We start from the raw sequence: 56,034 nt of genomic DNA, 5'->3' as shown, positions 1-56,034 counted from the left end.
CAACATGATCTCGCTGTTGGCTCGTAGTGCCGTCAGTGGCGTACGGAGTTCATGCGATGCATCAGCCACGAATCGGCGCTGGGCGTTGAACGTCTCTTCCAGACGCGCCAGCATGTCATTGAACGTCTCGGCCAGCAATTGCAGCTCGTCGTGCGTCTTCGGTGGATCGATCCGTTGCGACAGGTCACGCGTGTTGCCGATCGCGCGAGCTGTGTGGCTCATGCGCGAGAGCGGACTGAGCGCACCTTCGCTGATGACCCAGGCACCGGCAGCGAGCAGCAGGATTGCCAGTGCGGAGCCGATCAGCAGCGTTTGTTGCAGTGCGCCGAGCGTGCGCTCGACCGGCGCGAGCGGCTCAGCAATCTGGATGACTGACGTCTCGTTGCGGGATGGGTTGTACAGCGGGCCGGACAGAACTCGCAAGCGCCCGCTGTCGGTCGAGAGTGTGTAGCGGACGGTTTCTCCGCGGACATTGCGCTGGAACGCATCGCCCTGAATCTGGATCACATTCGTTCCGAGGTTGGTGGAGCGGTCTTGGACGATGCCGTTGACATCAAGGATCTGAATATACAGACCGGATGATGCAAATGTATTTGGGTCGAGATCCGGGGGGATGACAATGTAGGGGGTACCTGGAAGGTACCACGCGTCCGGCTGCTCTTGAAGATTACTCTGATAGCTCCGATAGACGGACTTCAGCCGATCGTCGAGGCTGCTGTGCAGATGGCGGGACATCGTGACATAGACGCCGCCGCCGAGGATGAGCAGCGAAACGGCGATGAGCATTGCGGTTGCAAGAACGATGCGGAGGCGAATGGGCATGATGCTCGTTCCGTAGGCTAGTCTCGTCGCAGGACGTACCCCGCCCCGCGAACAGTTTGCAGCAGGCGACTCTCGCCGTCCGCCTCAAGCAGGCGTCGCAGATTCTTCACATAGACTTCCAGCACGTTCGACTCGCCGGGGAAGTCGTAGCCCCACACGCGCTCCATGATCACATCGCGCGGCAGAACCTGATTCGGGTGGCGCAGGAAGAGCATCAGCAGATCAAATTCGCGCGTCGTCAGATCGATCCGGCGCTGGCCGCGGTGGGCAAAGCGGGTCGTCGTGTCGAGCGAGAGATCGCCGTAGCGCAGGATCTCGCCACCCAGACTGAGCGATTCCTCCTCGCGTCGGTCGCGCCTGCGCAGCAGTGCCCGGATGCGCGCGACCAACTCCTCGAAGGCGAACGGCTTGACGAGGTAGTCATCGGCACCAGCGTCGAGTCCGGCGACCCGGTCGGCGACTTCATCGCGCGCGGTCAGCATCAGGATGGGGACTTCTTCGCCAGCGGCTCGTAGGCGACGACAGACTTCGAGCCCGTCGATTCCGGGGATCATGATGTCGAGCACGACCAGGTCAGGCATGTTGTCTCGTGCCAGATTCAGCGCCTGACCGCCGGACTCTGCGACCGTCACCTTGTAGCCCTCGAATGCGAGCCCACGACGAACCGCCGAGGCGATGGCCCGGTCATCTTCGACGATGAGAATGTCGGCCTGCTCAGTCGCGTTCATCTACCCGCCAGTCACCGATCAGAACTTGAGTCGGTCGCGGAAATGTTGCTCATCATCGTACGGCCCGACAATCGCCAGCGACAGCGCCTCTCCGCGAATCAGGTCGCGGGCGAGCTCCAGCATCGATTCGGCATCCACCGCCTCGATGCGCTCCATGACTTCCTCCGGTGTCAGGATCTCGCCGAAGGTCAGCTCCTGCGAGCCGATCCAGCCTGCCACTGAGCGTGAGTCTTCGAGGCCCATGAGCAAGCGACCTTTACGCAGATCCTTCGTTCGGCGCAGCTCTTCTTCCGAAACCGCGGTCGTTCGGATCTTGTTCAGCTCAACGAGAATCGCGTCGATCGTCTCGTCGATACGCTGCAGATCGGTGCCGGCGTAGACGACGCCCTGGCCGACGTCAGCGTATTGGCGGAAGTAACCGAAGACGGAATAGACCAGCCCGCGCCGCTCACGGATCTCCTGGAACAGCCGCGAGCTCATGCCGCTGGAGAGGATTGCGTCGATCATGCCCTGCGAGTAGCGCCGCTCGTCGGTGTAGGGCAGGGCCGGGTGGCCGATGCAGAGATGCGCTTGCTCGGTCGGGCGATTCACGACGCGAATGGCTGGCGCGGTGTGTTGAAAGACGGACGGCAGGAGCTCAATCGGTGCCGAGGCCGACATATCGCCAAAGCAACGGTCGGCGAGCTCAACGACATGATCGTGGTCCACCTTACCGGCAACAGCGATAACGAGGCGCTCCGGGCGATAGAACGTGTCGAGGTAGGCGCGCAGGTCATCGGAGCGGACCGATCCAACAGTCTCTTCAGTGCCGATGATCGAGCGGCCAACCGGCTGGTTGTCCCAGATCACCTCGTCGATCACGTCGTGGACAAGATCGTCCGGCGTGTCGACGATCCCACGGATCTCCTCGAAGATGACGAGGCGCTCCTTTTCGAGCTCATCGTCGGGAAACGTTGAGTTTCGAAGGATGTCGGCGAGAACATCAAACGCCAGATCAAGGCGACCGGCGGGCACCTTCGCCCAATAGTTCGTGCTTTCGCGCCCAGTCGCTGCGTTGAGGATGCCGCCGACCCCTTCGATCTCTTCCGAGATCGTGGCCGGGTCTGGCCGTCGCTCGGTGCCCTTGAACAGCATGTGCTCCAGGACGTGTGAGATACCGGCCTGTGACTCTGCCTCCCAGCGCGAGCCGACGTTGTAGTTGAAGACGATCGTGGCCGAGTGGACATGGTCCATCGGGCTGGTCACGATCCGGACGCCATTCGGTAGCGTCGTCTTGCGGTAGAAATCTGTGGTCTCGTTGCGTGGGCTGGTGGTCGCTACGGTCACTCCGGTTCCTGTTCCCTCTAGCTGGGTGATGTATTCCCCAATATGCGCGACGCCAGCGCCAGCGCCTCATGTATCGACAATTGCATAATCTCTGCCCGGGTTCCTGACAGGTTCAGCTCGCGTACCTCAACGCCATCAGGCCAGCTCACGGCGATGTAGACGAGGCCAACAGGTTTGCGGGCGGTTGCGCCGCCCGGCCCGGCTATGCCTGTGCTGGCGATACCCAGATCGACGCCGACTGCGCCACGGACGCCGGTTGCCATTTCGGCAGCACATTCGGCGCTGACCGCTCCGACCTGCTCCAAGGTCTGCTGCCGCACTCCCAGCAGTTGCGCCTTGGCAGCGTTGGAGTACGAAATGATCCCGCCCATGAAGTAGTCCGACGAACCGGCGATCGATGTGATGGCGTACCCGATGCCGCCGCCGGTACACGATTCGGCGGTCGCACACGTCCAGCCGCGTTGCCGGAGGTGTGCTCCGAGCAGTTCGGCCAGTTCAAGGACTGGTTGCGGAAATGGTGCCATATTCGTTTCCACGATCATCAATTGCGGAGTATGGTTCAGGAACGGTCGATCTTGCAACGTCCAGCAACCCTGAAGAGCGTACTTGTTGGCTCCGGATCGTCCATCCTGCAGATTCGTCAGCTTGTGAAGAGGGGTGGATCGCGCAATGACATACCAGGCCACACGCGACGTAGTTCGGCGGGTCATGCCGCTGCTGGACAAGCTGGCGACGGAGACGATCGACAAAGCCCGACTACTGCAATACCTCTCGGCGTCGGCAGCAGTGGACTGGAAGCTGCTCGACATCGTGGCTGACCGCGTCAATGGCGGCGAGCGTTCGATCACCTATCGCGATCGGAAAAGTGGAGAAGCGCATACGCTCGTCTACCCTGCAGTGCTGTCAGAGTCGATGCGCGATCTGGTGTTGGCGGAATACAAGCGGCTGGCGGTGAGCAAGCCGCTGACCTCAATGGATGTGCAGTTGTTCGATCAGTTGTTTGGACGCAGCCACTGCGACCTGTGCGCCTATCGCGGCGAACAATTCGATCAGTTTCATCGCGAATGCCACTTCGCCGGGCATCCTGTGAACTTCACACCTGAGCCATGAAAAAGCGGGGCACAGAAATAGCGCCCCGCTTCGTAGTCAGTGATGATCTGTCGGGCTATTGCAGCGACTGAATGTAGGCGATGATGTCGGCGACCTTCTGGTCGTCGAGCTGCGCTGAGAAGTCCGGCATGATCGGCGAGTAACCGTCCACGACCTGCTTGTTCGGGCTCATGATGGCATCGTGCAGGTAGGTAACGTCGGCGGTCACTGTCGAGCCGTCGTCCAGCGTGACCTCGTGGCCATACAGACCTTGCCAGGTCGGACCGGTCATCTTGGAGCCATCCACTGAGTGGCAGGCAACGCACCCCATGCTTGTGGCGAGGGCCTTGCCATTGTCAGCGTTGCCGTCAGGAAGTACGACCGGGCTGCTCTCCTCAGGAGGTGCCTCCGGTGAGCCATCCGACGGGGCCGTGGTCGGGCCGGCACTGTTGCGTGCCTCCATCGTCGCCAGCGTCTCCATCGACGTGCCACTATCGTCGCCACCTGCGCATGCTGCGGTGATTGCAGCAACTGCAAGCAACGCTACGACCGCTAGGACCAGTGTCCGCCATCGACCGCCCCTGGAACGGGACGTCGTATCGACCATCTCCCGGATCTCGGACATGCTTTTCATACCTCGGATTCGTCCACCCACCCGCGCGCCCACGCACCGGCGCGCTGCTGTGTAACGTATCACAACCTTGACCGCTTTGCAGCGGGTCGCTTCACTCCGTCTGTATGGAACAATCGCGCATGAGCGGTCAGGTCACGCCGGTGGCAATTGCCCTCTTGTTTGACAGCGTTGATGGGGAGTTCGTCCGTGAGAAGAATGCTATTGCTCGTCGTCCTTGTCGCGATTGTCCTGTCGGGCTGTGGCGGAGGCGACGATGGCGCTGGCGATGCGGTCAAGGACATCGTGACCTCGTTGTCCATCAGCGATTACGCCGGTGCCTGGGGCTCGCTGCACCCCGCCCAGCAGCGCGTGGTCCCCAAGGATCTCTTCATCCGCTGCGGTGTTGATGGCGAAGCGAAGAACGATCCATCGATTGAGAACCTCAAGATCCTCAAGTCCAGTGAGGTCAGTAAGGACATTCCGTGGCTCGGTGAGGTCGAAGCACGCGAAGTCAAGGTCCGCTTCACTCAGGGCGAGAACGACCGAGAGGCGTTCTACGACGTGGTCAAGCTGGACGGCACCTGGCGCTGGACACTCACCGAGCGCTCGCTCAATGCCTTCGAGGCCGGGAACTGCCCGTCATGATCCGGACGCGTCGCCAGCCGGCCACGTGCCACACGCGTTCATCGCCGCGCGGCTGAGCTCGCCGATCGCGAACTCGCCATCATGCTGGTCCGGGAAGTCCTCGCAGAACGCGGCGACGATCGTCCGACCGGCCGGTGTCTCGACAAAACCGACGTCGTTGGTGACGCCCTTAATGCTGCCGGTCTTCGTGCCCCAGCGTATGTCGTCGCTCTCTGGCAGGTAGCGCGGGATACGGCGCGGGTTCTGCTGGCGCGTCAACATTTCGATCATCGCATCGCAACTGGTCGGCGATGCTGCGGTGCCATCGAACAATGACGCAACAACGTTCGCGTAATCGTCGGGTGTGGCGAAGTTCTCCTGCTCACCGGCGACGGCGGGGCGGCCCTTCATCTTGCGCCCGAGTGTTGAGTTCGGCATCTCAAGCTCACGCATGAGAGCATTGACCTCGTCCATCCCGGCCATATCAATCAGGATGTTGGTCGCAGTGTTGTCGCTGATCGAGATCATCAGGTAGATGATGTCGTTGAGCGTGATTCCGATGCCGTCATGCAAGTGCAGCAGCACACCACTGCCAATCGCTTTGTCGTCAGCCGTGAGCGTGTACGGATCGTTGAGCGTGCGTTCGCCGCGATCGATCTGGCGGAAAATCTCGATCATCAGCGGGATCTTCATCGTGCTGGCGGCGCGGAACTGCCGGTCGCCGTTGTGGCTCCAACGCTCGCCATTCGGCCCGATGACGGCGATGCCGACCGTCCCCCCGGACGCAGATTCGATAGTCCCAACCAGCTCGTCGACCGCGCTCCAGTCAGTTGCCACTGGCGCTCCCTCGTATCTCAATTCCATCGACTGTCCTGTGCTCAGGCGCGCTGCCCAAGCCAGACTTCATGTTGGTGCTCAATACCCGCCACGTGCTGGGCTGTCAACTCCAGCGGGTGATCAGCGCAGGTTGTCTTGATCGCACACGCGCGAATTCTTTCCGGCATTGGACTGAGGCGGGCGGGTGGAGATCTTCGGTTGCGACCAAGATGACAGGACAAGGAGGTGGCTATCGGATCCGACTACTCGCCATTGCTGGCACCGACGAACTGCTGGCTTGGAAGCAAACCCTTCGTCCTGTCATCTTGAGGTCGCAACCGAAAGATCTCCCACCCGCCCGACACGGACGACTGTCACCACGCTCCAGCCCAATCCTCTGTGATCCTGAACGAAGTGACGGGCCCGTCCCTCGTGCTGTCGCAACGGACTATTATGTATTCGCAGTCGACATAAGCGTTGCGACGACTGGTATCATTTCCAGAATGAAGAGCATCGAACAGACCACCCCGGAACCACAGTTAGTGATGCGGCCAGTCGCCCGAAATGGGCGGTTCGTGCCGTCGAATGTCTACGAGTTTCAGCTTGATGAACTGGAGGCGTGGTTCACCGAACGGGGTGCGCCGGCATACCGTGCCCGGCAACTGTTCTCGTGGGTATACCGGCAGCATGTCACGAGCTACGACGCAGTCACGGTTCTGCCGAAAGCACTACGTGAGCGGCTGAACGAGGATCTGCCGTTTGCGGCGCTGACTCCCCTGCAGGAGTGGTGGACTGACGACGGCGAAACGCTCAAGGTGCTTTATCAGACCGCCGATGGGCAGACGCTCGAAACGGTGCTGATGTTCTATCCCGATCGCGCGACGGTGTGCGTCTCGTGTCAGGTTGGATGCGCGGTTGGTTGCTCATTCTGCGCGACCGGACTGATGGGCTTGCAGCGCAACCTCAGCGCTGGCGAGATGGTCGCGCAGGTCGTCGATATGGCTCGCCGCGCTGCCGAGAAGGGGCGACCACTGACCAACCTCGTGATGATGGGCATGGGCGAGCCGTTCCACAACTACGACAACGTCATGAAGATGATCGCCATCATCCACGATCCGGTCGGGCTGGGCTTCGGCGCACGCCGGATCACGATCTCGACCTCTGGTGTTGTCCCATTTATCGAGAAGCTGGCTGACGAGCCATACCAGGTTAATCTGGCGATCTCGATCCACGCCGGCAATGACGAGTTGCGTTCGGAGCTGGTGCCGCTCAATCGCCGCTGGCCGTTGGCCGATCTCATCGGAGCGGTGCGACGCTACATCGGCACAACTGGACGCCGAGTGTCGTTCGAGTACGCGATGCTGAACGGGGTCAACACCCGCGACGAGGACGCGCGGCAGCTTGCGCGCCAACTGCGGAATCTGCGTTGCCACGTCAACCTGATCCCGTACAACCCGACGCCCGCGTATCCCTACGAGCGCCCCGCCGAAGACGTGATCAACCACTTCGCAGGCATCCTCAGCCAGGCCGGCATTCCGGCGACTGTTCGCTATTCGCGCGGCGTCGAGATTGCAGCGGCGTGCGGACAGCTCCACGTTGAGCATGCCGCGCGTCGCCGGGCAGCCGCCGGAACGGACATCCCACAGACATAGTTTCACCTGACCTGTTGACGAGTATCCTCTAACCTGACCGGGTATGGCCTGATCGGGGAGGGGAGATCACGTGCGCATCGTCTGGTTCGATCCATATTCAGGTGCCAGCGGCGATATGGTGCTCGGCGCGTTTCTCGACGCCGGGCTGTCAATCGGCGACCTAAATGAAGTGCTGCGTGGCCTCCGGCTGCCTGGTTGGGAGCTGCGATCCGAAGGCGCATCACAGCATGGCATTCACGGTACCCGCGTGCGGGTGATCGTGGAAGGCGACCCCGAGCCGCGTGACTGGAGTGCCATTCGCGATCTGTTAGTGCGGGCTGACTTGCCGGATCCGGTGCGTGCTGCCGCGCTCGCCATGTTCCGCTCGCTAGCCGAAGTCGAAGCGCAGATTCACGGCACGTCCGTTGACCGCGTCCACTTCCACGAGGTTGGCGGTGTCGACGCGATCGTTGACATCGTCGGTACTGCCGCTGCGTTGCACCTGATGGGTATCGAGCGCGTGTACTCCGGGCCACCGGCATTGGGTCGCGGCTTCGCGCAATCTCAGCACGGGACGATCCCCATTCCCGCACCGGCCACGGCAGCGTTGCTGGCTCGGTCAGGCGCGCCGTCGATTGATGCCGACGTGCAGGCCGAGCTGCTAACGCCGACCGGCGCGACAATTCTGACCACGTTGGCTGAGTTTGAGCGCCCCGCCTTCCGATCGACCGCAGTTGGTTACGGATTCGGCCAACGCGAGTTGCCGTGGCCCAATGCGCTGCGGATCTGGCTCGGCGAGATGGTTACGGACGAGACCGGAGATGCTGCGCCGGGGCTGGACACTGAGCTGCTGATCGAAGCCAATATCGACGACATGAACCCGGAGTTCTACGAGCTGCTCCTGGAGCGGTTGTTTGCCGCTGGAGCGCTCGATGCCTATCTGACGCCGATTGTGATGAAGCGAGGACGACCGGCAGTGATCGTCAGCGCGATTATCGCCAGCGAGCGACGCGGGGCGATTGAGGATGTGCTGTTCGACAACAGCAGCACCTTCGGCGTTCGCGCCACGGCGATCGATCGCACGCGCGCCGGTCGGGCCTGGGTGAGTGTCGCGACGCGTTGGGGCGACGTACGGCTGAAGCTGAAGTTCTGGCACGAGCGGGTGGTCGAAGCTACCCCGGAATACGCCGACTGCCTGGAGATCGCCCGCAGTGCCGATGCACCGCTGCGCCTCGTCTATGGCGAGGCGCAGCGAATGGGCGATGCGTTTGTGGGCCGCAAGTCTGCGGATTTCGCCGACGGCGACGCGCTAGCGCAGCAGTGATCCGTTCAGGAATGCGACGATCAGGCGACCCAGCGCGTCCGGCCTGTCTACCGGGAGGAAGTGGTTGGCGTGCTCAAAGATGTCCGTGCGGCTGTCGTGCAGGAGCTTGCCGATCTCCGCGCCGCGATTCGGCGGGAACGTTGGGTCGTTCGCTCCCCACGCCACCAGCCCCGGCCCCTGGAAGTTGTAGAGCGCCTCACGCCAGCGATGGAACTCACCCGACGTCATACCGTCAATCTCATTGAGGCGGCGCAGCACATTCCAGAATCCGTCGGTGAACGGGTGCCAGTAGACCGCCATCACCTCGTCAGTAAGACGGTCCACCTCGTCGACATAGAAGCGGAATGCCTGCTTCAGCATGAACGGGCGTGCAGCGAAAGTGGCGATCTTGCCGACAACCGGCGCGTTGATCATCCGGAGCGGCGAGAGTGATGAGGACTTCCAGTCGTCGAGCCAGACGCTGGTGTTGGTCACGACCATTGCGCTGACACGCTCCGGACTGCGCGCCAGAAATTCGCAGGCGACGAGTGCGCCGTAATCGTGTCCAACGAGCGCCACACGCTCTGCGCCCAATGCATCCAGCACACCGGTAAGGAATGCCGCCTGTCCATCTGGGGAGAGGTCGGCTGTGTCTGGTCGATCCGCCAGTCCGAATCCCAGTAGGTCCGGCACGATGCAGCGACGCTCCAGTGCCACGACCGGCACTACATCTCGCCAGAGAAAGCTGGATGTGGGGATGCCGTGCAGGAAGACCACGGGATCGCCGACACCCTCATCGAGGACGAACGTGCGCAGGCCATTGACCGTGATCGGCGTCAGTCGTTCCTTCCACCGCGACACGGCCAGATCTGATCGGCTCAAGACGCAGTCTCCTCAGGAGTCGTTGACACCGCCGGTTGTGGTGTCTTGGGGCGATCGTCGTCGCCGCCGCTCTGCGCCAGGCCCATAAACGCGCTGATGAGATCGATCGGCACCGGGAACAGGATGGTCGAGTTCTTCTCCGAGGCAACCTCGGTGAGCGTCTGCAGATAGCGTAGTTGGAGTGCAGTCGGCTCGGTGGCGATGATCGACGCAGCGTTGTGGAGCTGCTGGGCCGCCAGCGCTTCACCTTCGGCGTGGATGATCTTGGCGCGCTTCTCGCGCTCTGCCTCTGCCTGGCGGGCCATCGCGCGCTGCATCGACTCGGGCAGTTCGACATCCTTAATCTCGACGACACTGACCTTGACGCCCCATGGCTCGGTCTGCTCGTCGATGATGGCCTGCAATTTCTGGTTGATGATTTCGCGTTCTGCCAGCAGCTCATCCAGCTCAACCTGCCCGAGGATCGACCGTAGCGTCGTCTGGGCGATCTGCGATGTCGCGCGGACGTAGTCGGCAATATTGACCATCGCCATGCCCGCATCGACGACGCGGAAGTAGGCGACAGCATTCACGTTGACCGTCACGTTGTCGCGCGTGATGACCTCCTGACGTGGAATGTCCATCGTCAACGTCCGGAGATCGACGCGGATCATGCGCTCGACGAACGGCACCAGCAGGATCAGGCCGGGGCCGCGCGCACCGGCGAGGCGTCCGAGCCGGAAGACGACACCGCGCTCGTACTCCTGCACGACCTTGATCGTGGCCGATACAAGGATGATCAGAAAGAGGATGATCGCGCCAACGGCGACCAGAATGCCAGTATCCATTGTTGACCTGCTCCTAACATAACTCGAATTCACGCAATTGTCGGGCCGGTTTCCTCGCAGCGCAGTGCGTTAGCTGCTCGGGTTCAGGCTTGGTGCAACGGGCGGTGTGCTGCCGGATTCTGATTCAACCGGTGCGACGAGAAGCTCCAATCCTTCAATGGCGACCACGCACACAGATTCGCCTTTTTCGACAGGGGACTCCGAACGTGCCTGCCACAGCTCGCCGAAGATGAACACCATGCCCGTCGGGCGCAGGTTGGTGCGCGCAACTCCGACTGTGCCAACCATTGCCGGCGTTCCGGTCACCGCTGGCTTCTTTCTGATTCGGACGACCGCCGTCACGATGAAGGCGAAGAAGAGCGTAACCATTGCCGTCATCGCGAAGATCACGTTGCGCGACACGTTCAGCACGTCGGGGTTGCGCGTGTTGGAGAGCAGCAACGAGCCGAACAGGAACGCAGCAACACCGCTTATCGTCAGCACGCCGTGCGTCGTCAGGAAGACGTCAAGTGCAAACAACACGAAGGCGAGGACCATCAAGGCCAGTCCGGCCCAGTTCGAGTTGATCGTGCCGAGGCCGTAGAAGCCGCCCAGCAGCAGGATGACGCCGATTGCTCCCGGACCAATGCCACCCGGATTGGCGATCTCGAAGATGATCGCCAGTGATCCGAGGCTCAGCAGGATGTAGGCGATATTCGGATCGGTCAGTACCTGGAGCAGCCGCTCGAAGAACGACATGTCGATCGTCGCGACCTGTGCATCGGCGGTCGTGAGTGTGACCTGCTGTCCGGCGACGGCGACCGTCATGCCGTCAGCCTGTTGAAGGAGCTCGTCCTGCGTCGCAGCAATGAAATCGACGACGCCGAGCTCGACTGCCTCACTGGCGCGGACGTTCGCCGCCTCGCGGACGGAGTCTTCCGCCCAGTCACCGTTACGTCCGCGAAGCTCGGCGAGCGAACGGATCTTGGCGACTGCGTCGTTGACGATCTTGCGCTCCATTGCCGTCGGCGTGTCGCTGACCTGACCGTCGTCGCCGATCTGCACCGGCGTCGCCGAACCGATGTTGGTCGCCGGCGCCATCGCGGCGACGTGCGCGGCATAGGTGATGTAGACACCAGCTGACGCCGCTCGCGCTCCGTCCGGCGCGACCCAGACGATCACGGGAATAGGTGCGTTCAGAATGTCGCTGACAATATCGTCCATGGCTGACGAGAGCCCGCCTGGCGTGTTCATCTCGATGATGATCGCGTGATCGCCGCGCTCGGCGGCACGATCGATGCCACGTCCGACGTAGGTCGCCATGACCGGCGTGATTGTTCCGTCGATGCGCAACTTTCCGACGCGCGTCTGCGAGTCAGCAGCGGCAGGAGAGGCCAGAAGAATGAGGAGCCCGAGCATGGCAGCGACTGCCCCGATCATACTGCGGGCAACGTTGCGTCGATGCTGGCTTGTAGCTTGACGTCGTGGTGTAGAAGACATCGCGAGCTCCTTTGCTCGTGTGCAGAGTAAGTATACGGTCTGGACCGTCTGAATGGCTGGAACGCCAGTACAATCAGCAAAGAGGCCGGCAGAATGAGTGAGATGGTGGAGTGGGCGTGAACGACGATTCTCGGGACGTATCGCAGGCGGTTGCGGCGGTGGATGACGCTGCTGCGGCATATGCGCGTGCCGAACAGTACGTCAACGGTTTGATCTTCGGTCCGCCATCGCCACCGCCCGGCACGCCACCTGCCGAGATCCGGGCGCGAGCTGTTGCGCGGCTGGCGCGACTGCGCGCGTTTCTGGAGTACCTCGGGAATCCGCAGCGTACCTACCGAACGATCCACATCACCGGGACATCCGGCAAAGGTTCGACGACGACGCTGACATCATCAATCCTGTCCGCCGCTGGGTATCGCGTCGGGACGCACGTCTCGCCCTATTTGCAGGTTGCGACCGAGAAGCTGCAGATCAACGGGCAACTCATTGCGCCGCATCGTTACGAACGCCTTGTCGATGACATGCGTCAGAGCATCGAGGCATGGGTTGCTGACGGGCACGAGCGACCGAACTACGGTGAATTCTGGGTCGCGATGGTGCTGCGCTACTTCGCTGAAGAGCACGTGGATGTCGGTGTCATCGAAGTTGGCGCGGGCGGCAGATTCGACGTGACGAACGTGATTGAGCCGGATGTCGCCGCGATCACCAGCGTCGGGCTGGACCACACAGTGACGCTCGGATCGACACTGCCGGAGATCGCCTGGCACAAGGCCGGCATCATCAAGCCCGGTTCAACTGCCGTCACCGGCGTCACCGATCCTGAATCGCTGGCTGTGATCGAAGAAGAGGCGCGCGTCGTCGGCGTTGAGCTTGTTCATATTCGCAACGGCGAGCGTTACAGCGACGTGCGCACTGAATCAACCGGCACGTCCTTCGTTGACGCTGCGAGTGGTGAGCGGCTGCGAGTGGAGCTGCCGGGCGAGTTTCAGGCGAGCAACGGAGCGATGGCTGTCGAGATCGCTCGCAAATTTGCGGGTGACCGGCTCACAATGGACGCAATCCGGAGTGGACTTGCCGATGCGCGCTTCCCGGGTCGCATGGAGGTTGTGCAGCAGAATCCGCTCGTATTGCTGGATGGCGCGCACAACCCGGACAAGGTGGCGTCACTCGTCCACAACCTGCAGTTGATCTACCCGGGGCGGCGCAAGATCGTCGTGTTCGGCGCGCTGGAGTCAAAGTCGCACCGCGAGATGATCGGCGCGCTCGCGCCTCTGGCCGATCTCGTTATCGCATCTATGCCGCAGGTGCTGGCCAAGCCGGCGATGGACGCCGACGAGATCGCCGCCGAAGCGCCCGGTGATGTCGAAACGCTCGTCATCCCCGATCCGCAGGCTGCCATCAGTGCGGCGCTGGGGCGTGCACACGATGACGACCTTGTGATCGTGACCGGCTCGCTGTATCTCGTGGGAAACATCCGCGAACGCTGGTATCCGTCGTCAGCGATCCTGAAGCAGGGCACCTGCTGGCCTGCTCTCGACACGGCTAGTCGGAGCTGATGCGGCCGGACTTTCGCAGGTAGCGTACGAGACCGTCGATCGACATCCAGTGCGGTGTCGTCAGCTCAAACATCGCTTCGAGGTTTTCGCTGCCATGCTGCACCATTTCGGTGTGCACGGTATCGGCCAGCTTCGCGATCAGCGCATCGCGGTCGAGTCCGTCCTTCACCCAGCCTTCGACCAGCACTACCCACTCATCGAGTCTGGCTTTGAGTTGGTCAAGGTGCGACGCGACATCGCTCCACGGCCCGAAGTGCGTCAGCAGCAGCTGATCCGGCGCGACCTCGCGCAGCCGGTCGATGCTGGTGTGCCAGCCCTCGATCGTGATGTCCGGCGGCGGAGTTGGCGGCCAGACTTCTGTTGCCGGCGGAATGCGAACCCCGGCGACATCGCCGCTGAAGACGAAATTGTTGGTGGCATCATGAAATGCGAGGTGATGCGAAGCGTGGCCGGGCGTGTACAGCGCGGTCAGCGATCGACCGCCGAGCGTCAACACGTCGTTATCGGCGACGACCTGCAGCCGGTTGGCATCAACTGGCCGGATTTCGCCCCAGAGCAGATCCATTCGATCGGTGTAGATGCGGGTTGCGCTGCGCACCAGGTTCGCGGGATCAACCATGTGCGGCGCGCCGATTTCGTGGACGTATAGCCGCGCGTTCGGCAGACGATCCAGCAACACGCCAGCCGCCCCGGCGTGATCCAGATGAATGTGCGTCACCAGCAGATGTCGGACATCCGCCAGATCGTGACCCAGTGCCTGAACGCCAGCCTCCAGCGCACCTAATGTCGTCGACGGGCCGCACTCGATCAGGGCCAGGCCGTCGTCGGTCGGCAGCAGATATGCGCCGATGACATGAGGCGTGTCCTGAAAATACAGATCGATCAGGCCAATGTCCGGCGTTAGCCAGCGCGTTGCGTTCTCTGATGTCATCTGGTCTCCCCCTCGGGCGGGTCTGGCGGATCAGCCTTGCGCACTGTCGGCAAGAGACACGAGCCGCGCCGCCAATGCGTTCAGCCGTTCACGGTAGATTGCGTAGTACTTCATGCCGTTCGTCGGGCGGACAGTCACCAGGTCGGCCGATTCGAGTGTGCTGAGGTGGCGCGACACGGCGGACTGGCTGATGCCCAACTGGGCCACAATCTCTTGCGCATAGAGTTCGCCATCACGCAGCATCTCGACGATCCGCATGCGCGACGGATCGGACAGCGCGCGGAAGCCTTCGAGCAGTTGCGTCGTTGAGAGCGCCTCGTCATCAACCGGCATGCGGACCTGGCCGGAGCGCCGCTCGATCACTGTCGCTGGATTGAAATACAGGATGAGTACTGGTGGATATAGGACGTACTGGATGAACTGGCCGAGGCGGGTCGAAGGACTGAAAATCACTTGATCGACGTCCCGCAGCCGGCTGCTGATTTCATCCGGTAGTCGGTGCCCAGTCAATTCTGCAAACGTCTGCTGCGCGGAACTACCATGCGTCAGGGTCTGCGCAACGCGGACGACCCGGCGCAGGTCGGGCAAGGTGGCGCGATATTCGTCCGCAAACACATCGCGCCAGAAGCCTTCAAGCAGGGCCAGCGTTCGCAGCTTCAACTGCCCCGGTGATATGACCAGCGATACGGCCTCGTCTATGTTGGCGCGGGTGATGGCAGGTCGCAAAAACATACGCCAGTCGTGCGGGTCATCGTCCGCGGGCGGCTCCTCAGCGAGGCCGCGGTCGCGATAGACGCGGACGACGCTGCGCGCCGCCATGTCCTTGAAGCGCTGCGCGGGCAGGTTGCGGAGAAAAGACAGGTAATCGTCAAACGAGGCGTTCAGTTGCTCGGGGGCGAGCGCATCAAACGCGAACAGCATTTCCTCGACGTAGTAGAGCAGGCGACCAGAAAAACCAAGGAGCAGGTCGAGGTCGTGCCGCAGGTCTTCATCCAACCCGCGCCAGGCATCAACGAGCCACGGATCGAGTGCGGAGTCTTCCTGATCGACCGCGTATCCGGCGCGGAACGCGAGTGAAATGGCAGATGTCAACGCGAGTGGTGCAGAGACGGCAACGAATTGTCGCGGAGCGGGTCTGCCGACAATGAGCTGGCCCACGGCTCTCTCCCTGTGCTGGCATGTTTACGGAACTGCGCGACCGGCCCCCGACCGGCATCACGCTATCACCATAACATGCTAAACCGGACTGCCCGTTGGCGCTAGCCCTGCTTCGATACCTGAGCGATGTAATCCTCGCGTGGTGGACTGAACAGATCCAGCACGAGGCACCCATTTGGTCCGGCCTTGCCGCTATGCGGAATCTCGCCCGGAATGGTGTACGCATCGCCGGGGCGGCAGATGCGCGTATCGCCGTCGATGCTCATTTCGATCTCGCCCTCGAGCACCAGACCGAGCTGCTCGTGCGGGTGGCTGTGCATGGGAATGCCGGCGTTGGGCTCGATGCGCACCCAGTTCGCCATCATTGCCCCGCCGACCATCATGCTCATCTCGACGCCCGGCGCGGGCTGGATCTTCGGCAACGCTTCGACCGAGTAGTAATACGCGGCGAACCTCGGGGAACCTTCGGCCTCTTCGGGCTGCACCCAGAAGCCGCCCGGGTGGCGTCCCGCGTCGCTTGCAGGATCGGGGTGTCGGTTGTCGGTTGGGTGGGCCATCTGCGGTTCTCCAGTCGTTTGAGAGCGAACGATTGCTGCATGATAGGTGATCTGCTGCAAATCGTGATGCATTCGAAACGGCAAAGTCATGTCCGAATAGGTTATGATTCGCCGCCATGGGAAGACGGAATGGGGATGTTTATGTGCGAACGTACGCATACATTTGCCACTCCCGGGCGTGCGCTGTCAATCGCTGCCACCGCCGTACTTTTGCTCGGGCTTGTCCTGGCAGCAGCACCGACTCGCGCCGCACAGGAGAATGACCCTCAGATTGTCGAGTCGCTCGCGCTGATCAACACCTGGCGCAGCTGGCTCGGCGTCGCACCACTGACGATCGACCCTGCGTTGCAAAAAGCCGCCGAGGCGCATGTCGAGTATTACCGGCAGAACTTCGGCGACCCGTCGTTGGCCGGCATGGGTCTGCACTACGAAACCGTTGGGCGGCCCGGCTTCACCGGCGAGAGCTTCCAGGAGCGCGTTGAGGCCGCCGGGTACGACGGCTGGGCCAACGAAAACGCAGGAATCTCCGGCTCGATGGTCTGGTCAACAAAGTGGTTCATCGGTACCGTCGGGCACCGTCTGACGCTGCTTGATCCGCGCTATACCGACATTGGTCTGGCAGCCGTTAACGACGGCAAGATCAAGTTTGAGATTATCGACCTCGGTACGAAGAAATGGAATGAGCAGGCAACCCCGGAGTGGGCCGCCTGGCCACCGGCGGGTTCGACTGGTGTCGGAACCTCGTTCGAGGGCGAAGCGCCGAATCCGTTCCCTGGCGCGTCGTTCCCGGTCGGTTATCCGATCACGCTGAAGTACTTCGGCGCAGGTGATCTAACACTCACGAAAGCCAGCATGTCGACCGGAGGCGTTGCAGTCCCGTCGTTCTCGTCGATTGGGTCTGGCTGGCTGACGCGTCAGACAATCCAGCTCGCGGCAAACAACCCGCTCTCCCAGGGAACGACCTACGATGTCCACATCGAGGGCACAGCGAACGGCCAGCCGTTCGTCCGCGACTGGAGCTTCACGACGACGACCGGCAATGACGAACTCGACCTGCCTGGCGCGTCACGATTCGCGCCGGTCGCGCCAGCACCGTCTCCGTCGCCGACACCATTGCCAACACCAGCGCCTGTCGTCGTGCCGGTCGAGCAGTTGCCGGATGGCTTGCGCGCAGCAGATCCGCTGGTGCAGCAGCTGTGGTGGGAGACAGACGGGCCGGTGGCGACCTCTGATCTCCAGCGAACCTGGCTGTGGGGGCCGGACACCTGGCTGGCGAAGAACGAGCAGTACGAGGAGTCCTCGAACGGCGACCGCCAGTCCTACTATTTCGACAAGGCACGCATGGAGGTCAACGACGCGACCGGCGATAGTGCGTCCCACGTGACGGCTGGTCTGCTGGTCCGCGACATGATCTTTGGCAAGGCGCAGGTGGGCGATGATCTGTTCATCAACATCGGCTCGGCTGATGTCCCGCTGGCCGGAGACGAGAAGCCGTACAACCGAGATGCCCCCACCTACGCCAGCCTGCGAAGCGTCGCCTCGATCGAGCAGGATCGCTCAGCGCCCGCGCGTGCCGGACGCGGAATCAGCGAAGTCCTGAGTGCCGATGGCTCGGTCTGGAATCTGGGGAATCTGGCGCAGCTAGCGACCTATGGATCGTACGAACCGACGCTGGGCCACAACATCGCGGCTGTGTTTGATGACTACCTTGCGTCGTTGCCAAACGACTGGATGATGAGCGTGGGCTTGCCGCTGACCGAGCCGTACTGGGTGCGCACGAATCTGGCGGGTGTCCAGACATGGGTGCTCGTGCAGGCCTTCGAGCGTCGCTTGCTCACCTTCACGCCCGACAACGCGCCGGAGTGGCAGATCGAAATGGGCAACGTCGGACGCGCCTACTACACCTGGCGATATGGCGCTTTGCCACCGTGGCGCTAGCAGCCGCGTGATCGCCTACTGCTGGTCTGCATCGACGTCATGGCGCCGATGCAGACCGATCATTGACGCCAGAAATGCTGTGCCGAGCGAATAGCTGGCCAACACGTCGGTCAGCCAGTGGTGCCCAAGGTAAATGCGCGACGGCCCGACCAGACTGATGAACGAAGCGATCCCCGCTGTCGGTGTCCAGCGCGACCAGCGCCCACGAATCTTCGTGAAGCACAGGTAGGCGAAGAAGCCCCAGAAGCAGACATAATGCAGAACATGACCGCTTGGGAAGCTCGAATCGCGCAGCTTTGCTTCTGTGACCTGGATGCCGTCACCGCCGGGACGCGGGCGCTGGATCAGCAGCTTGGTCGTGAACGAAAGCATCGACGCCAGCCAGGCGGCGGCCATGTAGCGTGCATCGCGCCGGAAGCCCATCAGCCAGACGCTACTGGTGGCGACGCCGGGCAGGATCAACGACTGGGGCCGAAACCCCGGCCACGAGATGATGTGCAGCATGCGCGAGAGGGCGGGGTGGCGGATTCGCTGCATGCGCAGTGTGACGACGACATCGCGCTCCATCCGTGGGTTGCGCCGCACAGCGATGAGCAGCGAGACAAACGCGCCGAGCGCGAGAAGCGCCACGAGCAGCACCCCACGACCGCGTGACGCCGCCTCCTGTGGCGGCACGGTCATCTCGTGGGCGTGCTCTTCGATCTGTTCGATGACATCGTGAACTTGCTGACTCACATTGCCCTCCCGGCGACGGATTGTACCGACACCGGGAGAGAGGAGTCAGCCTACTCGTCGCGCTTGATCCAGCCGCGGCGAATGAGGACCTCACGCGCGAGGTGGCCGAGCATGACCTCGTCCTTCGTTCCGGCGTAGTCGGGATGGTACTCGAACCGATTGCGCTCGAAATACTGGACGATGTGTTCCTTACCGTCCGTTTCGGACTGCTCGCGGAACTCTTCCGAGATTGGATAACCGAAGACTGGCAATCCGCCATTGCGCTCCCAGAACGCCTTGAACGCGTTCGACAGGCTGTGGCCGGTCTTGTCGAAGTAGCCATGATCGGCGTCCGAGGTGAACGGCGTGACACGCTGGAATGCGCGTTCATTCCGGCGGTTGACCGTTGTCTCGCTTCCGAGCAGGCCGAGCAGCACCTCATCATCGGTGCCGATGTACTCGGGGTGATACTCGAAGCGAGCGCGCTCGAAATACTGGGTCAGATAGCTGCCACCGTCGGTTTCGGACACCTCGACAAATGCCTCGGTGAGCGGATAGCCGAAGCGCTCAACGCCGCCGTTGGCGTCCCAGTAATCGGCAAACTGGGATGGCACGTTGTGTCCGGTGATCTCGAAGAACCGTGTGCCCGGATCACGTTGCTGAGCGACCGGCGTGACTGGCGGAGCGGCGACGGTGACGCGAGTTGGCGCGAGGCCGGTGTGCGTGTAGGCAACGAACTCCTGAACAACCGCAGCGCGAAACTCATCGGTGCCCAGCGAGCGCAGACGGACAAAGCCCGTGATCGTGCGCGTTTCACCCGCCGGAAGCGAGCCACCAAGTCCCCAGCGCCACGGGTTCGGCGTGCCGGTCCATGACTGCTGTTGCAGCGTGATGCGGTATTCGCCTTCGACTTTCGGATAACCGGCTGTGTCGAAGTTCTGTCCCTCGTCGTAGATAAAGCCCGGCTCCGGTCCGCCCGACCGGATCGTCGTGCCGCCGCTGTTGCGGACCTGCATCCGCACCTCAAGCAGATTGCCCTGGTAGATGGTCGCCGGCCCGATCTCACACGAGACGACCTCCAGGCCGCCCGAGATGGACGGAGAAGGCTCCGAGGGCGGTGGAGGTGCTGGTTGCACCGGCGGCGCGAGATAGATCGGGCCAGTACCAGCGATCGTCCCGCGCAATCTCGGGAGCAGCGGGTAGCACAGGTCGCCGGGGCACGATGTCGAAAGGACATCGCGGTGGCCGCACAGGTTCGGGCAATCTTCGAGGTCGTGGAAATCGGCGGCTGAGGTGACGTCGACATTCGGTGCCCGATTCCAGACGATTGATGCAACGGCATCGAGCATCGCCTGTGGCGGATTGGCGACGTCGAAATTTCCCAGCAGCGCGATGCCGATCGAGCCATTGTTGTACTGCAGCGAGTGCCCGCCGATAACATTCGGCCCGCCGAACCGGCCCTCGTAAATGCGTCCCTGCCAGTCGACCAGGAAGTTGTAGCCGATGTCACCCCAGCCGCGGGTGATGGCGTGGTAGTAGTAGACCGAGCGAATGCTTGCTAGCGGATCGGGCGGGTTATTTTCTGTCACCGTGTGATGGACGATGATCTTCTCAATCGGAGCATAGCTCGGCGGCCAGATCATTGGACCTGTGGGATCCTGATCCTTGAAGCGCAACTTCTCGTCAGCGCCCCAGCCGGAGCGGGGGATGATCATGCCATTGATGAGTATTGCTTGCGCAACCGCCTGGTCAGCTGTCATTGCGCTGCCGACCGCTGTTGACGATGTGTCGAGTGTTCCAACGACGATCTCGCGGAGGCCAGTGCCGTCGGCTACGGAAACGCGCACCTGCGCGGACACACCTTGTGAGAGGATTGGCGCGGCGTAGCGGCGCGTTTCGGTGCCGGTGTCGCCGTGATGATCCGGGTGCAGGGTGATCCAGTCGGACCAGCTGCCGTCCTTCGCGCCGACTCGGACTGCGATGGCAACCGCTTCGTCGTCGCTAGCCGCCGCATCCCATGAAACGTCAACTGAGTCGAAACCCGATTCGGGCTGCAATACTGGTGACTCCCAGTCACCAGACGTGGGCAGACCGTCCACAAACTGCCATTCCGAACGGAGCGCACCGGCCGCCCCGGCAAACGATGGCCAGCGTGTCACGTGCAGCATCGCAGCCGCGGTCGCTGCGCCACCAATTCGGAGAACCTCGCGTCGCGAAAAGCGTCTGGAGAGAACCATGAACCCCCACCCAGGCGTTGCGCTCGCCTCGCGGTCGTAGCGCTTCTACCGGCGCGAACAATGCGATACATAACCAGGACAGACACCCCAACGTGCGAACAGTACCATGAGGTGTACGTACACGCAAGGAGACGACGAAACCGGAAGATTTCGACGCTCGTTTGCTATAGTCTCGATCGATCGGAATCGATCTGGGAGTCGGCATGACCAGTCACGCGTCCCTACGTCTAGAACGTTCGAGAGCCTCGTTGGTCGCACGCGCCCCGCGCGGCTGGCCGGTCGTGTTCGTTTCGATCTGGGCGGTGTTGGCGATTGCGTTCCTTGCATTGCCATGGTCGGTCGAGACCAAGTCGCTCGCGTTGCTGCATGGGTTGTGTGCCCAACAGCCGACTCATTCATTCTATTTTGGCGATCAGCGACTGCCGTTTGATGCGCGCATGACCGGCATTTATGGCGGCGTCGCGATGACATCCCTCGCCCTGCTGGCGCTTGGGCGCTGGCGCACCGGCGGGTTACCTTCGCGCGGCATCATCCTGGCTCTCGTGGGCGGCATCGCCGCGCTGGCGTTCGACGGCGTGAACTCGACGCTTGTTGATGCCGGATTGGCGCATCTGTACCAACCGCAGAACATTCTCCGGCTCGTGACCGGCCTGCTCACCGGTACAGCGCTGGCAGTGTTCGTCTGGCTGCTGATCGGTAACATCGCGTTCGCGCCGTCGGCGCGCCGACCCGGGCGCGTCGTCGCAGGTTGGCGCGACATCGGCTGGATCATGCTCGCGCACGCCGGAGTCGCTGCGGTCGTGCTGACCACGTGGGGGCCGCTACGTGTGCCGTTGTCGATGCTGCTGATGATCTCGGCGATTGCGGTGCTGTCCGGCCTGATGCTGGGTTTCGTGTTGTTGCTGGGTCGGCGCGAGAATCGTGCTCGTACGACGGCGGATCTGGCCGGAGCAGCGACACTGGCGCTCGTCGTCGCATTGCTACTGATTGGCTCGCTCGCAGGTGGGCGATTCTTGCTGGAAGCCTGGCTCGGCCTGCCGGTTCAGGGATAGGAGAACGTGTGAACGAGCGTGGAACTGGTGCGGGGGCAAATGGCTCTGGTTCGGAATCGGACTGGCCGGAGACGCCCGGACAGCTAGTCTATCTGCTCGATGCAGTTGTCGCGCTCTTCGAGGACATCCAGCGCGGTACGCAGGTCGATCTGCTGGAGCGTCTGCTGGACTGTGTTGACTGGCACGAGATGTTCGGCGGCGACGGTGCGCATCCGCTCACGACCGAGCAGGTCGGACAGTTGCGTGATCACTATCGCGCCAAGTTCGCTGGCCTCGAACGCTTCTACCTGGCTGAGCAGCTCAGCACCGAGCTGATGACGGCGCTCATGGCGAGTGGCGACATGCGGTTTTCCGAAGAAGTCTGCCAGATCGGGCGCGACCGGCCCGAACTCTGGCAAGAGATTTCGGACGTTCTTCAGCCGCAAGGAGTTGGCTACCTCGATGGCGATGCTCGCCGACCTGGAACAGGCGGGGTAGACCAACGAGATGTGGCGTGTGCGAGTGCGCTCACCCCTGCGCTGGCTTTCGGCGGTCATGGGCGGGATGTTTCTTTTCGGAATGGCTGGCGTGCTCGATCAGCCATGGCTGATCGTCGGCGTGCCGTTGGTGATCGCGATCTTCGTTCTCGCGCCGCCCATCTGGGTATACAGCCACGACGAGGCCGTTATTGAGCGTGCAGTGCTGAGTATCGTCGCTGAGCTCGATAGCGACCGACCGGGCACGTTCGTGCTCTCCGCCGTGAATGCGACATCCATTCCTGCGACAGACTTCCGACTGCGCATTCTCGTGCCGCATCAGATCGTTCCGGCTCGCCGGCAGAGTCGTTTGCTCGGGAATGTCCTGAGTGGTGAGCTGGGACGGAACTGGTTTGTTGACGCGGCGACCGACGCGACGGCGATCACCTTTCGCGCGGCGCAGAAAGGCGAGCGCCCCGGGATCGTCTGCCCAGCTGGCGGCAGACTGCCGTTGGCGGAACTGTGTCTGCCGCCGCAAGGTGCGCCCTGGAACATCACGCTCGACTATCAGGTAAGTGGCGGCTCGACTGCGCCTGCGTTGATGACGCTGGCGCTGCGGTCGTAAGTCAGGATAAACACAACGACGCCGCCAAATGGCAGCGTCGTCTGAGTATCTGCAGTGGTGCGCAGAAGATCAGGAGGTCTTGGCCTCCTTGCGTCGGCGCTTGTGCTCGGCCTTGCGGGCCTTCGCACGTCGCTGCTCGCTCTTGCTGACGAATCGCCGCTTGCTGCGGAATTCGCGGAGCTTGCCCGATTTCTGCATCTCCTTCGTGAACCTGCGGAGCAGGCCCTCGAAGCTCTCGCTATCGCGTGCTTCAATCTTCATTCTTGTCACCCCCCCTCTGTCCTGGAATGGTGTGTTCTGTATTTGTGGTCCACGACGACTCAGGCACACAACGACCTCTCGGACGGAGTCGCCCGGACGCCTGATTGTACCGTATGCGCTGCGCATGTCGTTGAGCGCCGGTTCGCTATACTCGTCTTCGCGTATGGGTGGGAAGGGTTGAGCGATTGATGTCCGGTGAAACAGGCGTCATCTACTGCGGCACCTGTGGTGCCATGAACCCCCGCACAAATCACTTCTGCTCGGCCTGCGGCCATCAGCTGGTTGATGCGTACCACGCCTCCGAAGGATTGCGAGTATACGCAACAGCCGACTCGTCTGCGCCGCTCGTCGAGATCGTGCCATCCGGCGCAGATCTGCAGGTTCTGGAAACCGACGAGGAGCTGCCGGGCGATTTCGTGAAGATCGCGCTGGACGACGGGCGCGTTGGCTATGTCCGACTGCATGAGGTCGAGCAGACGGTCGGCGATATCGAGCAGGAAGCGACCCGGCGGGAGCCGATCGGCTGTATTTCGTCGACAGCCGTGTTGGCGATTCTGGCCCTGGTTATCGTCTCGGCAGCACTGGTCATGGTCACGGCGATTCGCTCGAACGACGACACGGCCGGGTTCATTGCATTCCTGGCCTGCATCATCATCGTGCCGTTCCTGCTGATGGTTGTCGGTTTCTACCTCTACGTGCGAAAGCGCGAGGATGAGCTGCTCGCCGAGCGCGAAGAGAATGACGTCAATGAGCAGGAAGATACGGGGCAGGATGGAAGTTGAGGCGCGGATTGAAGGGCTGCGGCGCTACCTGATCCATAGCGATGAGTACGCCGTTGTGTACTTCAGCCACATCGACGATCCAGAGACGGTTCGACAAGCGCAATTGAGCGTCGATGCTCTGCCGAGTGGGTTGGCAATCGGTGATACGGTCCGAATAACCTATCTCATCGGTATCGTCGCGGCGATCAGTCGCGTAGAATGATGCGTTAGCACGCGATGTTGCGCATTGCGTTTGGCAGGAAACGCACTCGCTGCTATCGTTAACGGTTGGCCGGACTGGGCGATCCAGTGCCGGGACGTGTGACGCGCACCGGCGCGCATGTAATGTGACATCCAGAAGGGCCCAGAAGCGCATGAGCCAACGACATGAGCTGACCGCGTCGATGCGTTCGGTCATCGGCAAGGAAACCAAGAAGCTGCGCCGTGATGGTGTGGTTCCCGGCGTTATCTACGGACCGGTTATCGAAGAGCCGCTATCCGTGAGCGTCGACATGAAGGAAATCGATCGCGCTTACGTCGCCTACGGGCCGAACGTGCTGATCGATCTCAACGTCGACAGCGAGAAGTACACCGTCTACATGCGCCACATGTCGATTGATCGCCTGCGGCGCGAGCCTATTCACGTTGAGTTCTTCGCGCCGAACCTGACCGTGATGATCACGACCTCGATCCCGCTGATGGTCGTCGGCGAGCCGGCCAACGACGACGGCGTTCTCACCTACGGGCGTGAAGCGGTCGAAGTTCGTGGCCTGCCGATGAACTTGCCGGCCGTCCTTGAGGTCGATGTGACCGGCCTGACCGAGATCGATCAGGCGATTCATCTCCGCGACCTGACGATTCCTGACGACGTCGAGCTGATCACTGATCCGGAAGAGATGATCGTCAAGCTCTCCGCGCCGCAGCTTGAGGCCGTTGAGGACGAGGAAGCAGGCGAGGGCGAAGAAGGGGCAGCCGCCGACGAAGCGGACGAAGCTTCCGAGGAAGCGTCTTCCGACGAGGAGTAACGCTCACTCACCCGCGCTTGTTCCGATTGAACAGAGCATTGAGGTCTGGCCGCGTCCGGCGCTTGCGCTGCGCGGCCAGTTCCGTATCCCGCTCAGCGACGGCAGCCTCCAGCTTGCGCGCGTATTGTGCCGTCTCGCTGTACATGCGTTCCAGCTTGGCGAGGTAGTCCGCGCTGGGGTCGCCGCCGCGCAACGGGCTGAGCTTCCACGGCTCGCGGCAGTAGCGCAGCAGCGGCTCGCACACCTGCTCCCAGGTGAAGCGCGACGCGACGTCCGCCAGGTGCGACCGCATTGCGTGCGCGCTGTCTGGATCGAGTACGCCACGGATCGCTGCCACAACTGAACTGACCTCACCCGGTAGCGCGATCGTGCCGATCTGCTCTTCGCGAACGAGATCGGCCAGCACATCGCCGTCGCTGACGACTGCCGGCAGCCCGCACCAGAGGATGTCCATCACGCGGGTGCGATAGGCGTAGCGTGCTTCAACAGTCTCGACGTGCAACGAGACGGCTGCGTCAGCTTCGAGCAGCCAGTTCTGGCGCTCGTCATACGCTACCCAGTCGTTGAAAAAGACATGGCGGTCGAGCAGGTCGAGCTCTCGGGCGAGGTTGCGCGCGTCCTCAACGATGCCCATCTCGGCGACCTGTGCCCCCGGACTGCGGACGCCCATGAAGACGAGCCGCAGCGTCGGGAACTCGGCCACCAGCAGAGCGACGGCCCGAATCGCCGTCAGCGGATCCAGCCAGTTCCAGACGCCGCCATTCCAGATCAGCAGCGGGTCATCTGGACCGAGATTGAACAGTGCTCGCGGGCCTGCGCCAGTCTTCCGAGGGCGGTCCGTCGGCAGGCCGAATGGCACGACATCGATAAGTGAGCGCAGCGCCGGGTCAGCCTGCAGGTAGCTCGGCTCCAAACGTCCGGCGAGCGTCAGCGTGCCGAGCCAGTAGTCGCGCTGGCGCTCGGAAGCGCACAGGAAGAAGTCGCCCAGCCCGAGCAGGCGCTTCAGGATCGTGAGGTCATCCTGCCGATGCGCCTCGCCGCGCTCAGGGTCGATACGCGCATACTCCAGCTTCTCCAGAACCCACGGGGCGTACAGGTCGATGACAAGATGGCGACTGTCCAGCAGTTCAGGGTCAGCGTAGAGATATGGCAGATGCTGGGCGACAGTGACATCGTGGTCAGTCACGAGCTCGACAAGGCGGCGGCCACGCTCGTCCTCGCCAGGGTGCCCGTATGCAACCAGCGTCACGCCCGGTGGGGGTGCGAGCGTCGTAATAGAAGGCGTTGCCAGCGTGACCGGCTGCTGCGCCCCCAGCACGCGGGCCATGTTCCAGTAGCGAATGCCGGAGCCGGCCATCCGCTCGCCGATCGTGTCAGACGCTATCAGCAGGACGCTGGGGGTATCGCTCACGCCACGCTCCCTCGCTCGGGCTGGAATAATGCCGTCCGGATGGAGGAACGCTATGCGCGGAGCCTGGACGGCGATCATCGTCAACTATAACGGGGCGACCTATCTGGATGCCTGCATCTCAGCGCTGGAGGGGACCGATGCCCGGCCCACCGAGATCGTCGTCGTCGACAACGCGTCGACCGACGATTCGTTGCTGGAATTGCATGCCCATCCCCGCGTGAACGTCCTGTCTCAGCCAGTGAACCGTGGCTTCGCCGGTGGCGCGAATGCCGGGCTGCAGATCGTCGAGACGCCGTATGCAGTGATCCTGAATCCAGACGTCGAAGTTGCGCCAACATTCGGCAATGCGCTACTGCGGGCATTCGCGGAGGACGCGCGGCTCGGTGCTGCCGGTGCCCTGCTGACCTATCCCGGCACCTCTACCGTTCAGCACGCCGGGGGCATCGTCGATCGTCCGCTGCTGACAACCCGCCATCGACACTATCAGGACGATCTCTCAGCGATCGACAATGAGACTGTCGCAGTCGACTTCGTGACCGGCGGCGCGATGGCACTGCGGATGGAGGCTGTTTGCCAGATTGGCGGCTTCGACGAGCAGTTCTCGCCGGTCTACTACGAGGACGTTGACCTCTGTTACGAGTTGCGGCGCGTCGGCTGGGGCGTGCGGTTCGTGCCGTCGATTCGGGCCGAACATTACGAGGGTGCGACGCTGGCGCGGTCTGATGATTACTATCGGTACTTGCATCGCAGCCGGATCTTGTTTGCGCTGAAACACCTCTCGGCACGAGAGTGGCAGTGCTCGTTTCTCCCGGCTGAAGTCGAGCGAATCCGGCAGGACATCGGCTCAGAGGGGAGCAACGACTGGCGCGCGTTTTCCGGTGCCGATGCGGTTTCTGTGCTTCTGGGGCTCGATGATGAGCGCACGGGAATGCCGCCGTCATCGCTGGCCGCAGTGAGTCCGGCAGCGGGGCAGGAGTCGCTGGAGGAGATGCGCGGGCTATGGGAAGTGCAGCGCCGAAAGCCGGGCGAGAGCCGCTTCCGTCGTTTGCTCACTCCGTGGAATCGTCAAATCGATCGTGCGCTGGAGCAGCAGCGCGCGTTCAACGGCGCACTGGTCCGCGCGTTCGAACAGCAGAGCGAGATCAACCGGGCGCAGACGGCGAATCTGCTGCTGGTTGCGCTGGAATTGATTGCACGGCTGCGAGCGGCTAGCCCTCAGGATTCCGATTCGCCATCGCTCCAATGATTGGCAAGCGCGGATCGCGACCGTCATAGACAGCCCAGCCGATGAGCGCGCCGGGTGCGAACGGCGCGAGCAACAGCAACGGCAGCAGGCAGAACAGCGCCACGCTCTGACGCAGGAGCCAGATCGAGGCAATGACCATCACCACGAGCAGGATCAGCAGCACCGGAGCAAAGAAGAGCGCCTGGATCGTGTGACGGCGGAGAAACGGGCGATCCTTGGCCGCGCCGGTCAGTATCAGCAGCGGGACGAGCGGCGTGAACACGTAGCCGAGTGCCGCAGCGACGCGCTCCTGCTGCTGTGGTTTGTCATCCAACCTGGTAGCGATCGTACACCTCGCTGAATCTGCCGCCATCGAGCAGCTCTTTGCGCATATCCGTTTCCGTCAGGGCCAACGCCTCGACTTCATCCAGCACCTCGGCAGCGATTTCGGCTGGAACGATCACGACGCCGTCCGCATCGCCGACGACGAAATCGCCGGGGCGAACGAGGACGCCGCCACACATCACCGGGTGGTCGTAGCCGCTAATCCGCCAGCGCCGGATCGAGCTGGCCGGGGAGCGATGGCGGGCGAAGGTCGGGAAACCCATCTCCAGCAGTTGCTGAACGTCCCGCGTGCCGCCGTCGATGACGACGCCGGTGCAGCCACGACCGCGCGCGGCCGTGCTCATCAGCTCGCCCCAGTGCGCGGCGCTGTCATCGCCGCTGGCATCGACCACCGCAACGCAATCGGGCGTCAGCGCATCAAGGAACGCCTTGCGCATGTCCCAGTCATCCGCTTCGAGCGCGGTCGCTGGTGCGCCCTTGCAAGTGTAGGCGGGCCCGGCGACGCGCGACTCGTAGGTGAGTCCCTGAATCGATCCGTGGACGATCTGATTGCGCAGGCCGCGACGGTCGAGCACGTCGGCAACAGCGCCGGAATATACTCGGCGGTAGCGTTCGCAAAGGTCGCGGCGGGTCTGGTCGTCCATGATGGCCCTTTCGTCGGCGTGACCGAACATCTGGCGCAGTCTACGTGGCGAGCCGCATCCGGGGCAACCATTCGATATCGGAGCGAGTATGGACAGTCTTGAGTACCGTGCCATTGTCGGGCACTTCCCGACCGGCGTTGTGGTCGTCACGAGCGCCGATGTTGAGTCGGGCGCGATGCACGGAGTGACGATCAACGCGTTTACGTCGCTGTCGCTCGACCCATTGCTGGCGCTGGTCTGTATTTCGCGGGACACGCAAAGCCACGACTTCCTGACTACGCGACCGACGTTCGCGATCAACATCCTGGCGCGGCGGCAGATTGCTCTGGCCGAGCGCTTCGCGGGACGTGCGCCGCTCGTGTCGGCAGAGTTCGCCGGTGTACCGCACACGATCGGGGCGCTCGGTGCGCCGAAGCTGGATGGCTGCGTAGCGTGGCTTGAGTGTAGTCGGATCGCGACACATCCGGGCGGCGATCACACGATCCTGATCGGCGAAGTAGTAGAGGCACAGCTTGGCGACGACGATGACCCGCTCGTCTTTTTCACTGGTGATTACACGTCGCTAACCTGGGGCTAGTCGGAGCCAGTCGCTATGCCGCGCAGGCGCGCCATGCTGAGCGCATCGGTGAACTCGCCAAGCCGAAACGCATAGGCGCGGTGTGTGCCTTCGATCTCGAATCCGAATGAGCGATACAGGCGGATCGCCCGCTCGTTGTCGGCATAGACTTCCAGCTCGATGCGGCGCAGGTTGTACCAGTTGTCGGCCAGATCTACGGCTGCAGCCAGTAGTTGGCGGCCGATGCCCTGACCGTGCAGGTCAAGCCGCACTGCCATACCAATTGAGCCGACATGGGCGCGGCGGCGCGTGTACAGCTCCAGCCCGAGCGCGCCGACCGGCTCGCCGTCGAGGTCGGCGACCAGCGTCCGTTGCGTCAGACTCTGAACGAGGCGCTGGGCGCGTTCGGCATCGGTCGTGAACGGGATCTGCAGGATCTGTGCGGCGACCAGCGGGTCGTTGTGGAGCGCATTCAGGGCCGGGATGTCGGTGGGGCGAAACTCGCGGATGACGACAGCGGCCATCATTCCTCCTGATTGCAGGCGTAGCGCGCAACCACGACGCAGCCGACTGCCAGCACGAAGAAGAACCCTGCGATACCAGTCTGGCGCAATGCACCGAGCAGGCGTCCGCCGCTGAAGCTGATAACGGCAAACAGGAACTGCAGGACCGCGGTGGCCAGCAGGAACAGGCCGATGACGATGAACGGGAGTCCAGCAACAACGCCGAACACATCCGGCTTCAGCGAGCCGCCGAGCGCGCGCGTCGTCTTCACCCACAGCACTGAGTAGCGATACCAGATGAACGCCCCGCAGCAGGTGAGAACGGCGATCAGCGCGATCATGATGACGGTGAACGGTATGTGAATAACGAGGTTGACGAGGCGGTTGAACAGCGACGCGATGGCGAGCAGCACGAGCGTGACAAAGATGCCGACGCCGTTGGCGACCGCCAGCCGCAAGCCATCAGTCGTCGCGCCACCGCGCGGCTTGAGCAGGCCCCAGACCTGATCGGGGAAGGACGCTGGGCCGCCGGAAAAGCTCAATCTGACATCCTTGCAGTCGGGTCAACATGTTGATCTGACACGTCATTTTACCCACAGGCACGTTGCTATACTCAGGTCGAATGATACTCGGAGGCAGGGCGGCTACCCGGCCTCCCACGTTGAATGTGAGGTCATGATGGAAGGCAAGAGCAACATCGCCGTGATCTTTGTCGCCCTGGCGATCCTCGGCGCGATCCTGGCGCTGCTGTATCGCTCAGCATCCAGCGACGAGCTGCCGGATGACGAGTGGTTCGATTTCGAGCACGCCTGATGCGCTAGCGCGGCTGCAGTGCGGCGAACATCGTCGCCAGATGCGCACGCACCTGCGCCACAATTGATTCGACTGCGACAACCTTCGCGTCTGCCGGAGGTTGATCGCGTAGCTTCAGCTCGACGCCGCCCGACTTGAGCGACCTGTTGCTGACCGTCAGTCGGATCGGAATGCCGATCAGGTCGGCGTCGGTGAACTTCACCCCAGCCGACTCGTCCCGATCATCGAACAGGACCTCGATCCCCTCCGCCTGCAGCATGCGGTAGGTCGTGTCGGCCACCTCATGCGCTTCGTCATTCGCGCCAATAAGGACGAGGTGCGCCTCGAACGGCGCAACCGTCGCCGGCCAGCGCAGGCCGCGATCGTCGTGATGTCGCTCGGCCAGGGCGGCCAGCATGCGTGAAACCCCGAATCCGTACGAACCCATGACCATGATCTGCTCTTCGTCGTTCTCATCAAGGTAGGCAGCCTTCAGCGGTGCCGAGTATGTGGTGCCAAGCTTGAAGATGTTGCCGACCTCGATGCCGCGCTGCTCAAGGAGGGCAGCGCCGCATTCGGGGCACGGATCGCCGGCCTCGACCATCAGGATGTCGGCGAGGTGCGCCGGCTCGTAGTCGCGCCCGAGGTTGACGTTGATCAGGTGATAGCCCTCGCGGTTCGCCCCGGCGACGAGGTTTGGCGCGCGGGCCGTCTCGTCGGCAACGACGATCGTGTCGGTCAGTCCGACCGGTGACGCGTAGCCCGGAACCGCGCCACTGGCGCGAATGAGCTCTTCGCTCGCCGGCGATACCTGCGGCACACCCAGGAGTTCGGCGAGCTTGATCTCGTTGACTGATCGGTCGCCCCGGATCACGACGAAGATGAGCTTGCCGTCGGATTCGTAAAAGACCGCCTTGGCAGTACGGTCGCGCTCGACACCCAGGTAGGTTGCGACCGCCTCAATGGTCGTGGCGTTGGGCGTCTCAACTTCTTCCATCGGCAGCGGCGCGTCATCAGGAGCAGGGAGCGTCGTTCGGGCGACCTCGCGGTTGGCCGCGTAGCCGCAGGACGGGCAGGTCAGCAGGACGTCCTCTCCGGCGTCGGCGATTAGCATGTACTCGTGCGAACCTTCGCCGCCCATGATGCCGGAGTCTGATTCGACGACGACGACATCGATGCCGCAGCGCGCGAACGCGCGCAGGTACGCACCGTGGCAGGCATCGTAGAAGCGTTGGAGATCGGCACGGTCGGTGTGGAATGAGTAGGCGTCCTTCATCAGGAACTCGCGTCCGCGCAGCAGGCCGGCGCGCGGTCGAGGCTCGTCGCGATACTTGGTCTGGATCTGGAAGAACTGCACCGGCAGCTGGCGGTACGAGCGCACTTCCCGGCGGACGAGGTCGGTCGCGACCTCCTCATGCGTCATCGCCAGGACCATCGGGCGCTCGGCGCGATCAACGAAACGGACAAGCTCGTCGCCGATGTCGTACCAGCGTCCCGTCTCCTGCCAGAGGTCGGCGGGATGCACGACCGGCATGGATAGCTCGTGGCAATCGATGCGCTCCATCTCCTCGCGGATGATGCGTTCGATTTTCGTTATCGAGCGCCACGCCAGCGGCAGGTAGGAATGAATCCCAGCGCCGAGCTGGCGCACAAAGCCGGCGCGGATCAGCAGCGCCGCGCTGGCCGTATCCGTACCGGCCGGGGCATCTCGCCTGGTCTTCCCGAACATTCCGCTGTAGCGCATGACCTCTCCTCTGCTCGGCGGTACTGTAGCATCGAAGCGTGTGCAGGTCGTTGCTCGTGTTGGTACGTCGTGCATTGCGATTCGACAGCCACCTCCGCCTTCTGTCATTTCACGCCCGGTGGGTACCCGCGCAGCCGAAAGACCCCCCGGAGTTGGACTGCGTTGGGCGGGTAGGAGATCTCTCACTGCGGTTCGAGATGACAGGACAAGCGGGTGGTTGCCAGGCCAGCGGCGCGACATTGCCAGCAATCAAGACCAGTTCGGCTCGGCAGCAGACTCCGCCTTCTGTCATTTCGAGCGTGCACGCGAGATATCTCCCACTAATCCAAGCCAGTCCAACCTGGCGGGGCTCGCTTACGGCGTCAGTCGGTTGATGTCACGCGGGAAGGCAGTCACTTCGCGGACGTTTGATGCGCCGACGAGTTGGGCGACGAAGCGCTCCAGACCGATCGCACAGCCGCCTTCCGGTGGCATCCCGAAGCGGAAGGCATCGAGGTAGCCAACAAACGGCGCGGGATCGATATTGCGCTGTTGCATCGTCGCGACTAGCCGCTCATAACGATGCTCTCGCTGCCCGCCGGTGATCAGCTCCAGTCCACGGAAGAGCAGGTCGAACGAATTCGATGCCGCCGGTGAGTCCGGGTTCGGCATCGTGTAGAACGGGCGCTTCGCAGTCGGATAGCCCTCGACGAAGATCCATTCGCTGTTGTGCTCGCGACGTGCCCACTCGCCGAGCCAGCGCTCATGCTGCGGCGCGAGGTCCGGCTCACCGCGCGTGTCCTCGCCGAACTCGCGCAGGATGATCTCCTGCGCCTCGCTGAATCCGACGACGGGGATGTCGCCAACCGCCGGGAGCTCGACGCCGATTGTCTGTAGCGCAGCACCCGCCTGCTCCTGGATCGTCGCCAGAATCTCGCGCAGCAGCTCAGTGATGAGCGCCATGACATCGCGATGATCCTGAATGAAGCCCATCTCCAGGTCGAGCGAGATGTACTCGTTCAGGTGGCGCGTCGTCGCGTGCGGCTCGGCGCGAAAGACCGGGCCGACCTCGAAGACGCGCTCGTGCACGCCGACCATGATCTGCTTGTAGAGCTGTGGCGACTGCGCCAGGAACGCGTCGCGTCCGAAGTAAGCGACTGGAAAGACGTTCGCGCCACCCTCCGTCGCAGACCCGACGATCTTTGGCGTGAAGATCTCGACGAACCCGCGCTTCCGCAGCGCCGACCGATAGCCATCGACCAGCGCAGCGGTGATCTCCAATGCAGCCCGCTTCGACTCGTGACGTAGCGCGAGCGGCGCGCGATCCAGCCAGATGTCGAGCGACGGCTTCAGCGTGCGGCGGTTGATCTCGAACGGCAGCGGCTCGGTGACCGGAGCCAGCACGTCAATGTCGATGGCGTGGAGCTCAGCGCCGCCCCGCGCTCGTGGCTCGGCGACGACCGTGCCGTGGATCGCGACGACGCTTTCTACCTGCAAACCGGCCAGCGTTTCGCGCAGCTCCTCGGACTCGACGACGACCTGCGCGTTGCCGCTGCGGTCGCGGACGACGAGGAAGGACAGCGAGCCGAGGTCGCGGCGGGTCGTTAGCCAGCCGCTGATCGTGACCTGCTGGTCGATCATCGTTGCCAGATCGGCTGCCAGGGTTCGCGAGCGATGCGTCCCTGCGGTGGACGCGGGCGAGAGGGACTGAGGCATGTGGCACCTCCAAACGCTGGGCGACCGCCGCACGAAAGCGAATCCTTATTCGTCGCGCGTGTCGGTCACACCAAACACACGCGCCCCCGTCGAAAGGACGGGGGCGCGACCGTGGTGCCACCTTTCTTCGTGCCCGACTCACGCCGGACACCTTTTCGAGCGCTGCATCGCAGCAGTGCTCGGGCCAGGTAACGGTGGCTTCACCGGGTGCGACTGAAGGCATTGCCTGCTCGCCGCACCAGCTCGGGAGTGTCTTCGCCGATTCCCTGGACCGCCGCCTCGCACCGTCCGCGGCTCGCTGTGGCAGGGACCTCGACTACTCTTCTCCGTCAGCGCCGATGTCTCTGAATTGTTCCGGACACTGTATGGCGCGAGAGCGTCTCATGTCAAGACTCGTCCTCGTCCTCGTCGTCCTCCTCCGTCGGCATCGGCGGTGGTGGCAGGCCGGGGCCGCGCACGATCTGAAAATCGGTGACGGTCGGGCCGCTCTTGCGCTTTGGCTTTTTGCCGCCGGGCTGGACGCGATGCACGCCGAGCCAGCGGCGATGGGCGCGATTGATCCCGCGCTCGGAGAGAGCCTTCACCAGTTGATCGTCGGCGATGGCCCGGTAGGTCGAGTCGCGCAGCACGTCAATGCCGGTCATCGCCAGGCATTCGCCCAGCAGCAGCGCCTGATCGTGCGCCTCGCTGGTGTTCGTGAGCGCCCCGAACGCCTCACTGCCCAGCTCGGCCAGCTCCTCGGTGACCCGCAGCGCGACGTTGACGGACGGCGTGATGTAGGACACGTTGCCCCAGGTGTCAGGAGCGGCCGGCGGCGTCTTGTGAATGCGATCCATTGGTAGACCGAACGTATCTCCGTAGGTCTTGACCCGGCGCGAGAGCACGCGGTTGACGATCATGTCGTCGATCGTCTGGCCGAGGTCGATCTCGACCGTTGTGCCGTGTGTTGCGGCTACCTTCTCGGCTCGATCCTGCAGGGCAACCGCCGTCTCAATCAGTGCCGAGCGTGACGGCCCCTGCACTTCCAGGCGGACCGTCGATTCGTCGGACACTACGACGGCGATCGAGCGATGATCGACAAGGTCGTCCTGCAGCACCGGGATCTGGGCGATGAGATCGGCGACGGCCGCAGACGCGGTCTCCCCGGCAAATGTCAGGGTGGCGATAAGCGAGCCGAGGCGGTCGCCAGTCTGAGCGATGGTGTAGGCGTAGCCGTCACCGGCAGCGGCGGTGTGTACGCCGAGCGCCGAGTCGAAGGGCTCGATGATACCGGCAGCGGTCGCAGCGGCTTTCCAGCCGGTCGGGCCGATGATGAAGGTGACGATGCCGAACTCGTGGCGCTGCTCCAATGCGGCGGCGAGGCCGATCGCCGCCGCCAGCGTTGCGGCGAGGGCGGCGTTGCTGCCGCGATTCGCCCAATCCGCCGGGTCGGCCGGCAAGTCAGCCAGGTAGGCCATGTGGCCGTGGCGAAGCCCCTTGCGCTCGGCCTCTGAATCGCGGTGTTCGCGTACGGCGCGCAGCGTACTGGCGATGCCCGCGATGTCGCGGTCGATGGTGAAACCGGTATCGCTCAGCACCTGATCGATGAGCGCAAGGGCGTCGTCAGGACTGCTTCCGGTGTGGAGCGTTGCGGATAGGTCGATGATTCTGGCGCGTGCGTCGTGAATCGCATCATGCGTCGCGCGGCGCGCAGCGTCTCGTTTGAGCATGAGTAAGGCCCTCCTCGGGCGTCATACATTGACTTTGGCAGATGCCGTCATTGTACGTTACGCCCGAGAAGAGGTACTGGACGTGCCTACTTTGTCACCAACTTCAGGTTCGCATTGCTGGCCGTGGCTGGATCAATCGTTCCGGCCTCGTCCGCGATGAACTGCAGCTCAACTGGACCGGTGCCACTCGCGGCGGTCGCGGCAACGAGCTCAACCGTGTGCGGGCCGACCTCGAAGGTCGCGCCAGCATCCGTCTTCGACTTGGGTGCATCGACGCCGAGCAGGGCCTGGAAGTCGCGGATGGCGGCGTCCAGATCATCAGCTGCGACGACGAGCCTGGCGATGCCACGGACGCCGTTGGTGTGCGTGTTGCCGTCGGCCGGGACGCGCAGACCGCGATCGGTGATGTCCTCGATCACGAACGGCAGGGCGCTGCTGTCCTCGCTACCAGCCATCGCGCTCTGCCAGCGGAGCTGCTCGCCGTCCGGTCGGGCTCGTTGGCCCGGATGCGGGCCGTCGTAGTGCAGGCCGCGCGCGGTTGTGTCCTTCACGACACTCGTAACATCAGGCGTGCCGACGGCGAAGTCGATCAGCCCGCCGCCGTTGCCAACGTGCTTGAACCAGCGATGTCCCTCACCCTTGGCCGCGTCCGGTGCTTCGTAGAACGCGATCAGCTCCAGGTAGCTGCCGTCCTGGAAGGTCACGAGGGCGTTGTGGGTGAAGCGCGCGTGCTTGCCACCCGGGATAACGGTGAAGCCGAGATCCGTGTATTGCTGCATGGCAGTATCAAGATCCTCGGCCAGAATGATGACATGGTCGATAGCGGTCGGCATCGTTCTTCCTCCCGTTGTCTTGCGAATGCGCCGGTCGATCATCCGGCGTCTCCCACGGCATTGTAGCCGCAGCCGGGACCGCATCATCCTGGTGGCTCGCCTTGTACAATCGCGACAGTCCCAGTTGGAGGGAGTGACATGATGGTTCGGTTCAATGGCCTCGTGTGGCGATTGGCGATGTTCGTCGCGATCACAGCACTTATTGTCGCTGCTGCAGCATGCTCCGGGCCGGATACCCGCGACGATGCCGATCCGACCAGCACGCCGACAGAGACTCCGACCGCGACACCACTGCCACCAACTGCAACAGCGACAGCGACGCCCAGTCCGTCAGCAACACCTGAGCCATCACCAACGGTCACCCCGACTGTGGCCGCGTCGCCAACAGGGAACGCGTCGCCGACGGCAGTCAGCGATCTGGAACCGTTGCTCCCAGCGCTTGCGAATCTGCCCGATGGTGGTGCGGGATACATCATCGCCGAACAGGGAACGCGCACGGCGCAGGATCTGGCCAATGCCTATAGCGATCCGGCGGCGCACCTGCAGCGGCTGAACACCTGGGGATTCAAGCGCCACGTCTTCCGTGCCTTTGCGCGCGACGATGAATCTGGCGGTCTGCCATCTACGATCCTGACGACGATTAACGAGTACGGGAGTCCGGAGCAGGCCGGCGAGGCGATCAACTGGCTGAAGATCCTGGCCACCACGCAGGGCGCAGCCGAAGCCGATGCGCCGCAACTCGGAGACGAGGCGGTGGCGGTGACCCAGCCGACCGCCGAAGGCACGGCGACCGCGTCGATTTACATCCGGCAGGGTCCGGTTGTGTTTGTCTACTTCGGCCAGGGCGGCGAACCGCTGCCGGTGCTCACTGCGATTGCGGAATCGGTGCTGAAACCATAGCGACATCCTTTCCCGAACGCCAGAAATATGATCGTGAGACACCCCTGAAATGTAGTTACCATGGAAGCAGCCGTCTCCGCGACGCGATACCGTAGATTACGCGGAACCGGATCGATCGCGCGCAGTGCTACCAACGAAGGGAGACGGCCATGGGACAGGATAACATCAGTCAGTATGTCGGTTGTGACGTGCACAAGGAGACGATCACACTCGCCGTCGCCACGCCTGGCCGGGAACCAGCGCAGGTCGTGGCCACCATTCCGAACCGCCCCGAGGCAGTCCGCAAGATCATGGCTCAGCTGGGGGATCCCACGACGCTAGAGGTTGCCTACGAAGCTGGAGCCTGTGGCTACACGCTCCAGCGACAACTGACAAGAATGGGGATCACCTGCGTCGTGATTGCGCCCTCGCTGGTCCCGAAACGGCCTGGTGACCGCGTCAAGACCGACCGACGCGATGCCTGCCAGTTGGCTGCGTTGCTCCGGGGTGGCTATCTGACGACGGTCTGGGTGCCGGATGAAGCCGACGAGGCGCTGCGTGACCTGGTTCGTGCCCGCCACGCCGCCCGTCAGGACGTGACCCGCATGCGCCATCGTATCAGTGGGATGCTGCTGCGCCTCGACGTGCGACCCGCTGAGGGAGTCAATGCCTGGACCGGTAAGCATCGGAGCTGGTTACACGGACTGGTCCTGCCCCATAGTGCCCAACAGACGGTCTTGCGTGAGCACCTGGGAGCGCTGGCCGAGACCGAAGCCCGGCTCGAGCGGCTGGAGCTGGCCATCGCGACGGCGATCCAGGCCAGCCGCCACGCTGAACTGGCTGCCGCCTATCAGGCGTTACGGGGGATTGAGCTGGTCACGGCTGCCACCCTGGTGGTCGAGTTGGGCGATCCGAGTCGCTTCGACCATCCGCGCGAGTTGATGCGCTACGTCGGGTTGACGCCGACCGAGGCCTCAAGCGGAGATCGGCGGCGGCAGGGCGGGATCAGCAAAGCCGGCAATACCCGTGCGCGGCATGTCCTGGTCGAGGCCGCCCATCATGCACCGCGTGTCCCGGCGGTCAGCAAAGCATTGGCCACCCGCCAACGGAACGTTGATCCGGCGATCATCGCCATCAGTGCCAAGGCGCAACGTCGCCTGCATCGCCGCTACTGGCGGCTGGTTGAGCGTGGCAAGCCCAAACCGCTGGCGGTGACGGCCGTCGCCCGCGAACTGGTCGGCGTGCTCTGGGCAATTGGGCAGGTGGTTGCAGAGCAACGACAGGCACAGTTCCTGGCGACGACGGCAGGATCGTCATCAGCGCGAGTGACATCGCTCGCGGCAGATTGAGACTGAGCGGGTGTGGCACCGGACGCAGTCGACAGTGGGGACCGGGCACGCTCATGGTGGAGCACCCTCGACGCCCCATGGCGCCAGGCCGGTGTGCTGGACGCGCGTTTGTAGTTGGAGAGCGCTCCCGACGGAGTCAGTGTCAGGTGGTACCCAACCCACGGATAGCAGGCTGACAGACCGTCGACCGATGCGCCGGGCCCCACTGCCGACCGCGCCCGCTGCCACACCCCCTCACGCACAGCTGGGGAACCCAACGAGAGGAACGACGATGCTGTAACAGGTTGACAGCTGCTTCCATAGCAGGGGCGTATCGCATACGCCCGTTTGGCCCACAGCACGCCAAATCGGCACCCAGCACCGCTATTGACACGCTTCTACGCAGCCATTGGTCTAGCCAGGCGTATGCGATACGCCCCCTTGCATATCCTATTCGTCCCCTGCCGTCAGTACATCCCCAATATGCTCCTCAGCCAAATCTGCCAGCGCGCCCAACGGGATCGGGCGTAGTGGTGGGCGGGCGGTGATCAGGCCGACTTCCTCGGCTGTCGCGCCGACCTTGCGCTCGACGTAGGCGCGGACGATCGGGGAGCAGATGCGGCTCTGGCACATGCCCATGCCGCAGCGCGTGCGGCGCTTGATGTCGTTGATCGACACCGTGCCCTCGGCCAGCGCGGCATCAATCGCGCCAGCAGTCACCTCTTCGCAGCGGCAGATGACAGTGTCGGGCATGACGAGGTCGGGCAGTGCTGGACCCGGTGAGTAGATCGTGTTGAGCACCCGCGCGATATCGCGGCGCTGCGCGATCTCTCGCTGCAACGGACCCGCCTGCGCAGTGTACGCGCGCTCGCCGAGCAGACCAAGGTCGCGCGCTGCGGACAGGCCCGCCATCGCGCCGGTCGATTCGGCCAGGTCCGCGCCACCGATGCCGGCGATCTGGCCGGCGACATAGATCGACGGGTTGCTGGTGCGCATGCCATCGTCGTGCGTGACATGCCAGCCGCCCCGATCGGGATCCTGGGCAATGTCGCACTCAACCATCCGGGCGATCTCAGTGAGCGCCTCGAAGCCGAAGTGCAGGCAGAGGGCGTCGACTGCGACGGTGCGCTCCGTATCTGGTAGCACCTGCCACTCCGGGTCGACCTGCGCGAACGTCACCTCTTCGACCCGACCGTCGCCACGCGCCGCAACAACGATGTGCCCGTTGTGCATCGGAATGTCGTGCCGGTCGAGGATGCGTCGGTAGTCCCACGCTTCCTTGACGCGCCGCATCTGGCCCCAGAAGTGGTGCAGATGACGGAGTGGCGCGGTCGCCTGACTACCCTCGACGACGCCAACGACCTGTCCGCCCGCCTCGGCGATCTCAGCCGCCACGGCCAACAGGAGCGGCCCGGTTCCGGCGACGAGGAAACGTCGACCGGGAAGAATGCCCTCGCGACCAAGCAGCGTCTGGACGCCGCCGGCCATGACGACGCCGGGCAGCGTCCAGCCGGGAAACGCGGCGGCGCGCTCCATTGCGCCACCAGCCAGGATGACCGCGTCCGGCTTGAGGATATCGGCCTCTTCGCCACGCAGAATCGCCACCTGATGCGGCGCGAACATGCCCCAGACGAGCGTGCCGGTCAGCGCCGTGAAACGCTCTCCATGCAGCGCCGACAGGCGATCCTGACTCTTCTCAATCCGCTCGTCGAGGTCGCGTCCACGCGACAGGTCGCGCGCAGCGAGGCGCTGCTTGTAATACTGTCCGCCAACTTCCGGCATCTCATCGATCAGCGTGACGCGTGCGCCTTGCGAGAGCAGCATCGTCGCAGCGGCGATACCGGCTGGACCGGCACCAACGACGACGACCTCCGGAGCGTTCGATTTGTCGGTCATGAACGATCTCCTTCGCTCGCCCACTCGTGCTGACGATTGCGCTCGACGACGAGCCCGGCGGCGGCCGGAGTGACACAGGCGCGGCAGCTGGGCACGCCGTCGACCGTCACCAGGCAGTCGAAGCACAGGCCGATGCCACACAGCATGCCGCGTGGCTGTCCGCCGGGAGTCTCACGCAGCGTGCGGATTCCGCTCGCTGAGAGCGCTCCGAGGATCGACTCGCCGGGGTACGCGGTGATCTCTTCGCCATCCCAGGAGAACGTAAATGCATCGCCACGCTCGACGGGTTGCTCGCGAAGCTCCTCAATGCGCATGTATCTCCCTTTCTCCTCGGCGGCATTATCGACCATGCAGTACAGTCTCACCATCCTGAGCAGATGCAATCGACCCGTGATCAGAGCACACAGTGAATATGAAGGGGAGACGTGTCATGGCAACGCTGCGATTTATCGACGAATCCGAGGCCGACGGCCGAGTCAAAGAGGCGTTCGATGACATCAAAGCCGGGTTTGGCAAGGGGCAGGTGCCGACCGCCTACAACGTGCTTGGCCACAACCCGACGATCCTGGAGGCCGCTGTCGAGCATCGCCACCGGGTGATGGAAGAGGGCGCGCTCGACCCGACACTGAAAGAGTTCCTCGCCTGGGCGACCGTCACGTTGCTCAACAATCGCTTCGGCATCCAGATCCACACGGCCCGTCTCAAGCGCATGGGCTTCAGCGATGCCGATGTCGTTGAGGCGCTCGGTGTCCTGCAGTACTTCGCTGGTATCTCCGTCGTCATCAACGGTCTCGACCTCGGCGACGATGTGAACGAGAACGTGAAGAAGTATCTGGCAGGTGAGGAATAACGGCACGGCACGACGATGTAAGACGAACGCGTGCATGGAGGGGCGTATGCGAGCGCCCCTCCATGCACCTGAACCTGCCTACTCCACCGGGCTGTTCGCAAGCAACTCGTCCACAAACGCGGTGAAGTTGTCGAGGGCATTGTCGACGAGGGCTTTGCCATATTCCGGCGTGGCGATGCGGGCGTCGCCGAGTGCGCCGTTGCGCGTCATCTCATCGAATCGGTAGGGGACGCTGACGTTATAGCGCTTCAACGTCTGGTTGAACTCGTACATCAGGTCGGTCATGTCGCCCTGCGCGATGGTGTCGTACTTGACGTGCTGCGGGATGAGCTCCATGGCTCGGGCCGTTTCGGCTTCGCAAGCGTGGCCGGTGTACTTCGTCGCCCCGAAGCGCTCGTGGATCGAGCGGTCCATGAAGTGGAAGTAGCTCGAGGCTCCGATGAAGAGCGGGTCGATCTCCTCCTTGATCCGGACGGTCGCAACACCCATTGCCGGGACGTTGCCGCCGTGACCGTTGACCAGCAGGAAGCGCTCGAACCCGTGGTGATGCAGTGATCCGACGACTTCGGTCAGGATCTGGACGAATGTCTCATTCGACAGCGTGATCGTGCCGGGGAAGTTCATGTGATGGAACGAGACGCCCCACGGCACCGGCGGAGCCACCAGCACCCGCGGATAGAGTCGCTCACTGGCGCGGCGGCAGAACTCGAACGAGGCAGCGATGTCCATACAGAGCGCCAGATTCGGCCCGTGCTGCTCGTTTGAGCCGACCGGCTGCAGCACCAGCTCAACCTGATCGCGAATCGCGTCCACTTCCGGCCATGAGAGATTGGCCAACACCAGATCCCGCATTTCATCTGACTGTGCCATGGGTTCTGACTCCCTCCTCGTCGCATGTCGTACCGGTTCGACGATTGTAGCCGCACTTCCCGCGCTTCATGTCGCGGCGATGGCGACTAGAATGACGGCAGAAGGACGACGCACAGACAACGGAGCAAGGCCGCGATGACCGCACAGACGCCACCAATCGAGCCGCTCGCCATTGATGGCGACGAGATCACGATCATCGATCAGACGCTGCTGCCCGGCGAGGAGCGCCGCATCGTCATCACCTCGGTCGGGGAGATGTGGGAGGCGATTCGCGCGCTGCGTGTTCGCGGCGCGCCAGCCATTGGGATCGCGGCGGCGTTTGGCCTGGATATCGCCGCGCGCCAGTCGACGGCCGCCACATCAGAGGCGCTGCTGGCCGACATCGAGCAGGCACGCGCCTATCTCGCGACCTCACGCCCAACGGCGGTCAACCTGTTCTGGGCGCTCGATCGCGTCTGGGATCGGCTGGCGGCCAGCGACGGCGATGTCGAGGCGCTGCGCAGGATCGTGCGCGACGAGGCGCTGGCGATCCTGGAGGAGGACCGCGCGGCTGGGCGCGCCATCGGCGAGTACGGCGCGGCGCTGCTGAGCGATGGCGCGGTGCTGACCCACTGCAACGCCGGCGGTCTGGCAACGTCCGGCTACGGCACTGCCCTCGCGCCGATTTATGTCGCCCACGAGCAGGGCCACAACCTGCTGGTCTACGCCGACGAAACCCGACCGCTGCTGCAGGGCGCGCGCCTGACCGCATGGGAGCTTTCGCGAGCCGGTGTGCCGGTGACGGTCATTGGCGATGGCATGGCAGCGTCGGTGCTGGCTCGTGGTGGTGTGCAGGCAGTGCTGGTCGGGGCCGACCGGGTGGCGGCGAACGGCGACGCGGCGAACAAGATCGGCACACTGCCACTGGCGATTGTCGCCCACACGCTGGGCGTGCCGGTCTATGTCGCGCTGCCGATCTCGACGATCGACCTGTCGATCGCAACCGGCGCGGACATCCCGATCGAGGAGCGCGATGCCGGCGAGCTGCGTCAGTTCAACGGCCATGCGATCGTGCCGGACGCCGCCGGTGTCTACAACCCCGCGTTCGACGTGACACCGCACGCGTACATCAGTGCATTCATCACTGAGCGCGGCGTCGTTCGCCCGCCGTACTCGTCGGCTCTGCGGTCACTGGTTGCGGGAGAGATTCAGGCGCGCAGCTCGTAGCGCAGGTTACTCAGCCGCTCATCGGCAGAGACGAGCATGAAGCCACAGGCCTCGACGACGCGGCGCGCGGCAGCGTTGCAGGCCGCCACCTCCGCGTTGAGCGGGCGGGTCAGTATCTCGCTGAGGAACAGTGTCAGTGCGTTCGTCGCGACGCCGTGGTCGCAGAGGGACTGGTCCAGCCAGTAGCCGAGGTGGCGTTCGCCGAGCACATCGAAGCAGACGACAGCGCCGACGACAGCGCCGTTCATCGCGATCGCGCGCTTTTCGATGGCCTCGTCGGCGAGGATGCGCTCCCAGCGCGCCGTGAACGCCTCGCGGTCCTGCGAGGGGAATGCGGCGAGCGTGCTGGCAATGACGGCGTCCTGATAGGCGAAGAGGGTTGCGATGTCTACTGGAACGACTGGCCGTAAGGTGACCTCGTCGCGCCGGAGTGTCGTCGGCTCGTCCCCCTCGACCTCGCCGGAGAGCAGACGCCACTGACCATCAGCTCGGCGCTCCAGCGTCAGCCGGAGCGTGATCGTCTCAGCAGGAATCTGGTCAGCGGCAGTCGTGGCTTTCGGCTCGTCGACGCGGCTGGAGCGGAAGCTGATCGGCGCGATCACCTGCGCCGGTGCTGCTGCCGGAGCGGGGGTCGCGACTGGCTTCGCATCCGGCTTGCGCGTCCAGAGGTAGCCCGCAAAGATCAGCGCGATGCCGAACGACATGGCGATATAGAGCAGCTGGTGGCTGCCGAAGCGGGTGAGCGTGCCGCCACTGGCGACGGCGAGCGTACCGATCGCGATCAGCAGGCAACCGATCATGCGATTGCGCATGATGCCTTTGCGGCGGAATGAGTAGACCGAGAAGAGCAGCCCACCAACCAGAATCAGCGTGCCGCCCGAGTTGATCCCGACCGTCAGCGCCGTCATCCCGGCGCTCGGCTCCAGTGCGCGCCAACCTTCGTCAGCGACGTTCGGGCCTATCGGTGTTTTGGAGATGAGCGCGACTGACAGAGCGGTGAGCAGGATCATGACGCCGCTGGCCTTGTCGGCCCACGAGCGGCGCATCAGCAGATAGAGCTCACCGAGCGCGAGATAGCCGACGACGAGTGTTGCGCCGAGGACATAGTAGGTGCGGGCGATCAGCGGGGTCCAGCCGGATAGCGAGCCAATGACTTCGCACAGCGCGGCTGCGCCAAAGACGGCGAACGCGATCGTCCAGACGAGTCCGTTCGGACGTGGCCGCGCGAGATAGTCCCGTGCGACGGCGGCAGCGCATCCAAACGCCAGGATCGTCGCGACGATCGGAAACACAACCATAGAAACCCGCTCACCCAGTCTCCGTCAATCGAAGCCCATCGGGATTGTACCGGACCTCGAACGGAGCGCGGCGCTACTTGGCGGACGCGATGAAGGCGAGGATGTCGGTCAGCTGCTTGTCGTTCAGCTCCATGACGGTGTAGGTCGGCGTATGCGGATCGGCAACGCCCGACTCAGCACGCAGCTTGGGGATCCACTCGGACGGGTCAAACACCTGGCCCTTGATCGGCTGAGCGCGCCCGCCGTCATGGCAGCCGGAGCACCACGGGTTGTACAGCACACCACCACCGGCGACGTCCGCATTCTCGAACGCTTCGATGACGTCGCTTGGCGCATCAATCGGAGTCTCAGTCGGTGCGTTGGCCAGGGCAGTCGTCGTCGCCGCAATCTCCGTCCGCGCCGCTTCCGGCGTCAGATCTTCCAGATTGACGCGCCCGCAACCCACGACGAAGACCATCGCCAGAACAGCAGAGAACACGAGCATCCATCGTCGCATGGTCGACTTCATGTCGGCGATCGCTCCTCTCGAGCGCAATCATCGGCTTGACCGTCTCAGTCGCTGAATCCCCGCAGGGTCGAACATGCACCACGCGTGCGGGGGCGAGCGAGACTCGGACACCAATAACATGACATCCACGGTCACGACCGTGGCTGCCGTCATCATCTGAGGTACTTTCTGGAACAACCGGACGTACTATAGGCATCCGGGAATTGCATGTCAAATCCTCAGACGGAAATGACAAACGTGCAAGACGGCAACCGATCACCTCGGTTGCCGTCTCTGCTGCGTTCGTTGTGGGTAATCGCTGGAGTTAGCGGGCCAGTCGGTCGGCCCGAACTTCCTTCGGCAGGCCCAGCACACGCTCGCCGATGATGTTCTTCTGGATCTCCGATGATCCGGCATAGATCGTCTCGGCGAATGGGTGCATGTAGTGATACGGCCAGTTGCCATGCGGGTCGCCCGGCTGGTCCGGCGCGTAGGCATAGGTGGACGGGCCGCCATCAACGACCTGGCCGTAGGGGCCGAGGATGTCGAGCATCAGCGTGTAGACGCGCTTGTCCAGCTCGGAGTAATGCAGCTTCGAGATCGACGATTCCGGGCCGGGCTGGTTGCCCTTCTCCAGCGTCGAGAGCACGCGCAACGTTGAATAACGCAGCACCTCGATGTCGGCCATGATCTGGCCCAGCCGCTGCCGAACGATCGGATCGTCGATCGGCCGCTGCCCACCTCCCTGCGGCGTCTGCACGATCTCCAGCAGGCGGCTGTAGGAGTGTTGCAGCCCGGCGACGATGCCGACGGTATCACCGCCGCGCTCGTAGGACAGCGTCGTCTGGGCGATCCGCCAGCCGGCGTTCAGCTCGCCGATCAGGTTGTCGGCCGGAACACGGACGTTGGTGAAGAACACCTCGGCGAACTCGTCGGCGATGCCGGTCACCTGCCGGAGTGGACGCACCTCAATGCCGGGCTGGTGCATATCAACGATCAGGTAGGAGATGCCCTGGTGCTTCGGCGCTTCGCGGTCGGTGCGGACCAGCAGGATGCCCATGTCCGCCTCGGGCGCGGTACTCGTCCAGATTTTCTGACCGTTGACAACGAACTCGTCGCCGTCGATGTCGGCGCGGCACTGCAGCGAGGCGAGGTCGGAACCGGCATTCGGCTCGGAATAGAGCTGGCACCAGACTTCCTCGCCGAGCAGGATCTTGCGCAGATAGCGCTCGCGCTGCGCGTCGGAGCCGTGGTGAATGAGCGTTGGACCGACGAGGCCCAGCCCGGCCCAGTTGATTGAGGCCGGAGCGTTCGCGCGCGTCATCTCCTCAACGACAATGGCCTGCTCGATCGGGCGCGCGTTCTGACCGCCGTACGCCGTCGGCCAACCCATCCCGAGATACCCGGCCTCATAGAGCTTACGATGCCACGCCTTCTTGTCGGCGACCGTGCCTAGCGGTTCGCGCGGCGCGTGCTCAGCCAGCCAGGCACGCACCTTCTGCCGAAATGCCTCATCCTCCGGAGTAAAGCGCAGGTCCATCGTGCCTCATCTCCCGATTACGATCATCGTCGCTGTCGTGTATGTGAGCGGCAGTATACGCGCGGTCTACGGCCCGATCGCACCGAGCAGGTGCATCAGGTGCTGCTCCTCCGCCCCGACATCGCCAACCGGCAGATGTGAGACGAGCAGCTCATCCAACCCGAGATTCAGGCGCTCGCTGAGTTGCGCGACGATCTCATCATCACTGCCGCTGATAACCAGATGATCGAGCAGTCCGTCGGTGAATTCGCCTTCCGGCGTCAGCGGGTAGCCAGCCGCAGCGAACATGCGTGCATAGAACGGCAGGCGGCGATAGTTCGCCAACTGCGCGCTCGCCGCCGCCCGCACCGCCGCCCGGTCGGTAGTCAGCGCCACCGGCACCTGTGCGACCATCGGTGGCACGGGCCGTCCGGCCCGCTCGGCACCACGCTGCATAGCATCTCGCGCTTCGCCAGTGAGGTAATCAACCGGGCACAGCCACGAGACGCCGCCATCGCTCAGCTCACCAGCCAGCTCCCAGGCGCGCGGACGCAGCGCCGACACCAGCAGCGGCACGCTCGACGTGCCGGCCATCGTCGCGTCCACCTGATACCAGCGCCCCGCCAGCGTGACCGCTCCATCACGCATGGCCGAGTGCAGGATCTGCACGTACTCGCCGAACCACTCCAGCGGCTGATCGACCGACAGGCCGTACGCCGCCATCGTCGGGCCGTGGCTGGTCCCGATACCCAGCCGAATCCGGCCCGGCGCGATGCCATCCAGCGCCAGCGCCTCGCCGGCGAGACCGAGCGGATGGCGAGTGAAGGCCGGCACGATGCCGCTGCTCATGCGCACGCGCTCAGTCACCATCGACGCCGCAGCGAACACGGCCAACGTGTCGGCACCGAGCGCACCCATCGTCATCCAGATGGAACGAATCCCCGCTTGCTCTGCCTGCTGAATTCGGGAGATCGTCTCGGCTGGTGTGCCGCGCCGCAGATTGAGACCGATCCTGTCTGCGACCGTTGCCATGCTCGTCACCACGAAACCTCCTCAGTCGTCGGCCGGTGGGGTGAAGTCGGGCGTCGGGCTAATGCGCGCCAGCGACGCGATGATCGCGTCCCATTCAGGCATTTCTTCGGTGCGCGTCTGCTGGCTGTTGCTGAACGCCAGGCGGCAGGCATAGCGGTCGAAACGCTGGATGACGCTGATGCCGCCGTCGTTGCCGTAGTCAATCCGGATTTCGCTGTCGTCGGCAGAGACCTGCGCGTTCGGGTTGCGGCGGGTCACGTCGTCCACCGTCCGATCGCGCAGCTCGCTCCAGTCGGGGTTCTGCGGGCGTCCGAGGGCGATCTCGTCGAACGAGAGCTGCGTGCCCTTCGGCGACTCAGCCGCCCACTTGGCCGGATACCACTTCCAGCCTTCCGGCAACGTCATCTCGCAGTGCTCGCCGTCCGTTCGGACGACGGCGTCTGCGCCGTCCTTCCCGACCGTGCGTCCGCCATATCCAGCGCAACCGCTGAGCAGGAGTGACGCCACCAGCAGGGCTGCTATCAGCAGGCCGCTCCGGCCACCATCGTCCGTTCGTGTCAGGCGCATACTCTCGCATCTCCTCCCGGCCAAAGTATTCCAGCCGGGGCGAGCCAATGGCTGGTTTTCCGGGTCAGTCCGACCGCTCGATCGGCGTCCGAGCGACCGCACTCGCCAACCAGACCAGGCTGGTGTTCATCAACAGATCAAAACGTGTCAGCGGCAACAGCCCGGCCTGCCAGTTGGCAATCGCCTCGGCGCTGGTACTGGTCAACGCCTCAATAATGGGCCGAACATGGGGGTCATGCACGTAGGCGACAAACGCAGCGTGAAACGCGGCGTGTTCCTCAAATGCCTGCAGGGCGCCATAGGCCCAGCGCAACTGGTCTTCCAGCGCCGTCATCACACCGGGGTGCGGCGCAGCGTCCGCTGCAGCCTGATAGAGAAACAGCATCATCGCGTCGGTCCCGGCCAGCCAGAGCGCGTGATCACCGAGCGGCACGCGCTCGGCGGCGTACAGGCTGGTCTCCAGCGCCGTGCGCAGCGTGATCTCAACGTCGGCCTCAACGGCAGTGCGCCGATACTCGGTCTTCATCGACGACCAGGCAACTTCGTCGGCCAACGTCCCGCAAGCGCGCACGAAGCCAAACAGATGCGCCAGCCCACGCTCGTAGTGATGGACACTCTCGCGCAGCGCGACCGCCTCGTCGCCGTACTCGGCGAGCAGCGCGTCCCAGCCCTCTTCAAAGATCATGGCGTGCAGGTGCTGAATAGCGTCGTCGAGAGCGCCGACAAAGGCTCGTACCCACTCATCACGCTCACGATCCAGCCAGGCACGGCGAGCCTGGTGGCCCTCCGCATGTGCGTCGGTCATGCCCATCCTTCGGCATCCCTCCTCCTTGAGGATAGCATTCGCGGCTCACCTATACTCTGTGTATGACCGGGTGCATACGAACCGAGGAGGCCGGGATGATCGATCGTGAAATGGTGGAGCGCATCGAGCGCGCGGAGAACGATTCGTTCACCGCAATGTATCGCGCCGCTACCGATCTCGGCACCGCCGTCGTTGAGATCGATGGCGTGACCACCGTCTGGTCGCGCCATGACAATGATCCCGGCTACAACTGCATCATCAACCTCACCGACGCAAGCAATCCGTATCTAACGATCACGCACATTGAGGAAGCAGCGCGCGCAGACGGCGCAATCGTCCTGGGCATTGACGGCTCTCCGGAGACGATCGACGCCGTCGGCAAGGACCACGTCGCCCGGCTCGGCTTCCGCGAGGACTATCAGGAGCACATGTGGGGCCGCAGGCTGGCGGACACCGACCTCGCCATCATGGCCGAACCGGCAGATGCGCCGACCGTTCGCCGCGTGGATGCCGCAGAGTCCGATGCGTTCGCGCGCGTCCTGAACATCGGCTACGACCTGCCCGAGGATTCGGTCCGTGGGCACATCTTCGCTGCGACCCTCGGGCTACCCGGCTGGGCACACTACCTGGTCGAGTACGACGGCCAGCCGGGTTCGGCATCGGTCATGTGTGTCACTGACGGTGTCGCCCAGCTCTTCGTCGCGACGACGATGCCCGTCTTCCGCGGACGTGGCGGACAGGGCGCGCTGATTCGGCGGCGGCTGCGTGATGCGCTCGAGCTGGGCGCTGATCTCGCAACATCGCAGACCGGCACAGAAAACGCCTCGCCGCGCAATATGCAACGGCGAGGCTTTGAGTTGCTGTATACCCGCTGGATTCTCGGGAAGCGGCTGACGGACTAGCTCGCGGCCTCCGCCTCAGGCCGCAGCACGGCGACCAGCGCCGAGCGCGCGGACGTCGAGATACGGTCGCAGATGTGCTGCGCGACTTCCATGTCCAGGCCCAGCTCACCCAGTGCGTCAATCAGTGCAGCATCCACGTCTGACTGCTCACGCTGAATCGTAGCCAGCTCACTTGGCTTGACACCAATCTCGCGGGCAATATCTGCTGCAACCTTGAACGACGGCGCGGTCTGGCCGCGCTCGAGCCGCGACAGATGGCTGGCCGATATACCTGCTCGCCGAGCCAACTCATCGAGCGTGAGTCCGCACTCCATACGCAGCTCGCGAATCCTTGGCCCCATCGAGTTACGCGAACGAGCGGCCACTACTGGGCTCCTTACCTGAAAACCAATCCACGCCCTACCCCACCGACGCAGACAGGATGCGTCAACAGATCAAGGATGAGTAACGTTGAAGCAAATGTCAACCCAACTCCCTGATGGTATTCTCGAACATCATCCCGCAAATGCCGCATCATGCACAAACTGTCATGACTCCTGTCGCGTAATGCTGAATGATCATTCAGATTCCGCTCTGATGAGGCAAACACCCGCAATCTCGTCGGACATGCACATACATGACAGGACACAAAGGCTATTCGCGCTTGCGCGCACGGAAATTGGAGACCTTGGCGCGGTTGCCGCAGGTCTGCATGCTGCACCAGCGCCGACTCCGGTTACGGGTGGCATCGATAAATAGCCAACCGCAATCGTCGGCTGCGCACTCACGAACGCGATCGAGCTGCCCGTGAATCAGCAGATCGACGGCGTCCTGCACAATCGGCCAGAGGGGGCGTTCGAGGAACGCGGGAACATCACCAACCGGCTCCCAGCCAAGGACCACCTGGCCATCCAGCACCTGGAGCCGCCGCTGCTCTGCGGCGCGCACCATGCTCGGGCCGATCTTGCTGAGATCGCTCTGCCGCGGCGTGTGGCCCGCCGCAACTGAAGCGAAGATGCTGAACAGCACCTCGCGGACGTGCAGAGCGTCCTGCCAGGCGCGAGCCGCGTCATCGGCGGCGCGCATCGCCATCTGGGCAAGCGCGCCAGTGTCGGCAGCGTCGATGCAATCGACACCGCGCGCGAACGACAACAGCTCATCGTACGAGCGTATCTGATCGCGCGGCTCTTCATCGTAGCGACCGCTCAGCGTATTGACGAAATCGAGCGCGAGCGCCCCGGACGTATAGTCGAACGCCCCCGCTTCGGGCGCGAACTCTTCCATGACATCACCTTCCAGGCGGCAAAATCCCACTGCCGTAACTGGCATATAACCATTGACAGGTTACGCCACTCCTGCTATGATGTAACCTGTGAATTGACTGTAACAAGTTACGGTCACGGCGTCAAGATCGACCCAGTGGATGATCCGGCGCAGCGCGAAAGGCAAACGCATGTTCGTTATTGATCCTGACACCGCCATCCGGCTGGCCAAGACCATCGAAGCCGATCGTCAGCGCGAGGCGAACCGGGCGCAGCGCACTCGCCTGCTCCGTCGCTCCTGAGCCTCGCCCGGCCATCGTCCTGAGACAGAAGGATCCACCACCACAATGATCGATCACCGCGACATCATGACCCGCTACGCTGACACACAGGCGCAGCAGTCGCTGGTTAATTGCGGGCAGCAGCCGGCGCGCGTCCACTATCTCGAAGTCTTCGAGCTCCCGTCGCGCTCCTCCGCCGAATTCTCCGGCGGCACCCGCACCGGCGTCGGCCGCGCCATCTTCCGCCGCCTTCGCGGCGCGCTGGACGTGTAGCGCCTCCAACTGAATACAGCAAGAGCGCGGGTGGGCCGAACGGCCCTCCCGCATTTTGTGTAGCGGATGCCGTATATTCACCTTCAGAGAAGATCACTGAATCGTCAATTGGGGAGCAGGCCAGAGCGGCGGCTTGCCCGCAGGGCGTATCACGCCGGGTTCGCTCTTCCGCGCGGGACGGGTGGGAGATTTCTCACTGCGGTTCGAAATGACAGGAAATGGGGTTGGCTGTCGCTCTGACAACCTGCTGAAGGTCGTCAGTTCCAGCATGTCGAGCGTCCCGGCGCGGCAGCCACCCTCGAATCCTGTCATTTCGAACCGCAGTGAGAAATCTCCCTTCCATTCGATGCAACCCAACGCAGAGGGACTGCCAAGCCAGCACATCTGACAGGATGCCATTGATCGTCCGCACAATGAACCAAAGATGGAGCAATGACGTATGTCGGAGCAACGTGCCTCTGAAAACCCTTGGGACGAGTTCATTTACTGGGCGAGACGGTTTTATGAGTGGGATGGCTTCGACGATGAAGCTCGCGAGTACAAGTTGCAGGTCGCCGAGCTAGTCCAGTCAGCCAAAGACGCACTTCTAAACGAAAGCGACTGGCTCGGGCCACTGGAAGGAGCATTTAAGTCTAGGGCATATAAGGCTAGTACGAGCAGCATCGTTCACTGGAATACGATTAACGAGTTTCGTGCGTGGGCAATGACCAACCGTACTGCGGTACAGGCGATGCTACGCGATATTTGGTCTACACACGACATCCAGCAAGCGTCGAACGCATTCTTCAGTTCACTACCTGAAAGTGTGAAACGTCGCGGTCAGCGAGATGCGATCTTTTCGGTTCTTATGATGGGGATTGATCCATCCAGGTATCCACCCATTCGCCCGTCGTCAACCGAGGACTGCTATGTGCTAACCAACTATCCCCTGCCGCCAGACAACCAAACGAGCGTCTATCCACACGCGCTGCGATTCTTCGATACGATGCTTACAGAAGCGACGAAGCAAGGACTGGATCTTCAAGACCGACAGGACGCCCATAGTGTCGCTTTGGCTGTCACGGAGTGGAAACTCGATCATCGGTCAATGGCCAATTGGCCCGAAGAAGAGAAAGCACGCTTGCAGACATTCCGCACAAAGACAACTGATCCTTCCCCCGACCCAATCACTCCACCACCCTCACCCACCGATCCTCTCGCCGCCCTCGCCGACGAGCTGCTGCTGCCGGTCGAGTTCCTGCTGCGCATCAACAACCTGCTGGATGACAAGCGACAAGCTATCTTCTACGGACCACCGGGCACCGGCAAGACGTACGTTGCTCGCAGACTGGCCGAGACGATTGCCGGTGACAGCAGTCGAGTGGCGCTGGTGCAGTTCCATCCCTCGTACGCCTACGAGGACTTCGTGCAGGGTTATCGGCCAGCCGCGAGCGGCGGGTTCGAGCTGCGCAATGGCCCGCTGGTGCGCATCGCTAATGCGGCGCGCGAGGATCCCGGGCAGACCTACGTCCTGCTGATCGACGAGATCAATCGCGGCAACATTGCCAAGGTGTTCGGCGAGCTCTATTTCCTGCTGGAGTACCGCGATCACGAGCTGAGCCTGCAGTACTCCGACGAGCCGTTCGCGCTGCCGGAGAACCTGTGGATCATCGGCACGATGAACACCGCCGACCGCTCGATCGCGCTGATTGATGCCGCCCTGCGTCGCCGCTTCTACTTCGTGCCGTTCATGCCCAGCGAAGCGCCGATCGACGGCTTGTTGCGCCGCTGGCTGGCACGCCACAAGCCACAGATGCAGTACGTCGCCGACTACGTCGATCGCGCCAACCAGATGCTCGACAACCGCGACAGCGCAATCGGGCCGAGCTACTTCATGAAGACGACGCTCGATGACGCCTGGCTGGCCATGATCTGGGATCACGCGATCTTGCCGTATGTCGCCGAGCACTTCTTCGGGCAGGAGGAGCGTGTCGATCAGTTCCGGCTCGACCGGATCGCAGGTACAGAGGCGGACGATGAGACTGCTGACACTGACGGAATACCGGACTGAGCAGGGTATCGCGCTCTCAGCCAACGAGCGTGATACCCTGCGCCGGGTCGCTCCATTTATCGACATCACGCCAACGCCCGAGACCAGCGCCTGCTACGATCTGCGCCCCGGCTCGACGATCGGCACGGTCGACCTCGGCACGCTGGCCATCGAGATTCGCCCGAAGCTGCCAATCGACCGAGTCCTGTTCCTGATTTCCTACGCACTCGGGCAGCGACGGTGGGACGAAGTCACGTTCGATCTGGCACCGGCACCGTCGCTGGTGGAGGCGATCGTGCCGGGCTTCGTCTCGCAACTGCACCGCGCATTGCAGCACGGCGTCCTGCAGGGCTATCGCGTCCAGGAGGACGCGCTGCTGACCATTCGTGGTCGCATCCGCTTCGAGGACCAGATTCGTCGCCGGTTCGATCAGTTGCTGCCGATCGAGGTGCGCTACGACGAATTCTCCGCCGACATCGACGAGAACCGGCTGCTGAAGGCGGCCATCGAACGCCTGCGCCGTCTCCGGTTGCGCTCCCCGCGTCTGCGCCACGCGCTGCACGCCTTCGACAGGTTGCTGGCCGAGGTGTCGGCAGTGACCTACGATCCGCGTGCGCTGCCCGAGATCACCTGGACACGTCTGAACGAGCGTTACCGACCAGCGGTAACGCTGGCGAAGCTCATCCTCCGCGCAACGTCGTTCGACATGCTTCACGGCCACGTCCGGGCATCGACGTTCCTGATCGACATGAACGAGGTGTTCGAGGATTTCGTCGTCCTCGCACTCCGCGACACACTCAACCTGCGCAGCACCGAGTTCCCGCAGGGCAACGCAGCGCGCGCACTAACGCTGGATCGTGCCGGGGCGCTCCGACTTAAGCCAGACATCTCATGGTGGGACGGCGGGCGCTGCCTGTTCGTCGGCGACGTGAAATACAAGCGAACGACGATCGGTCAGCACGACGACATCTACCAACTGCTGGCCTACGCCGTCGCCGCCGACCTGCCGGGCGGGCTGCTGATCTACGCCGCAGGCGAACGGGAGCCAGCCAGACACGACATCATCCACCTCGGCAAACGTCTGGAGATCATCGCCCTCGACCTCGCTGGTCCGCCTGAGACCGTCCTGCAGCAGATTGAGCACGTCGCCCAGCGCATCCGGCAGTTGCGGCGGCATGCGCTGGCAGGAAATCCAGTGCTCTCGCCAGCATGACGAGCAGTTCGATTCGACAGTCACCCCCGAAATCTGTCATTTCGAGGCCACAGCTGAGAAATCTCCCCTCCGTTGGACTGTATCAAACGGGTGGGAGATCTCTCACTGCGGTTCGAGATGACAGGAGAACGGGTCGGCTACCGCTTCGAAAGAACTGGGTAGGCCGACGCTAACGGCCCACCCACGACGACTGGACACGGCCGCACAGACGCCCTACCCCGCCAGCACCGCCTCGCGCATCACCTCGACGGCGCGTTCGATGTCGGTGCGGGAGATGTCGAGATGGGTGACGGCGCGCATGCGGGTGCCGCTGCCGCCACCCATCCGGACGCCGCGCTCGGTGATGGCGGCGTTAACTTCGCCGCCGGTGCGGCCCGTCTCGCCGACATCAAAATGGACGATGTTCGTCTCGATGTCGCTGGGCGTGCAGCGAATGCCGGGGATGTCGGCCAGCCCCTCGGCGAGCAGACGGGCGTTCGCGTGGTCGTCGG

At 63.2% G+C, this 56,034-nt stretch carries 59 protein-coding genes (1 of these 59 only partly in view); 22 read left to right on the top strand and 37 right to left on the bottom strand.

The window, feature by feature from the left end; genetic code table 11:
• The 4 genes in view from M9890_02640 to M9890_02625 are tightly spaced (at most 18 nt apart) and all read right to left on the bottom strand, a layout consistent with a single transcriptional unit that may run on beyond the window.
• On the bottom strand, positions 1-822 hold the 5' portion of the coding sequence (locus M9890_02640; protein ID MCO5175857.1) for an ATP-binding protein. It extends 666 nt beyond the left edge of the window; the window shows 822 of its 1,488 coding nt (coding positions 1-822); its start codon is at positions 820-822; the stop codon falls past the left edge of the window.
• 17 nt (positions 823-839) lie between these two features.
• Complete coding sequence (locus M9890_02635; protein ID MCO5175856.1) at positions 840-1,550, bottom strand: response regulator transcription factor; 711 nt, start codon at positions 1,548-1,550, stop codon at positions 840-842.
• 18 nt (positions 1,551-1,568) lie between these two features.
• The gene (locus M9890_02630; GenBank protein ID MCO5175855.1) at positions 1,569-2,876 is read right to left on the bottom strand and encodes an insulinase family protein; all 1,308 of its coding nucleotides are present in this window, start codon (positions 2,874-2,876) and stop codon (positions 1,569-1,571) included.
• Positions 2,877-2,893: 17 nt separating this feature from the next.
• Positions 2,894-3,400, bottom strand: coding sequence for a CinA family protein (locus M9890_02625; protein ID MCO5175854.1), 507 nt, complete (start codon positions 3,398-3,400; stop codon positions 2,894-2,896).
• A 145-nt stretch (positions 3,401-3,545) separates the two neighbouring features.
• Between M9890_02625 and M9890_02620 the strand changes: the two genes are divergently transcribed.
• A complete protein-coding gene (locus M9890_02620; protein ID MCO5175853.1) occupies positions 3,546-3,986 on the top strand; it encodes a hypothetical protein in 441 nt (146 codons plus the stop codon).
• Between the two features lie 55 nt (positions 3,987-4,041).
• Here M9890_02620 and M9890_02615 read toward each other — a convergent pair whose 3' ends face one another.
• Complete coding sequence (locus tag M9890_02615) at positions 4,042-4,590, bottom strand: cytochrome c (protein MCO5175852.1); 549 nt, start codon at positions 4,588-4,590, stop codon at positions 4,042-4,044.
• 204 nt (positions 4,591-4,794) lie between these two features.
• Between M9890_02615 and M9890_02610 the strand changes: the two genes are divergently transcribed.
• The gene (locus tag M9890_02610) at positions 4,795-5,223 is read left to right on the top strand and encodes a DUF4878 domain-containing protein (protein MCO5175851.1); all 429 of its coding nucleotides are present in this window, start codon (positions 4,795-4,797) and stop codon (positions 5,221-5,223) included.
• On the opposite strand, the gene M9890_02605 is transcribed toward M9890_02610, so the two are convergent.
• Positions 5,218-6,039, bottom strand: a complete 822-nt coding sequence (locus tag M9890_02605) for a class A beta-lactamase-related serine hydrolase (GenBank protein MCO5175850.1) — start codon at positions 6,037-6,039, stop codon at positions 5,218-5,220. The genes M9890_02610 and M9890_02605 overlap by 6 nt on opposite strands.
• A gap of 554 nt (positions 6,040-6,593) precedes the next feature.
• Here M9890_02605 and rlmN point away from each other — a divergent pair.
• Both rlmN and larC read left to right on the top strand, forming a co-directional pair.
• Entirely contained in the window at positions 6,594-7,670 is a 1,077-nt protein-coding gene (gene rlmN, locus M9890_02600; protein MCO5175849.1) for a 23S rRNA (adenine(2503)-C(2))-methyltransferase RlmN, read from the top strand.
• A 70-nt stretch (positions 7,671-7,740) separates the two neighbouring features.
• Positions 7,741-8,973: a nickel pincer cofactor biosynthesis protein LarC gene (gene larC, locus M9890_02595; protein ID MCO5175848.1), complete on the top strand. Its 1,233-nt coding sequence runs from the start codon at positions 7,741-7,743 to the stop codon at positions 8,971-8,973.
• Here larC and M9890_02590 read toward each other — a convergent pair.
• The 3 genes from M9890_02590 to M9890_02580 form a co-directional block, all read right to left on the bottom strand.
• Complete coding sequence (locus M9890_02590; protein MCO5175847.1) at positions 8,959-9,834, bottom strand: alpha/beta fold hydrolase; 876 nt, start codon at positions 9,832-9,834, stop codon at positions 8,959-8,961. The genes larC and M9890_02590 overlap by 15 nt on opposite strands.
• Complete coding sequence (locus tag M9890_02585) at positions 9,831-10,661, bottom strand: slipin family protein (GenBank protein MCO5175846.1); 831 nt, start codon at positions 10,659-10,661, stop codon at positions 9,831-9,833. Before M9890_02585 ends, M9890_02590 begins: the two co-directional genes overlap by 4 nt.
• Positions 10,662-10,730: 69 nt before the next feature.
• Positions 10,731-12,140 carry a nodulation protein NfeD gene (locus M9890_02580; protein MCO5175845.1) on the bottom strand — a complete coding sequence of 470 codons (1,410 nt, stop codon included), beginning with the start codon at positions 12,138-12,140 and terminating at the stop codon, positions 10,731-10,733.
• A 116-nt stretch (positions 12,141-12,256) separates the two neighbouring features.
• Here M9890_02580 and M9890_02575 point away from each other — a divergent pair, with 116 nt between their 5' ends.
• Positions 12,257-13,696 carry a bifunctional folylpolyglutamate synthase/dihydrofolate synthase gene (locus M9890_02575; GenBank protein ID MCO5175844.1) on the top strand — a complete coding sequence of 480 codons (1,440 nt, stop codon included), beginning with the start codon at positions 12,257-12,259 and terminating at the stop codon, positions 13,694-13,696.
• Here M9890_02575 and M9890_02570 read toward each other — a convergent pair.
• The 3 genes from M9890_02570 to M9890_02560 all read right to left on the bottom strand — a co-directional run bounded on the left by M9890_02570 (position 13,683) and on the right by M9890_02560 (position 16,342).
• Positions 13,683-14,627 (bottom strand): MBL fold metallo-hydrolase, encoded by a 945-nt coding sequence (locus M9890_02570; GenBank protein ID MCO5175843.1) that lies wholly within the window; start codon positions 14,625-14,627, stop codon positions 13,683-13,685. The two genes, M9890_02575 and M9890_02570, sit on opposite strands and share 14 nt — an antisense overlap.
• A gap of 30 nt (positions 14,628-14,657) precedes the next feature.
• The gene (locus M9890_02565; protein ID MCO5175842.1) at positions 14,658-15,785 is read right to left on the bottom strand and encodes a metalloregulator ArsR/SmtB family transcription factor; all 1,128 of its coding nucleotides are present in this window, start codon (positions 15,783-15,785) and stop codon (positions 14,658-14,660) included.
• A 101-nt stretch (positions 15,786-15,886) separates the two neighbouring features.
• The gene (locus M9890_02560) at positions 15,887-16,342 is read right to left on the bottom strand and encodes a cupin domain-containing protein (protein ID MCO5175841.1); all 456 of its coding nucleotides are present in this window, start codon (positions 16,340-16,342) and stop codon (positions 15,887-15,889) included.
• Positions 16,343-16,483: 141 nt separating this feature from the next.
• Here M9890_02560 and M9890_02555 point away from each other — a divergent pair, with 141 nt between their 5' ends.
• Positions 16,484-18,280: a CAP domain-containing protein gene (locus M9890_02555; GenBank protein MCO5175840.1), complete on the top strand. Its 1,797-nt coding sequence runs from the start codon at positions 16,484-16,486 to the stop codon at positions 18,278-18,280.
• Positions 18,281-18,295: 15 nt separating this feature from the next.
• Here the strand turns inward: M9890_02555 and M9890_02550 are convergent, their stop codons facing one another.
• Positions 18,296-19,015: a phosphatase PAP2 family protein gene (locus M9890_02550; protein MCO5175839.1), complete on the bottom strand. Its 720-nt coding sequence runs from the start codon at positions 19,013-19,015 to the stop codon at positions 18,296-18,298.
• Between the two features lie 50 nt (positions 19,016-19,065).
• Entirely contained in the window at positions 19,066-21,231 is a 2,166-nt protein-coding gene (locus tag M9890_02545; GenBank protein MCO5175838.1) for an N-acetylmuramoyl-L-alanine amidase, read from the bottom strand.
• A 248-nt stretch (positions 21,232-21,479) separates the two neighbouring features.
• On the opposite strand from M9890_02545, the gene M9890_02540 reads away from it, so the two are divergent.
• Positions 21,480-22,283 (top strand): DUF2085 domain-containing protein, encoded by an 804-nt coding sequence (locus M9890_02540; GenBank protein MCO5175837.1) that lies wholly within the window; start codon positions 21,480-21,482, stop codon positions 22,281-22,283.
• 83 nt (positions 22,284-22,366) lie between these two features.
• On the opposite strand, the gene M9890_02535 is transcribed toward M9890_02540, so the two are convergent.
• Positions 22,367-22,819 carry a hypothetical protein gene (locus M9890_02535; GenBank protein MCO5175836.1) on the bottom strand — a complete coding sequence of 151 codons (453 nt, stop codon included), beginning with the start codon at positions 22,817-22,819 and terminating at the stop codon, positions 22,367-22,369.
• Between the two features lie 7 nt (positions 22,820-22,826).
• On the opposite strand from M9890_02535, the gene M9890_02530 reads away from it, so the two are divergent.
• Positions 22,827-23,363: a hypothetical protein gene (locus M9890_02530; GenBank protein ID MCO5175835.1), complete on the top strand. Its 537-nt coding sequence runs from the start codon at positions 22,827-22,829 to the stop codon at positions 23,361-23,363.
• Positions 23,364-23,432: 69 nt separating this feature from the next.
• On the opposite strand, the gene rpsU is transcribed toward M9890_02530, so the two are convergent.
• Entirely contained in the window at positions 23,433-23,624 is a 192-nt protein-coding gene (gene rpsU / locus M9890_02525) for a 30S ribosomal protein S21 (GenBank protein MCO5175834.1), read from the bottom strand.
• 188 nt (positions 23,625-23,812) lie between these two features.
• On the opposite strand from rpsU, the gene M9890_02520 reads away from it, so the two are divergent.
• The 3 genes from M9890_02520 to M9890_02510 all read left to right on the top strand — a co-directional run bounded on the left by M9890_02520 (position 23,813) and on the right by M9890_02510 (position 25,410).
• Positions 23,813-24,406, top strand: coding sequence for a hypothetical protein (locus M9890_02520; GenBank protein MCO5175833.1), 594 nt, complete (start codon positions 23,813-23,815; stop codon positions 24,404-24,406).
• Positions 24,396-24,608 (top strand): hypothetical protein, encoded by a 213-nt coding sequence (locus tag M9890_02515; protein MCO5175832.1) that lies wholly within the window; start codon positions 24,396-24,398, stop codon positions 24,606-24,608. Before M9890_02520 ends, M9890_02515 begins: the two co-directional genes overlap by 11 nt.
• A 151-nt stretch (positions 24,609-24,759) precedes the next feature.
• Positions 24,760-25,410 (top strand): 50S ribosomal protein L25, encoded by a 651-nt coding sequence (locus tag M9890_02510; GenBank protein ID MCO5175831.1) that lies wholly within the window; start codon positions 24,760-24,762, stop codon positions 25,408-25,410.
• Positions 25,411-25,417: 7 nt separating this feature from the next.
• On the opposite strand, the gene M9890_02505 is transcribed toward M9890_02510, so the two are convergent.
• Positions 25,418-26,821, bottom strand: coding sequence for a glycosyltransferase family 4 protein (locus tag M9890_02505; GenBank protein MCO5175830.1), 1,404 nt, complete (start codon positions 26,819-26,821; stop codon positions 25,418-25,420).
• Between the two features lie 52 nt (positions 26,822-26,873).
• Between M9890_02505 and M9890_02500 the strand changes: the two genes are divergently transcribed.
• Positions 26,874-28,067, top strand: coding sequence for a glycosyltransferase family 2 protein (locus M9890_02500; GenBank protein ID MCO5175829.1), 1,194 nt, complete (start codon positions 26,874-26,876; stop codon positions 28,065-28,067).
• Here M9890_02500 and M9890_02495 read toward each other — a convergent pair.
• Together M9890_02495 and M9890_02490 are read right to left on the bottom strand one after the other, a co-directional pair.
• Positions 28,030-28,380, bottom strand: coding sequence for a hypothetical protein (locus M9890_02495; GenBank protein MCO5175828.1), 351 nt, complete (start codon positions 28,378-28,380; stop codon positions 28,030-28,032). The genes M9890_02500 and M9890_02495 overlap by 38 nt on opposite strands.
• Positions 28,373-29,035, bottom strand: coding sequence for an RraA family protein (locus M9890_02490; protein ID MCO5175827.1), 663 nt, complete (start codon positions 29,033-29,035; stop codon positions 28,373-28,375). The genes M9890_02495 and M9890_02490 overlap by 8 nt, the downstream gene beginning before the upstream one ends.
• Positions 29,036-29,123: 88 nt before the next feature.
• On the opposite strand from M9890_02490, the gene M9890_02485 reads away from it, so the two are divergent.
• Positions 29,124-29,612, top strand: a complete 489-nt coding sequence (locus tag M9890_02485; GenBank protein ID MCO5175826.1) for a flavin reductase family protein — start codon at positions 29,124-29,126, stop codon at positions 29,610-29,612.
• On the opposite strand, the gene M9890_02480 is transcribed toward M9890_02485, so the two are convergent.
• The 6 genes from M9890_02480 to M9890_02455 form a co-directional block, all read right to left on the bottom strand.
• Complete coding sequence (locus M9890_02480; GenBank protein MCO5175825.1) at positions 29,609-30,115, bottom strand: GNAT family N-acetyltransferase; 507 nt, start codon at positions 30,113-30,115, stop codon at positions 29,609-29,611. The genes M9890_02485 and M9890_02480 overlap by 4 nt on opposite strands.
• Complete coding sequence (locus tag M9890_02475; protein ID MCO5175824.1) at positions 30,115-30,636, bottom strand: hypothetical protein; 522 nt, start codon at positions 30,634-30,636, stop codon at positions 30,115-30,117. Before M9890_02475 ends, M9890_02480 begins: the two co-directional genes overlap by 1 nt.
• Before the next feature lie 275 nt (positions 30,637-30,911).
• The gene (locus M9890_02470; protein ID MCO5175823.1) at positions 30,912-32,630 is read right to left on the bottom strand and encodes a proline--tRNA ligase; all 1,719 of its coding nucleotides are present in this window, start codon (positions 32,628-32,630) and stop codon (positions 30,912-30,914) included.
• Between the two features lie 354 nt (positions 32,631-32,984).
• Complete coding sequence (gene aspS / locus M9890_02465) at positions 32,985-34,325, bottom strand: aspartate--tRNA(Asn) ligase (GenBank protein ID MCO5175822.1); 1,341 nt, start codon at positions 34,323-34,325, stop codon at positions 32,985-32,987.
• A 386-nt stretch (positions 34,326-34,711) separates the two neighbouring features.
• Complete coding sequence (locus tag M9890_02460; protein ID MCO5175821.1) at positions 34,712-36,034, bottom strand: hypothetical protein; 1,323 nt, start codon at positions 36,032-36,034, stop codon at positions 34,712-34,714.
• An 86-nt stretch (positions 36,035-36,120) separates the two neighbouring features.
• Positions 36,121-36,867, bottom strand: coding sequence for a VOC family protein (locus tag M9890_02455; protein ID MCO5175820.1), 747 nt, complete (start codon positions 36,865-36,867; stop codon positions 36,121-36,123).
• Between the two features lie 141 nt (positions 36,868-37,008).
• Here M9890_02455 and M9890_02450 point away from each other — a divergent pair, with 141 nt between their 5' ends.
• Positions 37,009-37,767, top strand: a complete 759-nt coding sequence (locus tag M9890_02450; GenBank protein ID MCO5175819.1) for a hypothetical protein — start codon at positions 37,009-37,011, stop codon at positions 37,765-37,767.
• A gap of 149 nt (positions 37,768-37,916) precedes the next feature.
• Entirely contained in the window at positions 37,917-39,095 is a 1,179-nt protein-coding gene (locus tag M9890_02445; protein MCO5175818.1) for an IS110 family transposase, read from the top strand.
• Positions 39,096-39,524: 429 nt separating this feature from the next.
• Here the strand turns inward: M9890_02445 and M9890_02440 are convergent, their stop codons facing one another.
• Positions 39,525-40,970, bottom strand: a complete 1,446-nt coding sequence (locus M9890_02440) for an NAD(P)/FAD-dependent oxidoreductase (GenBank protein ID MCO5175817.1) — start codon at positions 40,968-40,970, stop codon at positions 39,525-39,527.
• On the bottom strand, positions 40,967-41,284 hold the full coding sequence (locus M9890_02435) for a (2Fe-2S)-binding protein (protein ID MCO5175816.1): 318 nt from the start codon (positions 41,282-41,284) through the stop codon (positions 40,967-40,969). Before M9890_02435 ends, M9890_02440 begins: the two co-directional genes overlap by 4 nt.
• Positions 41,285-41,400: 116 nt before the next feature.
• On the opposite strand from M9890_02435, the gene M9890_02430 reads away from it, so the two are divergent.
• On the top strand, positions 41,401-41,820 hold the full coding sequence (locus M9890_02430) for a carboxymuconolactone decarboxylase family protein (GenBank protein MCO5175815.1): 420 nt from the start codon (positions 41,401-41,403) through the stop codon (positions 41,818-41,820).
• A 78-nt stretch (positions 41,821-41,898) separates the two neighbouring features.
• Here M9890_02430 and M9890_02425 read toward each other — a convergent pair whose 3' ends face one another.
• Positions 41,899-42,690 (bottom strand): creatininase family protein, encoded by a 792-nt coding sequence (locus M9890_02425; GenBank protein ID MCO5175814.1) that lies wholly within the window; start codon positions 42,688-42,690, stop codon positions 41,899-41,901.
• A gap of 135 nt (positions 42,691-42,825) precedes the next feature.
• On the opposite strand from M9890_02425, the gene mtnA reads away from it, so the two are divergent.
• On the top strand, positions 42,826-43,896 hold the full coding sequence (gene mtnA / locus M9890_02420; GenBank protein ID MCO5175813.1) for an S-methyl-5-thioribose-1-phosphate isomerase: 1,071 nt from the start codon (positions 42,826-42,828) through the stop codon (positions 43,894-43,896).
• Here the strand turns inward: mtnA and M9890_02415 are convergent.
• The 6 genes from M9890_02415 to M9890_02390 all read right to left on the bottom strand — a co-directional run bounded on the left by M9890_02415 (position 43,878) and on the right by M9890_02390 (position 49,604).
• On the bottom strand, positions 43,878-45,194 hold the full coding sequence (locus M9890_02415) for a GNAT family N-acetyltransferase (GenBank protein MCO5175812.1): 1,317 nt from the start codon (positions 45,192-45,194) through the stop codon (positions 43,878-43,880). The genes mtnA and M9890_02415 overlap by 19 nt on opposite strands.
• Before the next feature lie 73 nt (positions 45,195-45,267).
• Positions 45,268-45,702 (bottom strand): cytochrome c, encoded by a 435-nt coding sequence (locus tag M9890_02410; protein ID MCO5175811.1) that lies wholly within the window; start codon positions 45,700-45,702, stop codon positions 45,268-45,270.
• Positions 45,703-46,006: 304 nt separating this feature from the next.
• A complete protein-coding gene (locus M9890_02405; protein ID MCO5175810.1) occupies positions 46,007-47,221 on the bottom strand; it encodes an acyl-CoA dehydrogenase family protein in 1,215 nt (404 codons plus the stop codon).
• A 66-nt stretch (positions 47,222-47,287) separates the two neighbouring features.
• Complete coding sequence (locus M9890_02400) at positions 47,288-48,244, bottom strand: LLM class flavin-dependent oxidoreductase (protein MCO5175809.1); 957 nt, start codon at positions 48,242-48,244, stop codon at positions 47,288-47,290.
• Between the two features lie 9 nt (positions 48,245-48,253).
• Positions 48,254-48,799, bottom strand: a complete 546-nt coding sequence (locus M9890_02395) for a hypothetical protein (GenBank protein ID MCO5175808.1) — start codon at positions 48,797-48,799, stop codon at positions 48,254-48,256.
• Positions 48,800-48,863: 64 nt separating this feature from the next.
• The gene (locus tag M9890_02390; GenBank protein ID MCO5175807.1) at positions 48,864-49,604 is read right to left on the bottom strand and encodes a hypothetical protein; all 741 of its coding nucleotides are present in this window, start codon (positions 49,602-49,604) and stop codon (positions 48,864-48,866) included.
• A 95-nt stretch (positions 49,605-49,699) separates the two neighbouring features.
• On the opposite strand from M9890_02390, the gene M9890_02385 reads away from it, so the two are divergent.
• Positions 49,700-50,506 (top strand): hypothetical protein, encoded by an 807-nt coding sequence (locus tag M9890_02385; GenBank protein MCO5175806.1) that lies wholly within the window; start codon positions 49,700-49,702, stop codon positions 50,504-50,506.
• Here M9890_02385 and M9890_02380 read toward each other — a convergent pair.
• Positions 50,503-50,871, bottom strand: a complete 369-nt coding sequence (locus M9890_02380; GenBank protein MCO5175805.1) for a helix-turn-helix domain-containing protein — start codon at positions 50,869-50,871, stop codon at positions 50,503-50,505. The genes M9890_02385 and M9890_02380 overlap by 4 nt on opposite strands.
• A gap of 268 nt (positions 50,872-51,139) precedes the next feature.
• Entirely contained in the window at positions 51,140-51,769 is a 630-nt protein-coding gene (locus M9890_02375; GenBank protein ID MCO5175804.1) for a CGNR zinc finger domain-containing protein, read from the bottom strand.
• Positions 51,770-51,908: 139 nt separating this feature from the next.
• Between M9890_02375 and M9890_02370 the strand changes: the two genes are divergently transcribed.
• The 4 genes from M9890_02370 to M9890_02355 all read left to right on the top strand — a co-directional run bounded on the left by M9890_02370 (position 51,909) and on the right by M9890_02355 (position 55,543).
• On the top strand, positions 51,909-52,049 hold the full coding sequence (locus tag M9890_02370) for a hypothetical protein (protein ID MCO5175803.1): 141 nt from the start codon (positions 51,909-51,911) through the stop codon (positions 52,047-52,049).
• A 45-nt stretch (positions 52,050-52,094) separates the two neighbouring features.
• On the top strand, positions 52,095-52,301 hold the full coding sequence (locus M9890_02365) for a hypothetical protein (protein ID MCO5175802.1): 207 nt from the start codon (positions 52,095-52,097) through the stop codon (positions 52,299-52,301).
• Between the two features lie 1,087 nt (positions 52,302-53,388).
• Positions 53,389-54,351, top strand: coding sequence for an AAA family ATPase (locus tag M9890_02360; GenBank protein ID MCO5175801.1), 963 nt, complete (start codon positions 53,389-53,391; stop codon positions 54,349-54,351).
• Positions 54,317-55,543, top strand: coding sequence for an McrC family protein (locus tag M9890_02355; protein MCO5175800.1), 1,227 nt, complete (start codon positions 54,317-54,319; stop codon positions 55,541-55,543). Before M9890_02360 ends, M9890_02355 begins: the two co-directional genes overlap by 35 nt.
• Before the next feature lie 213 nt (positions 55,544-55,756).
• Here M9890_02355 and M9890_02350 read toward each other — a convergent pair.
• Positions 55,757-56,034 (bottom strand): low specificity L-threonine aldolase (locus M9890_02350; GenBank protein MCO5175799.1); only part of this gene is annotated, 278 nt, incomplete at its 5' end.

The sequence above is a fragment of the Thermomicrobiales bacterium genome (genome assembly GCA_023954495.1).
GTDB lineage: Bacteria > Chloroflexota > Chloroflexia > Thermomicrobiales > CFX8 > JAMLIA01.
The sequence above is the reverse complement of the archived record's forward strand: the minus strand, read 5'-3'. Positions and strand labels throughout refer to the sequence as shown.

Excerpts from the sequence above, each read along its gene's own strand:
- M9890_02635 (MCO5175856.1), bottom strand. The coding sequence starts at position 1,550 with ATGAACGCGACTGAGCAGGCCGACATTCTCATCGTCGAAGATGACCGG.
- M9890_02625 (MCO5175854.1), bottom strand. The coding sequence starts at position 3,400 with ATGGCACCATTTCCGCAACCAGTCCTTGAACTGGCCGAACTGCTCGGA.
- M9890_02620 (MCO5175853.1), top strand. The coding sequence starts at position 3,546 with ATGACATACCAGGCCACACGCGACGTAGTTCGGCGGGTCATGCCGCTG.
- M9890_02615 (MCO5175852.1), bottom strand. The coding sequence starts at position 4,590 with ATGTCCGAGATCCGGGAGATGGTCGATACGACGTCCCGTTCCAGGGGC.
- M9890_02610 (MCO5175851.1), top strand. The coding sequence starts at position 4,795 with ATGCTATTGCTCGTCGTCCTTGTCGCGATTGTCCTGTCGGGCTGTGGC.
- M9890_02585 (MCO5175846.1), bottom strand. The coding sequence starts at position 10,661 with ATGGATACTGGCATTCTGGTCGCCGTTGGCGCGATCATCCTCTTTCTG.
- M9890_02580 (MCO5175845.1), bottom strand. The coding sequence starts at position 12,140 with ATGTCTTCTACACCACGACGTCAAGCTACAAGCCAGCATCGACGCAAC.
- M9890_02570 (MCO5175843.1), bottom strand. The coding sequence starts at position 14,627 with ATGACATCAGAGAACGCAACGCGCTGGCTAACGCCGGACATTGGCCTG.
- M9890_02560 (MCO5175841.1), bottom strand. The coding sequence starts at position 16,342 with ATGGCCCACCCAACCGACAACCGACACCCCGATCCTGCAAGCGACGCG.
- M9890_02555 (MCO5175840.1), top strand. The coding sequence starts at position 16,484 with ATGTGCGAACGTACGCATACATTTGCCACTCCCGGGCGTGCGCTGTCA.
- M9890_02545 (MCO5175838.1), bottom strand. The coding sequence starts at position 21,231 with ATGGTTCTCTCCAGACGCTTTTCGCGACGCGAGGTTCTCCGAATTGGT.
- M9890_02535 (MCO5175836.1), bottom strand. The coding sequence starts at position 22,819 with ATGACCGCCGAAAGCCAGCGCAGGGGTGAGCGCACTCGCACACGCCAC.
- M9890_02530 (MCO5175835.1), top strand. The coding sequence starts at position 22,827 with ATGTTTCTTTTCGGAATGGCTGGCGTGCTCGATCAGCCATGGCTGATC.
- rpsU (MCO5175834.1), bottom strand. The coding sequence starts at position 23,624 with ATGAAGATTGAAGCACGCGATAGCGAGAGCTTCGAGGGCCTGCTCCGC.
- M9890_02520 (MCO5175833.1), top strand. The coding sequence starts at position 23,813 with ATGTCCGGTGAAACAGGCGTCATCTACTGCGGCACCTGTGGTGCCATG.
- M9890_02515 (MCO5175832.1), top strand. The coding sequence starts at position 24,396 with ATGGAAGTTGAGGCGCGGATTGAAGGGCTGCGGCGCTACCTGATCCAT.
- M9890_02510 (MCO5175831.1), top strand. The coding sequence starts at position 24,760 with ATGAGCCAACGACATGAGCTGACCGCGTCGATGCGTTCGGTCATCGGC.
- M9890_02500 (MCO5175829.1), top strand. The coding sequence starts at position 26,874 with ATGCGCGGAGCCTGGACGGCGATCATCGTCAACTATAACGGGGCGACC.
- M9890_02490 (MCO5175827.1), bottom strand. The coding sequence starts at position 29,035 with ATGGACGACCAGACCCGCCGCGACCTTTGCGAACGCTACCGCCGAGTA.
- M9890_02485 (MCO5175826.1), top strand. The coding sequence starts at position 29,124 with ATGGACAGTCTTGAGTACCGTGCCATTGTCGGGCACTTCCCGACCGGC.
- M9890_02480 (MCO5175825.1), bottom strand. The coding sequence starts at position 30,115 with ATGGCCGCTGTCGTCATCCGCGAGTTTCGCCCCACCGACATCCCGGCC.
- M9890_02470 (MCO5175823.1), bottom strand. The coding sequence starts at position 32,630 with ATGCGCTACAGCGGAATGTTCGGGAAGACCAGGCGAGATGCCCCGGCC.
- aspS (MCO5175822.1), bottom strand. The coding sequence starts at position 34,325 with ATGCCTCAGTCCCTCTCGCCCGCGTCCACCGCAGGGACGCATCGCTCG.
- M9890_02460 (MCO5175821.1), bottom strand. The coding sequence starts at position 36,034 with ATGCTCAAACGAGACGCTGCGCGCCGCGCGACGCATGATGCGATTCAC.
- M9890_02455 (MCO5175820.1), bottom strand. The coding sequence starts at position 36,867 with ATGCCGACCGCTATCGACCATGTCATCATTCTGGCCGAGGATCTTGAT.
- M9890_02450 (MCO5175819.1), top strand. The coding sequence starts at position 37,009 with ATGGTTCGGTTCAATGGCCTCGTGTGGCGATTGGCGATGTTCGTCGCG.
- M9890_02445 (MCO5175818.1), top strand. The coding sequence starts at position 37,917 with ATGGGACAGGATAACATCAGTCAGTATGTCGGTTGTGACGTGCACAAG.
- M9890_02440 (MCO5175817.1), bottom strand. The coding sequence starts at position 40,970 with ATGACCGACAAATCGAACGCTCCGGAGGTCGTCGTCGTTGGTGCCGGT.
- M9890_02435 (MCO5175816.1), bottom strand. The coding sequence starts at position 41,284 with ATGCGCATTGAGGAGCTTCGCGAGCAACCCGTCGAGCGTGGCGATGCA.
- M9890_02430 (MCO5175815.1), top strand. The coding sequence starts at position 41,401 with ATGGCAACGCTGCGATTTATCGACGAATCCGAGGCCGACGGCCGAGTC.
- M9890_02425 (MCO5175814.1), bottom strand. The coding sequence starts at position 42,690 with ATGGCACAGTCAGATGAAATGCGGGATCTGGTGTTGGCCAATCTCTCA.
- mtnA (MCO5175813.1), top strand. The coding sequence starts at position 42,826 with ATGACCGCACAGACGCCACCAATCGAGCCGCTCGCCATTGATGGCGAC.
- M9890_02415 (MCO5175812.1), bottom strand. The coding sequence starts at position 45,194 with ATGGTTGTGTTTCCGATCGTCGCGACGATCCTGGCGTTTGGATGCGCT.
- M9890_02410 (MCO5175811.1), bottom strand. The coding sequence starts at position 45,702 with ATGAAGTCGACCATGCGACGATGGATGCTCGTGTTCTCTGCTGTTCTG.
- M9890_02405 (MCO5175810.1), bottom strand. The coding sequence starts at position 47,221 with ATGGACCTGCGCTTTACTCCGGAGGATGAGGCATTTCGGCAGAAGGTG.
- M9890_02395 (MCO5175808.1), bottom strand. The coding sequence starts at position 48,799 with ATGCGCCTGACACGAACGGACGATGGTGGCCGGAGCGGCCTGCTGATA.
- M9890_02390 (MCO5175807.1), bottom strand. The coding sequence starts at position 49,604 with ATGACCGACGCACATGCGGAGGGCCACCAGGCTCGCCGTGCCTGGCTG.
- M9890_02385 (MCO5175806.1), top strand. The coding sequence starts at position 49,700 with ATGATCGATCGTGAAATGGTGGAGCGCATCGAGCGCGCGGAGAACGAT.
- M9890_02375 (MCO5175804.1), bottom strand. The coding sequence starts at position 51,769 with ATGGAAGAGTTCGCGCCCGAAGCGGGGGCGTTCGACTATACGTCCGGG.
- M9890_02370 (MCO5175803.1), top strand. The coding sequence starts at position 51,909 with ATGATCCGGCGCAGCGCGAAAGGCAAACGCATGTTCGTTATTGATCCT.
- M9890_02365 (MCO5175802.1), top strand. The coding sequence starts at position 52,095 with ATGATCGATCACCGCGACATCATGACCCGCTACGCTGACACACAGGCG.
- M9890_02360 (MCO5175801.1), top strand. The coding sequence starts at position 53,389 with ATGGCCAATTGGCCCGAAGAAGAGAAAGCACGCTTGCAGACATTCCGC.
- M9890_02355 (MCO5175800.1), top strand. The coding sequence starts at position 54,317 with ATGAGACTGCTGACACTGACGGAATACCGGACTGAGCAGGGTATCGCG.